Origin of the sequence: Bacillus sp. J33 (assembly GCF_000518885.1) — a bacterium.
GTDB lineage: Bacteria > Bacillota > Bacilli > Bacillales > Cytobacillaceae > Cytobacillus.
Map to the genome: position 1 here is coordinate 1 of NZ_JAEL01000043.1, position 46,285 is coordinate 46,285.

The 46,285-nt window shown below is 42.6% G+C and carries 43 protein-coding genes and 1 other annotated feature; of the genes, 9 read left to right on the plus strand and 34 right to left on the minus strand.

Going from position 1 to position 46,285, the window contains the following annotated elements; genetic code table 11:
- Positions 1-517: 517 nt before the first annotated feature.
- Complete coding sequence (locus L634_RS0113505; protein WP_026582910.1) at positions 518-844, minus strand: iron-sulfur cluster biosynthesis family protein; 327 nt, start codon at positions 842-844, stop codon at positions 518-520.
- A 116-nt stretch (positions 845-960) separates the two neighbouring features.
- On the opposite strand from L634_RS0113505, the gene L634_RS0113510 reads away from it, so the two are divergent.
- Positions 961-1,182 carry a CDGSH iron-sulfur domain-containing protein gene (locus L634_RS0113510; RefSeq protein WP_026582911.1) on the plus strand — a complete coding sequence of 74 codons (222 nt, stop codon included), beginning with the start codon at positions 961-963 and terminating at the stop codon, positions 1,180-1,182.
- Between the two features lie 181 nt (positions 1,183-1,363).
- Here L634_RS0113510 and L634_RS31120 read toward each other — a convergent pair whose 3' ends face one another.
- The 3 genes from L634_RS31120 to L634_RS0113530 form a co-directional block, all read right to left on the minus strand.
- On the minus strand, positions 1,364-1,552 hold the full coding sequence (locus L634_RS31120; protein ID WP_051428331.1) for a hypothetical protein: 189 nt from the start codon (positions 1,550-1,552) through the stop codon (positions 1,364-1,366).
- A gap of 106 nt (positions 1,553-1,658) precedes the next feature.
- A complete protein-coding gene (locus L634_RS0113520) occupies positions 1,659-1,994 on the minus strand; it encodes a YolD-like family protein (protein WP_026582912.1) in 336 nt (111 codons plus the stop codon).
- 314 nt (positions 1,995-2,308) lie between these two features.
- Entirely contained in the window at positions 2,309-3,568 is a 1,260-nt protein-coding gene (locus L634_RS0113530; protein ID WP_026582913.1) for a Y-family DNA polymerase, read from the minus strand.
- A gap of 306 nt (positions 3,569-3,874) precedes the next feature.
- Here L634_RS0113530 and L634_RS31125 point away from each other — a divergent pair, with 306 nt between their 5' ends.
- Entirely contained in the window at positions 3,875-4,066 is a 192-nt protein-coding gene (locus L634_RS31125) for a YqzH family protein (RefSeq protein ID WP_332249049.1), read from the plus strand.
- Between the two features lie 128 nt (positions 4,067-4,194).
- Here L634_RS31125 and L634_RS0113545 read toward each other — a convergent pair whose 3' ends face one another.
- Entirely contained in the window at positions 4,195-4,989 is a 795-nt protein-coding gene (locus L634_RS0113545) for an SDR family NAD(P)-dependent oxidoreductase (protein ID WP_026582914.1), read from the minus strand.
- A gap of 1 nt (position 4,990) precedes the next feature.
- A complete protein-coding gene (locus tag L634_RS0113550; RefSeq protein WP_026582915.1) occupies positions 4,991-5,965 on the minus strand; it encodes an MBL fold metallo-hydrolase in 975 nt (324 codons plus the stop codon).
- Between the two features lie 963 nt (positions 5,966-6,928).
- Here L634_RS0113550 and proC point away from each other — a divergent pair.
- The 3 genes from proC (at position 6,929) to namA (ending at position 10,096) form a co-directional block, all read left to right on the plus strand.
- Positions 6,929-7,759: a pyrroline-5-carboxylate reductase gene (proC, locus tag L634_RS0113560; protein ID WP_026582917.1), complete on the plus strand. Its 831-nt coding sequence runs from the start codon at positions 6,929-6,931 to the stop codon at positions 7,757-7,759.
- Between the two features lie 80 nt (positions 7,760-7,839).
- Positions 7,840-8,979 carry a glycosyltransferase gene (locus tag L634_RS0113565; RefSeq protein ID WP_026582918.1) on the plus strand — a complete coding sequence of 380 codons (1,140 nt, stop codon included), beginning with the start codon at positions 7,840-7,842 and terminating at the stop codon, positions 8,977-8,979.
- A gap of 97 nt (positions 8,980-9,076) precedes the next feature.
- Positions 9,077-10,096 carry an NADPH dehydrogenase NamA gene (namA, locus tag L634_RS0113570; RefSeq protein ID WP_026582919.1) on the plus strand — a complete coding sequence of 340 codons (1,020 nt, stop codon included), beginning with the start codon at positions 9,077-9,079 and terminating at the stop codon, positions 10,094-10,096.
- 90 nt (positions 10,097-10,186) lie between these two features.
- Here namA and L634_RS0113575 read toward each other — a convergent pair whose 3' ends face one another.
- The 3 genes from L634_RS0113575 to rnz all read right to left on the minus strand — a co-directional run bounded on the left by L634_RS0113575 (position 10,187) and on the right by rnz (position 13,423).
- Positions 10,187-11,524 (minus strand): sodium-dependent transporter, encoded by a 1,338-nt coding sequence (locus L634_RS0113575; protein WP_026582920.1) that lies wholly within the window; start codon positions 11,522-11,524, stop codon positions 10,187-10,189.
- A 108-nt stretch (positions 11,525-11,632) separates the two neighbouring features.
- Positions 11,633-11,848 (minus strand) — a binding site (T-box leader).
- 89 nt (positions 11,849-11,937) lie between these two features.
- Positions 11,938-12,483, minus strand: a complete 546-nt coding sequence (locus tag L634_RS0113580; protein WP_026582921.1) for a histidine phosphatase family protein — start codon at positions 12,481-12,483, stop codon at positions 11,938-11,940.
- A gap of 1 nt (position 12,484) precedes the next feature.
- A complete protein-coding gene (gene rnz / locus L634_RS0113585) occupies positions 12,485-13,423 on the minus strand; it encodes a ribonuclease Z (RefSeq protein WP_026582922.1) in 939 nt (312 codons plus the stop codon).
- 411 nt (positions 13,424-13,834) lie between these two features.
- On the opposite strand from rnz, the gene zwf reads away from it, so the two are divergent.
- Positions 13,835-15,337, plus strand: a complete 1,503-nt coding sequence (gene zwf / locus L634_RS0113590; RefSeq protein WP_157452400.1) for a glucose-6-phosphate dehydrogenase — start codon at positions 13,835-13,837, stop codon at positions 15,335-15,337.
- A gap of 302 nt (positions 15,338-15,639) precedes the next feature.
- On the opposite strand, the gene gndA is transcribed toward zwf, so the two are convergent.
- The 6 genes from gndA to mce form a co-directional block, all read right to left on the minus strand.
- On the minus strand, positions 15,640-17,049 hold the full coding sequence (gene gndA / locus L634_RS0113600; RefSeq protein ID WP_026582924.1) for an NADP-dependent phosphogluconate dehydrogenase: 1,410 nt from the start codon (positions 17,047-17,049) through the stop codon (positions 15,640-15,642).
- Between the two features lie 157 nt (positions 17,050-17,206).
- Complete coding sequence (locus tag L634_RS0113605; RefSeq protein ID WP_026582925.1) at positions 17,207-18,508, minus strand: DNA polymerase IV; 1,302 nt, start codon at positions 18,506-18,508, stop codon at positions 17,207-17,209.
- A gap of 330 nt (positions 18,509-18,838) precedes the next feature.
- Positions 18,839-19,315, minus strand: a complete 477-nt coding sequence (locus L634_RS0113610; protein WP_026582926.1) for a chemotaxis protein CheW — start codon at positions 19,313-19,315, stop codon at positions 18,839-18,841.
- 140 nt (positions 19,316-19,455) lie between these two features.
- Positions 19,456-20,574, minus strand: coding sequence for a tripeptidase T (locus tag L634_RS0113615; protein WP_026582927.1), 1,119 nt, complete (start codon positions 20,572-20,574; stop codon positions 19,456-19,458).
- 79 nt (positions 20,575-20,653) lie between these two features.
- Complete coding sequence (locus L634_RS0113620) at positions 20,654-22,204, minus strand: acyl-CoA carboxylase subunit beta (protein WP_026582928.1); 1,551 nt, start codon at positions 22,202-22,204, stop codon at positions 20,654-20,656.
- Positions 22,205-22,206: 2 nt separating this feature from the next.
- On the minus strand, positions 22,207-22,617 hold the full coding sequence (mce, locus tag L634_RS0113625) for a methylmalonyl-CoA epimerase (protein WP_026582929.1): 411 nt from the start codon (positions 22,615-22,617) through the stop codon (positions 22,207-22,209).
- Positions 22,618-22,800: 183 nt separating this feature from the next.
- On the opposite strand from mce, the gene prli42 reads away from it, so the two are divergent.
- A complete protein-coding gene (prli42, locus tag L634_RS33415; RefSeq protein WP_157452401.1) occupies positions 22,801-22,896 on the plus strand; it encodes a stressosome-associated protein Prli42 in 96 nt (31 codons plus the stop codon).
- Positions 22,897-23,184: 288 nt separating this feature from the next.
- On the opposite strand, the gene L634_RS0113635 is transcribed toward prli42, so the two are convergent.
- The 17 genes from L634_RS0113635 to L634_RS0113715 all read right to left on the minus strand — a co-directional run bounded on the left by L634_RS0113635 (position 23,185) and on the right by L634_RS0113715 (position 43,857).
- Positions 23,185-23,694 (minus strand): L,D-transpeptidase, encoded by a 510-nt coding sequence (locus L634_RS0113635; RefSeq protein ID WP_026582930.1) that lies wholly within the window; start codon positions 23,692-23,694, stop codon positions 23,185-23,187.
- Positions 23,695-23,721: 27 nt separating this feature from the next.
- Positions 23,722-24,714 (minus strand): aromatic acid exporter family protein, encoded by a 993-nt coding sequence (locus L634_RS0113640; protein ID WP_026582931.1) that lies wholly within the window; start codon positions 24,712-24,714, stop codon positions 23,722-23,724.
- A 94-nt stretch (positions 24,715-24,808) separates the two neighbouring features.
- Complete coding sequence (locus tag L634_RS0113645) at positions 24,809-25,531, minus strand: amino acid ABC transporter ATP-binding protein (RefSeq protein WP_026582932.1); 723 nt, start codon at positions 25,529-25,531, stop codon at positions 24,809-24,811.
- Positions 25,524-26,183: an amino acid ABC transporter permease gene (locus tag L634_RS0113650; protein ID WP_026582933.1), complete on the minus strand. Its 660-nt coding sequence runs from the start codon at positions 26,181-26,183 to the stop codon at positions 25,524-25,526. The genes L634_RS0113645 and L634_RS0113650 overlap by 8 nt, the downstream gene beginning before the upstream one ends.
- Before the next feature lie 90 nt (positions 26,184-26,273).
- Positions 26,274-27,068, minus strand: coding sequence for a transporter substrate-binding domain-containing protein (locus L634_RS0113655; RefSeq protein WP_026582934.1), 795 nt, complete (start codon positions 27,066-27,068; stop codon positions 26,274-26,276).
- Between the two features lie 181 nt (positions 27,069-27,249).
- On the minus strand, positions 27,250-27,687 hold the full coding sequence (locus tag L634_RS0113660) for a BrxA/BrxB family bacilliredoxin (RefSeq protein ID WP_026582935.1): 438 nt from the start codon (positions 27,685-27,687) through the stop codon (positions 27,250-27,252).
- A gap of 242 nt (positions 27,688-27,929) precedes the next feature.
- The gene (meaB, locus tag L634_RS0113665) at positions 27,930-29,045 is read right to left on the minus strand and encodes a methylmalonyl Co-A mutase-associated GTPase MeaB (protein ID WP_026582936.1); all 1,116 of its coding nucleotides are present in this window, start codon (positions 29,043-29,045) and stop codon (positions 27,930-27,932) included.
- Positions 29,046-31,238 carry a methylmalonyl-CoA mutase gene (gene scpA, locus L634_RS0113670; RefSeq protein ID WP_026582937.1) on the minus strand — a complete coding sequence of 731 codons (2,193 nt, stop codon included), beginning with the start codon at positions 31,236-31,238 and terminating at the stop codon, positions 29,046-29,048.
- A complete protein-coding gene (locus L634_RS0113675; RefSeq protein ID WP_332249048.1) occupies positions 31,216-33,105 on the minus strand; it encodes a methylmalonyl-CoA mutase subunit beta in 1,890 nt (629 codons plus the stop codon). The genes scpA and L634_RS0113675 overlap by 23 nt, the downstream gene beginning before the upstream one ends.
- Before the next feature lie 218 nt (positions 33,106-33,323).
- Complete coding sequence (locus tag L634_RS0113680) at positions 33,324-34,652, minus strand: dihydrolipoamide acetyltransferase family protein (protein WP_026582939.1); 1,329 nt, start codon at positions 34,650-34,652, stop codon at positions 33,324-33,326.
- Positions 34,653-34,761: 109 nt separating this feature from the next.
- Positions 34,762-35,745, minus strand: coding sequence for an alpha-ketoacid dehydrogenase subunit beta (locus tag L634_RS0113685; protein WP_026582940.1), 984 nt, complete (start codon positions 35,743-35,745; stop codon positions 34,762-34,764).
- 12 nt (positions 35,746-35,757) lie between these two features.
- Complete coding sequence (locus tag L634_RS0113690; RefSeq protein ID WP_026582941.1) at positions 35,758-36,753, minus strand: thiamine pyrophosphate-dependent dehydrogenase E1 component subunit alpha; 996 nt, start codon at positions 36,751-36,753, stop codon at positions 35,758-35,760.
- Positions 36,754-36,836: 83 nt separating this feature from the next.
- Entirely contained in the window at positions 36,837-38,258 is a 1,422-nt protein-coding gene (lpdA, locus tag L634_RS0113695; RefSeq protein ID WP_026582942.1) for a dihydrolipoyl dehydrogenase, read from the minus strand.
- Between the two features lie 15 nt (positions 38,259-38,273).
- A complete protein-coding gene (gene buk, locus L634_RS0113700; protein ID WP_026582943.1) occupies positions 38,274-39,383 on the minus strand; it encodes a butyrate kinase in 1,110 nt (369 codons plus the stop codon).
- A gap of 195 nt (positions 39,384-39,578) precedes the next feature.
- Entirely contained in the window at positions 39,579-40,673 is a 1,095-nt protein-coding gene (gene bcd / locus L634_RS0113705) for a branched-chain amino acid dehydrogenase (RefSeq protein WP_026582944.1), read from the minus strand.
- Positions 40,674-40,744: 71 nt separating this feature from the next.
- Positions 40,745-41,647 carry a phosphate butyryltransferase gene (gene yqiS / locus L634_RS0113710; protein WP_026582945.1) on the minus strand — a complete coding sequence of 301 codons (903 nt, stop codon included), beginning with the start codon at positions 41,645-41,647 and terminating at the stop codon, positions 40,745-40,747.
- Between the two features lie 143 nt (positions 41,648-41,790).
- On the minus strand, positions 41,791-43,857 hold the full coding sequence (locus L634_RS0113715) for a sigma-54 interaction domain-containing protein (protein ID WP_026582946.1): 2,067 nt from the start codon (positions 43,855-43,857) through the stop codon (positions 41,791-41,793).
- A gap of 156 nt (positions 43,858-44,013) precedes the next feature.
- On the opposite strand from L634_RS0113715, the gene L634_RS0113720 reads away from it, so the two are divergent.
- Both L634_RS0113720 and L634_RS32715 read left to right on the plus strand, forming a co-directional pair.
- Positions 44,014-44,250, plus strand: a complete 237-nt coding sequence (locus L634_RS0113720) for a DUF2627 domain-containing protein (RefSeq protein WP_026582947.1) — start codon at positions 44,014-44,016, stop codon at positions 44,248-44,250.
- 23 nt (positions 44,251-44,273) lie between these two features.
- Positions 44,274-44,414, plus strand: coding sequence for a YycC family protein (locus tag L634_RS32715; RefSeq protein ID WP_084028904.1), 141 nt, complete (start codon positions 44,274-44,276; stop codon positions 44,412-44,414).
- A gap of 358 nt (positions 44,415-44,772) precedes the next feature.
- Here L634_RS32715 and spo0A read toward each other — a convergent pair whose 3' ends face one another.
- Both spo0A and L634_RS0113740 read right to left on the minus strand, forming a co-directional pair.
- The gene (gene spo0A / locus L634_RS0113730; protein ID WP_026582948.1) at positions 44,773-45,561 is read right to left on the minus strand and encodes a sporulation transcription factor Spo0A; all 789 of its coding nucleotides are present in this window, start codon (positions 45,559-45,561) and stop codon (positions 44,773-44,775) included.
- Positions 45,562-46,082: 521 nt separating this feature from the next.
- Positions 46,083-46,285 (minus strand): transposase (locus tag L634_RS0113740; protein ID WP_026582949.1); only part of this gene is annotated, 203 nt, incomplete at its 5' end.

Here is a 46,285-nt window from a genome sequence, read left to right on the forward strand (position 1 = left end):
CAGCACGTTGGACAAAGCTCATTGGATTAGCACAACAATGGATAGTAGAACAAAGACAAGCCTAACTTTTTGTTTAGCTGAGCCCTTAAGCTAATTCAGCAATCGGCGGAGCGAACTCTTGACAAACCGAACTTGCCAATGGTTTAAAATGGAAACAACCAAGGGCTTATTTGGTATGCCTTCTTTTGTTCCCTTCGCCCTTGTTAAACAATCCTCAAACCATTGGCGTGTTTGTCAAGAGCGATTGCGGCGCATCTCCATCCAGTAAATAGGAGAGAAACTAACCCTTTAGGTAGTTTTCATAAATCTTTTGACACTACCTCCCGTGTTGTATTCACCATTTAATGACAAATACCATGAAAACATTCGTTTTAATTGTCTTAATGAGTCTGCAGTCTTTTCCTATCTATTAAAACCTTATTTTCCAATAATTTGGAAGGGTATTTTTTCCTATGCATAAAATCCCATGCCAGCTCAAAAAACAAGGCAGCCATTCAAGGGCTGCCTTCTATATCCTTTATTTTGTTTTATCAAAAAAACTCATTCTTGGATTCAAATACTGGTTCGGGCTTTTTAATTGAAAACAGTTAGCTTTTTCTAAGAAATCTATTTTTAAATTTTCATCCAGGAACACTTCTTTTGATTTCTCCACATATATGCTTCCTGCACTCGTGCTGATTTCCCGGTCACCTTCATCCAGCTCACCCACAAGCCAGAGAGCCGCTACTCCGCTAACGACACAGCCGCAGCCATCTATATCATATTTCAGCTTTAAAAATCCATCTTTCCCAGCCATCCGCTCGGATAATTTTTCTGCCGCCGTTTCCGTTACTGTAATTTCCATGGTTTAAAACTACCTCCTACTTGCATATGCTGTATTTTAACACAGGTATATTTAACATGCTCCTAAAAGGGTTCTTCCTACCCCTTTTGCAACTCATTTAGAAAGGATGAATATGTATGACGAAGGCTCAGATTAAAGTAATGGATAACGGCTCGCTCCGTGTAACTGGCGATGTGGAATTAATTGATATGGATGGAAATAAATTTGAAACAAAACAAGTTTTTTCCCTTTGCCGCTGCGGAAAATCATCCAAGATTCCATTCTGTGATGGATCCCATAAAGGAACTTTCAAGTCGTGCGTACGTGCCAAGAAGGCCGTGGACGGCGATAAAGAATAATATTTGGAAAACGGGGATGGTTATCCCCGTTTTTTTTCAAAAGATAAAAAAGTATAACTTTGAACTTCGATAACTGTCTAGCTCCGGCACCCTATCGACTCGGCGTGCTTCCCTCACCTCGTCTACGATAAGTCAACATCGAATCGCTATCGCTCTTCGTGTTTCCTATATCTCACTCGGCTCAGTCCACCACGCTCCGTCGATGGGCAAGGGTGCCTCCGCTTTTCTTGTTTTTCACTTTTGCTGGTGTTACTCTCTCTTCCTGCACAATGCCTTGCAGCATCTCCCTGTCCATGTCCGTACTGTCATCTCCAGCTCCTGGCGCAATATTGGCCATTGGCAGCTGCTCGAGCTCTTTTCCTCTCGGCAAGTTAAAACACCTCCTTGCTGTTAAGGTGCTTCTGCCGCCTAAAAACTACCCCTTATAATTGCTTTCTTTATTTTCCAGACATGCCTGTTGGATGTTCCCTATACTTTTACTCATCCGTTAACCGCGCATCAGCGATTGAGTCAAGGGAAATACGGTGAATTTCCCCAAACCGGTCTACTATATGCAGCTTTTGGACAAGCTCATCCCAGTAATGAATATTTCCAATAACCAGTTCGTAGTTTTTGCCGCGGTAATGGGTAAGTGTGACCGATTTTTGAAATTCCATCGCCTCTAAAAGAATCTCGTTCATATACTCCAGTTTTTGCTCATCCAATTCCCGCTTTTGCTCGTGCGTATCTTCCTTTGCCCAATCTCTTAATAGCTTGACATGTTCCGGCAGCATCATGGAGGTCCATTTTATTCTGCCTCGATCGCGAATCATAAGCTGTCCCCCTTTTTCTTTTTAGCTCTGTTAACTTGTCTGCTGATTTCCGCTCCAGGCACTCAAGCTTTCCGCGGGCGTTCCGACACTTCTCGGCGCATCACGCGCCTGCGGGGCCTCCCTTTGATCCCTTCTCCCGCTGGACATTGGAAAAGCATCCTTGAATATACACCTCGTCGTAAAGTTATACGGAGCATTTTCGAGGGGTCAAGCGCCCTCCGCTGCAACCAGCTCAGTTGGTTAACCTTAGTTAGCCCTGAAAAGCACAAACTTTACGAAAACAGCGTAAAATTAACAATCAGCTTTAACATAGCCTACATTTTATGGCCGCCAACCAATGTCGCACGGTGTTTGGCGGTTCCTGCACTTGTATAAGATACAGCTCTTAACAGAGCACCTCCCCCAAACTTGGAGCGGATCCGGTCGACTGTATAGCCGAGCTCCCGTTTTTTCCAGCCATCCAGATCAAACAGGCTGAGCTGCATTTCACAGTCATCCGTAATATTTCCGAGGGAGATAGAGATTTGCCGCACTGTTTTGCCCTCATAATTCTCTTCAAAAAGCTCCAGACAGACGCGATAAATGTCCATCGTGATATTAGTCGGCTGGTCAATCGTCCTTGAACGGTAAAAGCCTCCGCCGAATTCGTCCTGGCTGTATCCGAGGCCAAAGCTGACTGTCCTTCCGGCTTTGCGATGGCTTCGGGCCCTTCTTGCCACTTCCTCACACATCTCAAGGACCACCTGCTTAATCTCCTCTTCTTCCTTGTAGTCCCTCAATAAAATCTGGCTTTTCCCAAAGCTGATCTGCCCTTCCATAATGGGTGCCCCCATTTCCGAAAGATCAATTCCCCATGCATGATGGTAAAGCTGGTTGCCCATAATCCCAAACTTCTTTTCAAGCTTTTCCAAATCATAGCGGGCAAGCTGGCCCACTGTGAAAATCCCCATTCCGTTCAGCGTTTTCTCGACACGCCGGCCAATTCCCCACATTTCCCTCAAAGGAGAGACATTCCACAGCTTTGCCTGCACATCTTCATATGTCCACTCGGCAACTCCCTCTTTTTTCGCCTCAAGATCAAGGCAGAGTTTGGACATAAGCATATTCGGCCCTATTCCAATGGCACATGGAAGCTGGAATTCCCGTTCAATATCATCTTTTATTTTCCAGGCGATTGTCTTGGCATCCCCCCAGAGATGGAGCGCGCCATCTACTTTTATAAAACTTTCATCGACACTGTACGTGTGGATTGCTTCCTTGGGGACATAGCGGTTAAACACCCGGGTGATTTCAGTGGAAATTCTTAAATAGGTGGCCATTTTGGGCTCCGCAATCCTAATGCGAGGATCATCGGGAACCTCAAACAAGCGGGATCCGGTCTTTATTCCGAACTCCTTTTTCATTCGGGGAGAGGCAGCCAAAACAACACTGCCCTTCCGCTCCAGATTTCCGGCAACCACAAGATAGCAATCAAGAGGGTCCAGGCCAAGCATGACAGCAGAACAGCTCGCATAAAAGCTCTTCATATCAATACACAAGATTTTATTATTCGGCATTGTGCTGTAATCAACCATGACTTCCGACATCCTCCTTAGAACAGCGTAAGGCACCCGCTTATCTGCCTATGACCTCAAGCTGAAAGCGCCTGAAGCTAAACCCTTGCCTTTAAAAGGTCATAAATTAGCTCTTGCATTCGGCTTGCTGGGCAACAAAGAACATTTGTTCTATTTATGTATACCCATTATATTAAGCGAATATGCGTTCGGTTTCAATGGAAATTTTACGAGGATTTTCTTAAAACAGGTTCTTTTGCCAGGTGCCGATATTCCCACAAACCTGTATAATCAGCATGAGGTGTAAAGAAAATGAACTAAAAACTAATCTTCAAAATGGTACAGAACTGTTTAAAACAATACAATGAGGACAGCGATTCCATTACATTTGAAAGCAGGGAATTTGCAGAAATCTTAAATAAAATCATAGAAGCCAAAAATAATGATGCTGACAGCGATCTGCATGAGATTGTAAATGATGCGGTGTACGGCTATATCACAGATTCACCGTATTTTTAGAGGGAATTGCAAAAGAAGCCGCCAGGCAATGCTGGCGGCCAATTTCTTTGCTATGTTGAACGCGGGTTGATTTCTGATGAAAAGGCGATCGCTTTCCACGGACTTCGGGGGGAATCCGCTTTACTTAATTATTTCTGATTAAACGCACGTTTTCCAAGTCTTTCAAACAGCCTCGGAAAAAGGGCATAAACGATGCTTCCCGCATTCATCCATCCCGGGAGATTAATTTCCCTGACTGGCTTCAGCATGGCATCGACCACCTTAAGTGCAACATACTCGGGCTTGAGCAAAAATTTGCGCACGTTTTTAACGTAAGTGCCCTTTTCATCGGCAATGTTAAAAAAGTTTGTTTCAATCGGTCCAGGATTGACAGCTGTTACAAACACATTACTGTTAGCCAGTTCCATCCGAAGGCTGTTTGTATAGCCAAGAACAGCATGCTTGGTTGCAGAATATATACTGGATTTTGGTGTAGCAATTTTGCCCGCCTGAGAAGCGATATTGATAATATGGCCGCTCCTCTGCTTCCTCATTACCGGCAGCACCATGCTTGTGCAAGCCATTAATCCGACTACATTTACTTCAAACATTCCCTTTATTTCTTCAATTTTCGCTTCATGCGCCTCCCGGAAAATTCCAAATCCGGCGTTATTAACAAGAATATCGACTTGACCAATACGGGCAAGAATCTCCGAAAAAACAGCAGACACCTCATCAGTATCAGAGACATCAAGCTTATGTACGAAAATATCCACTGAAAAACGGCTTTGCAAATCAGCCTTCAGCGCATTCAATTTTTCAAGATTGCGGGCCAGAAGGACAAGATTCGCCCCTCTCTCAGCGCAAAGGGCAGCCATTTGGGCTCCAATTCCACCAGATGCCCCCGTAATAATCACATTTTTATTTTTCAATCTATCTGTCAAATTAAACCACCTCTTTAGACGCGGAATACAAGAAAGCTTCCTCCTCTTTATTTATATAAATCTCCCCTATTGATTGCAAATAGTCAAGCTGGGCAACTGTTTCAGAAATGGTTAAGGAGAGCTCTTTCTCATACACTTTTGGAAAAAGGCGGCGGCATGCTTCAAAAACTGTTAGCGGCTGGGATTCGAGCCACGCCTTTACTTTCATAGCCCGGTCATGCTGGCGCTTCAGCCTTTCTTCTATTAGATCATTCACTTTGAAAATATCTTTTCCATGGCCTGAGTAGAAAAGGGAAATCGGCAGCTCCTTCAATTTGTTCAGTGACTCATTATACTGCAGCTGGGGCTTCGGCCGTTCATCTTTTCCAGGCAGCGGCGGTTCCAGGATAGGGTTTGGGGAGATATGAGCAAGCAAATGGTCTCCGCCGATGAATACACCGTCCTTTTCCCTAAAAAAACCTATATGGCTCTGGGCATGGCCCGGCGTCTCTATAACGGTCCACTCTCCCAGCCCGTCCGGCTTATCGCCTTCCTTCAATTCCCCATTTAAGGTGCGGCTGCAGGAAAAACGAAGTGTCTTTTTCATTATTTCAATAAAGGATAAATACTTTTCGGGAACTCCAAATTCAATAAAAAGCTTTAAGTAAAATTCATCGTGGTATTTTAAAAAGTCTTCTGTCCGGGAAAGCCACCTTTGGTTAATTGGATGCCCAAGCACCTCCATAGTCTCAGGAAAGCAGTCAAGCAGACCAGCATGATCAGGATGATGATGGGTAAGTACAACCTGTTCAAAATCACCTGGTGTCAGATTCAGCTCCTTAAGCTGGACGTTTAGCGCTTCCCAAGCTTCGTCCGTTTTTGGACCAGCATCCACAAGAGTCAGCTTTTCCCCTTTTACAGCATAAACATTGACATCACCGACAGGAAAAGGTGTCGGGATAACGAGTTTGGCAATTCCATCTTTCCATTCAGCCATTTTACCAGCCCCCTAAAAACGCTATATTTAAATAAAGTAAAGCTGCTATATATATATTTCCGCAGGCAATACAGGTGATGCGAGCCAAAGTGTCCTTTACATGCAGGAGTTTTATTCAGCCTTTTAAAATAAGGCATCCATCCAGCACACAAATGGCTGAAATTCAGGTAACATGATTTAGAAATTTTCATATATAAAATTAAGTGTACCGTTCTTTTCTTCAATTGTCATTATTTTCACATAATTTTTTCTTAATCCTAATAAAAAATAAGCGAAATTCAACTTGACAAACAGGCTTGTCATCTTGCATAATCACAATTAAAATTTGATTTCACAGAACAAAGCTGCACTCTAGTGCAGCAGGAAAAAATAGCTATGATTAAGATTAGTAAATGGGAAACGGCGAAAGAGAGTGAAGCTCAGCGGCTGAGAGGCTTCATCGTCCACTTGACCATTGAACCTGCCTTATGAGCTGTTAGGAAAACCTAAACGCCCCCCGGCGTTATCGGGATCGAGATGCCTTTTCTAAAGGTGCAAATGCAGCTGCGGCTATTCGAACGCAGCACATCTGCTTACTCCAGGAAAGGCAATGAAGGTGGTACCGCGGAAGCAAAGTCTTTTCGTCCTTTATTGGATGGAAGGGCTTTTTTATTTTGGCTATGTTAAAGCACATTGTAATTTTGGCACACTGTTGAATGGAGCGGCAGGCGCTAATTTCCGCGAAAACGCATTCGCATTTATTTTCTTACGACAAGGTGTTTACCCGCGGATGCTGATTCAACGTCCTAAGGGAGAAGCGCATCAAAGGGAGACCCCACAGGCGCGTGATTCGCCGGGGAGTGTCGGACCAGCCGCGAAAAGCTTGAGTGCCTCGTGCTGAAATCAACAGACAAGTTTGCCAATGCTTTTATTTCATTAGCCGGCCGTCCTAAGGAGCAATTATGTTATAAGGAGGAATATCATATGAAAAAATTAGCTGTTGTTGGAGCAGGGTCCATGGCAGAAGCATTAATATCAGGGATAATAGAAAACCGGCTTATCACCGGGGAAAACATTTGGGTAACAAATAAATGCAATAAGGAAAAACTGCAATCCATGCAGAAGGCTTATGGCGTACAAGTCACTTATAACCTCAGTGAACTATTCAAAGGGGCTGACGCTGTTATTTTAGCCATGAAGCCAAAGGACGCAGCTGATGCCATCACTCTCATTAGGCCTTATTTAAAAACGAATATGCTCGTTATTTCCGTATTGGCCGGCGTTTCCATTGAAAGTATCGAATTATTGGCAGAAAGAAAGCTTCCAGTTGTCAGAGCCATGCCAAATACCTCTGCAGCAGTCGGCAAATCAGCCAGTGCCCTATCAGTCAATGAAAGAGTGACAAAGAATCAAATGAAGCTTGTAAAAGATATGTTTGAAACAGTTGGAATGGCTGCGTTTGTAGAGGAAGCACAGCTGGATGCGGTAACAGGGCTGTCCGGAAGCGGCCCAGCGTATATTTACTATCTTGCGGAAGCGATGGAGAAAAGCGCTGAAGAAATCGGCCTCGAAAAGGAAATGGCCAAAGAATTCATCATTCAAACGCTGATTGGGGCAGCCGAGATGCTCGCAAGATCAGCCAAAGAGCCTCAGCAGCTTAGAAAAGAAGTAACAAGCCCTGGCGGAACAACAGAAGCAGGTGTAAAAGTGCTTGAGGAGAATGGTGTCCAAAAGGCTTTTATTGAATGCATCAAGGAAGCAACAGCCCAATCCAAACGCCTTGGCCACACCTTCACCAGCACTGTTAAAGCCTAACCATATCAGAACTTCCTGAAATTAACTGAAAGTCTCCCGCTTTGCTTAGAACAAACTAAAAGAAAAGAGGAAGTGCTTTTATGTTAGCTCTATTACTAAGCCTTAGCTTAATTGTCTGGGCAGCTGTTTTCATTGATGCTTCTTTTGGTTTTAAGCGGCTCGACCGCCTTGAGGATTCCGGAAGCATAAGCGATGGGCCCCTCCTTACTGTAGTAGCAGCGGCCAGAAATGAAGAGGCACACTTGGAAGAAAGCTTAAAGAGCCAGCTGAATCAAAGCTATAAAAGCATTGAATGGATCCTGGTCAATGACCGTTCAACCGACAGGACCGGAAAAATTATGGATGCCATCCAGGAGTCTGATCCAAGAGTCAGAACAATCCATATTAAATCTCTTCCCGATGGATGGCTTGGTAAAAATCACGCTCTTTATAAGGGATATCAGGAATCATCAGGAGAATTGATTTTGTTTACTGATGCGGACGTTTTATTTAAAAAAGATGCATTCGGAAAGGCCATAAAATATTTTAACCAGCACAGTCTGGACCATTTGACTGCAGCTCCCCATTTAAACGGAAAAAACTTCTGGCTGAAGGCGTTCATTGCTTTTTTTCTTTTCGGTTTTTCCTATTATAAACGCCCCTGGCTGGCAAACAGCCCCCGTTCAAGAACCGGCATGGGCATTGGGGCTTTCAATCTGGTATCCAAACAGTCCTATGAAAGGCTTGGCACACATGAAGCAATTAAAATGCGCCCGGATGATGATTTAATGCTTGGGATGAAAATGAAACAAAATGGCTTCAGGCAAAGGTTTGTAACAGCTATAAATCTAATTGAAGTAGAATGGTATGGAAGCTTAAAAGAAGCCTTTAAGGGATTGGAGAAAAATACTTTCGCGGGTCTCCATTACCGAATCAGTATGGTGCTTTTTGCTATTGCTGGCACATTTATTTCACAAGTTTTGCCCTTCATCACGATTTTCTCATCGGAGAGGAGCATTTTCATCCTAAGCCTTGCAAATATTTTATTACTGGCCAGCGTTTACATTCTCATTACCAAAAGAATGTCCGCTTTCTCTTCTCTCCTGTTTCTTGTATTTCCAATAACAGCTCTCCTTTTTATTTATTCCATTATCCGTGCCGCCATCTTGACATTTTTGCAGGGCGGCATTGTATGGAGAGGCACTTTATATAAATTAAGCGAATTAAGGGGCAAGCACTGAGAATTCAAAAACACATCCCAAAGTGCTTGTTCTTTTTCATTTGATTTAACGCCTGCTATACTTATTATTTAGGATAGCGAAAAAAGGAGGCATTAGAATGGAAACAAAACTTTTCTCCCCTTTTACCATAAAAGGGGTCACTTTAAAAAACAGAATTGTCATGGCACCGATGTGCATGTACTCAAGCCATAATGAAGATGGCATGGTCCAAAACTGGCACAGGACACACTACACGAGCCGAGCTGTCGGCCAAGTAGGCTTAATTTTCCTCGAAGCGACTGCCGTAACACCACAGGGCCGTATATCCCCTCAGGATCTGGGAATATGGAGCGATGATCATATCGCAGGGCTAAAGGAACTGACTGATTTAATGAAAGAACACGGTGCTGCAGCAGGAATCCAGCTTGCACACGCCGGCAGAAAAGCTACAGTTGAAGGGGAAATTCTTGCCCCATCCGCCATCGCTTTCAATGAAAAAATGAAAACGCCAAAAGAAATGACAAAAGAAGAAATTGCTGAAACCGTTGAAGCTTTCAAACAAGGTGCCGAAAGGGCGAAAAAAGCCGGCTTTGATGTAATTGAAATTCATGCAGCACACGGCTATTTAATCAATGAGTTCCTCTCACCTCTAAGCAATAAACGCACGGATGAATATGGAGGATCAGCAGAAAACCGTTATCGGTTCCTGCGCGAAGTCCTTGAAGCAGTTAAATCCGTATGGGACGGCCCTTTATTTGTAAGAGTTTCCGCACACGATTATCATGAAGAAGGTTTAACTGCAAAGCAATATGCTGAAATGGGCAAATGGATGAAGGATCAGGGTGTAGATCTTATTGACGTTAGCTCAGGTGCTGTGGTACCAGCAAGAATACATAGCTACCCAGGCTACCAGGTCAAATTCTCCGAAACCATTAAGGAAGGTGCAAATATTCAGACTGGCGCTGTCGGCTTAATTACATCCGGCTTGCAGGCTGAAGAAATACTGCAAAACGGACGTGCGGACTTAATTTTCATTGCCCGGGAATTGCTGCGTGATCCTTATTGGCCCCGTACAGCAGCAAAGGAGCTCGGCGTTTCCATTGAACCGCCTGAGCAATATGAGCGCGGATGGATGTAATGAGAGTCCTGACAAAGGCTGTCATTAATTGATTAGAACAGAAAACAATGCATAAAAAAGGGATGGTTTTGGCAACCATCCCTTTTCCTATTAAAATAGCTGGAGAGAATCAAGAAATACGATGATAATCACTAAAGGCACAACATAGCGAAGAAGGAAGTGCCAAGCGGAAAAGATGCCGTTAAGCGATTTCGAACCCTTGATTAATTCATTTTTAAGCAGATCTTTCCTCATTTTATATGAAACGAAAATGGAGATAAGCAAAGCTCCGACTGGCATCAGAATATTGCTCACGAGAAAATCTGCACTGTCAAAAATGGTTTTTCCGAATATCAGGATGCCTGATAGGCTGCTGAATGATAGTGCTGATGGAATCCCGACGATAAAGATTGCCAACCCAGTAAGCCATGCTGCACGGGTTCTGCCTTTTCCCTCTTTACGCGTTAAGGCTGCCACGACAATTTCCAGCATGGAAAAAGCCGAGGTGAGGGTTGCGAATAGGAATAATGCAAGGAATAAAAGCAAAAACACTTTTCCAAACAGAATCTGATCAAAAACAGATGGCAAAACAATAAACAATAAACCAGGTCCTGCCGCAGGTTCAAACCCCAGAGAGAAAACTGCCGGGAAAATTGCCAGGCCGGCCAGAATTGAAATAAACAAGTTCATGCCGACAACAGAAAAAGCAGGCTGCAGGAGGCTTTCTTTTTTAGATAAATATGAACTGTACGTCACCATAACGGAAACCCCGACACTCAGCGAGAAGAAAGATTGTCCCATGGCATAAAGAACCGTTTCAGAAGTTAAACTTGAAAAATCAGGCTTCAAAAAGAAAGATACACCATTCATTGCATTCTCAAGTGTTAAAGAACGGGCGATTAAAACAATAAATAAAAGAAACAGCGCAGGCATCAGAATTTTGCTGACCTGCTCAATTCCCTTTTGAATTCCTTTAGCCACAACTAAAATCGTAATGAAAAGAAAAATCCCTTGTGCTGCTACAACAGATACAGATTCTGACACCGAGCTGCCAAATAGAGCTTCATAATCTCCTGCAGCATCCAGAGAGCCTGTAACCCCGTATACAAGATATTTAAGAATCCATCCGCCTATTACACTATAAAAGGATAAAAGCAGAAAACAGGTGAACACACCCAAATACCCAATCCAATGCCATTTAGATCCCGGAGCAATGTCCTTGTATGCTGAGATTGCTTCTTTCCCGGTGCTGCGCCCAATGACAAACTCCCCAAGCAAAAGCGGAAAGCCTATTAAGAGGGAAAATAAAAGAAATAATAACATAAATGCACCGCCGCCGCTTGTTCCTGCAACATACGGAAGCTTCCAGATTGCCCCCAGTCCGATTGCCGAACCGGCCGATGCTAAAATAAAACCAATCTTCGATGACCATTGTTCATTTTGCTGCATGCTTGTACCTCCACAATTTTTTTCTAAATAGAATAGAAACCGGCCGGATTTCCATTTTTAATCTTCACCCAAGCTTTATCCGAATAAACAAAAAAGCCACATTTCTTCAAAAGGGACGCAAATAAGATTTACGCGGTACCACCCTTTTTGAAAGCATGTGACTTTCCACTCGAAATATAACGGATTAACCGTCTTTTCTGCTGAAATGCAGAAAAGATAAGCTCCAAGGTGAAATTCATCTTATCTATGTGCCAGTTTCCACCAAACACCGGCTCTCTATAAACAGGGAAATAAGACTTAATAAATACTCTTCATAGCTTTTTAAATATAATGTTTTAAGTATTAAGTGTGATTATAGTATGGTTAAAGCAAACCGTCAATGGCAAATTTGAAAAATTCAATTTTTCCAGACATTACTTTTCGTTCCAAATCCGCCTCCAGTCGACACTCTCATTGTTCACTTTAATCTCATAAACATCCGGATTGCTCATCTTCATCAGGTTGTCAAAACCCACTTTTTCATCGAAATTGCGTAGCAGCAGGGTTGATAAATTCCCATGGCTGACCAGCACAATATGGTCTTCATCAGAAGCAACCAGCTCCTTCAGCAGGGAAGCAGCCCGCTCCATGCCGGACGAGTGGGATTCTCCCCCTTCAAATACAAGGTCAAAATCCGAAAAGCTTTGCTCCAGCTTCTCCTGCCAATCATCAAAAAGAATAGAACTTAACACTCTTTCTCCCAAGCGAGTTTCCTCAATAATGTCCAGATTTCTGGATTCTGCAAGCGGCCGGATTGTTTCAATGGCACGCACAAAAGGGCTCGAGTATATACGATTAACTTCTTTACCTTTAAAGAAGTCAATCAGCTTCAGCGCCTGCTCTCTTCCGCTGGCCGTCAATTTTGCAGAGAATGGCTGTCCTTCCGCTTTTGCATGACGTACAATATAGAGGGTTTTCATTTTAATCCACCTTCCCTTTAACGAGCGGTATATGGATCTCCTTGAAATCCTCCGCTATTTCCGTATTTGGAAAAACCGTTTGTGATTCCTTAACAAGCTTTTCCCAATCCAATCGTTCATACCTTGAACTAATATGATTAAGGCAAAGCTTTTTGACATTTGCTTTTTGTGCGACTTTAGCCGCCTGAATGGTTGTCGAGTGAAAATAATCGTACGCAAGCTGTTCTTCTCCTTTTGAGAAAGTTGCTTCATGAATAAGCAAATCAGCATCAGCAGCCAATTCAACTGCAGCATCACAAATACGAGTATCGCCAAGCACTGTGATGATCCTCCCCTTTTGGGCAGGTCCCAGGAAGTCACTCGCCTCTATAAGTCGCCCATCTTCAAGCTCTATATTTTCGCCATTCTTGATTTTTTTATAATGAGGACCCGGTGATACACCTGCTTCGGCAAGCTTATCAGCCAGCAGGGTACCCGGACGGTCCTTTTCTGTAATCCTGTACCCATAAGAAGGAATTCCATGCTGAAGCAAGCGGGCTTCCACCAAAAAATCTTTATCTTCAAATATAACGCCATCACTGATTTCGTTGATTTTCAAAGGGTATTTAAGATATGTACCGCTGACAGAAAGCGAGACTTGAACATATTCTTTAAGCCCTTTTGGACCGTAAAGAATCACTTCTGTATCACCGCCCTGGAAAGAACGGCTGGATAATAAGCCGGGCAGTCCATAAATATGGTCTCCATGAAGATGTGTGATAAAGATTTTTTCAATCCTTCGCGGTTTAATGCTGGTATGTAAAATTTGATGCTGTGTTGCCTCTCCACAGTCAAAAAGCCAGATGCTTCCTCTTTCTTCAAGAAGTTTTAAAGCCATGGACGAAACATTGCGGAGCTTTGCAGGTATTCCCGCCCCTGTTCCCAAGAAAAAAACATCCATTTATAAAATGCCCCTTTCAGGCAGAGCAAGCACTGAGTGCCAGGAGTCTGCCACTGATCAACCCATGCTCGGGTAACTGCCTAAATAAAAGTAGTTTGAAACTGCCAGCAGCCAAAATCGCACACTGTCTGGTTTAGTCAGGAATACTATCACTATACCACAGAGACCGCGAATTCTCTTTTAATCAATTTGATTTTGTGCCATTTCATTGGATAGTTACGCTCCTTTAGACGGACACTATCTGTAGAGTGCATACATAATGTTTGCGAAAACTGCTTTAAACAGATAAAATTTTATATTTGTACAGGCCTTTTTTAGCAGTGCAACATACCAGCATATCTGAACTGCGGGTGGACGCATGGAAGTCCAGCCTTACATACAGAATTTTTGTCGAAGAGAGGTTCATGAATCGTGACACTAAACGAAAAACCGACCGCATTAATTATGATATTTGGAGCAACGGGTGATCTGGCAAATAGAAAATTATTTCCGTCACTTTACCGTTTGTACAGGAAAGGTAAGCTATCCGAACGCTTTGCGGTAATTGGGATTGCCAGAAGGCCGCTTTCAAATGATGAGTTTCAGGCGAATGTAAAAACTTCTGTAGAATCTGCGATAAAAGACAGCAAAGAACTTGAGGATTTTGTTTCCCATTTCTACTACCATTCGCATGATGTAACAGATTCAAGCTCATACTTGTCTCTTAAAACTATGGCAGAGGAACTGGATACACATTATTCGCTTAAAGGGAATCGAATTTTTTACCTGGCAATGGCACCTGAATTTTTCGGTACAATTGCGGAGCACTTAAAGGCTGATGGCCTGACTGATGTTGATGGCTTTAAGCGCCTTGTAATCGAAAAGCCATTCGGCCATGATCTTGAATCAGCCAAACAGCTCAACAAACAAATCAGAAAAGCCTTCTCCGAAAATGAAATTTACCGAATTGACCATTATTTAGGGAAGGAAATGGTGCAGAATATTGAGGTTATCCGTTTTGCCAATGCAATTTTCGAGCCTTTATGGAACAACCGCTATATCTCCAATATACAGGTTACATCCAGCGAGGTTCTTGGTGTAGAGGAACGCGGACGTTATTATGAAAAAAGCGGTGCCCTTCGCGATATGGTCCAAAACCATATGCTGCAAATGGTCGCTTTGCTTGCAATGGAACCTCCCATCCGCCTTACAACAGATGAAATCAGATCTGAAAAAGTAAAAGTTTTAAGAGCCATGCGCCCTCTTGAAGGTGAACAGGTTAAAGAATATTTTGTTCGCGGGCAATATGGCAAAGGATTCATGGATGGAAAAGAAGTCCCTGCCTATCGCGAAGAGACTATGGTGGATCCAGAGTCCAATACGGAAACATTTGTGGCAGGCAAACTGATGATTGATAACTTCCGTTGGGCAGGGGTGCCAATCTATATCCGAACAGGTAAAAGAATGGCTGCTAAATCAACAAAGATTGTCATCCAGTTTAAAGATATACCGATGAATTTATACTATCAGACTGAGCAAACGTTAAATCCGAACCTGCTTGTCATCCATATTCAGCCTGAAGAAGGCATCACCCTTTATTTAAATGCCCAAAAATCAGGACAAAACATGGAAGCTACACCCGTTAAGTTAAACTTTGCCAACAAGGGCATCGACGGAATGAACACTCCTGAAGCATATGAACGGCTTTTATATGACTGCATGCGCGGAGACGCTACAAACTTCACGCATTGGGATGAAGTTGCCCTTTCATGGAGCTTTGTTGATAAAATTTCGGATGTATGGGAAAACACAAAAGAAGAAGGCTTCCCAAACTACGAATCCGGCTCAATGGGGCCAAAAGAAGCAGACCAGCTGCTTGAAAAAGACGGCTTTTTCTGGTGGCCTGTTACGGACCTTGATGTTGAAGAGTGTTAAATGAAATCGAAAACCCCTGCAGCTGCAGGGGTTTTTGTTTGGGAAAGCCTCAAAGTATAAAAATTCTGCTGGCAATTTTGCCTGCATTTATAATAACATTCCACTATGAATTAATAATCTACCTTATGCATCACTTTCCACCTTTTTTTCACTACTTTTAAAATTTATGTATCATTTCCCGATTTTTATGTGCTATTTCCCAAGTTTTTTGCTTCACTTTTTCAAAATATGCGCAACTCCTTAATATAATAGGCTTTTCCTCTAAAAAGAAAAACAGCGCCCAAAGGACGCTGTTTATTTTTTTACTCCATCCAATTTGTATGGAAAATGCCTTCTTTGTCTACTCGCTGATAGGTGTGTGCACCGAAGTAGTCACGCTGAGCCTGAAGAAGGTTAGCAGGCAATGTTTCAGTGCGGTAGCTGTCATAGTAGGACAGTGCAGCTGAGAAACATGGTACAGGGATACCGTTCTTCACAGCCACACTGATGATTTCACGGGTTGCATCCTGGTAGCTTTCTACAATTTCCTTGAAATAAGGATCAAGAAGCAGGTTCTTTAAGCCAGGCTCACGGTCATATGCTTCCTTGATTTTTTGGAGGAATTGGGCACGGATGATGCAGCCTCCGCGGAAGATCATTGCGATATCGCCGTATTTCAAATCCCATCCGTATTCTTCAGATGCTGCTCTCATTTGTGCGAATCCTTGTGCATATGAGCAGATTTTACTCATATAAAGAGCTTTGCGGACACTTTCAATAAATGCTTTTTTATCGCCTGTAAATTCTGCTGTAGCAGGACCGCGAAGAACTTTGCTTGCTTGGACGCGTTCCTCTTTCATTGCGGAAATGAAGCGTGCAAATACTGACTCTGTAATGATCGGGAGCGGAACGCCAAGGTCAAGCGCGCTTTGGCTAGTCCACTTTCCAGTGCCTTTTTGGCCAGCTGTATCAAGAATGACATCTACAAGCGGCTTCCCTGTTTCATCGTCTTTTTTCGTGAAAATGTCTGCAGTAATTTCAATTAAATAGCTGTCAAGCTCACCTTTATTCCAATCTGCAAATACTTCATGAAGCTCTTCAGCAGTCAAGCCAAGCACATGCTTTAAAAGGAAATAGGACTCTGAAATCAGCTGCATATCACCGTATTCGATTCCGTTATGGACCATTTTTACATAATGTCCGGCTCCATCAGGGCCAATATAGGTAGTACAAGCCTCACCATCGACTTTTGCTGCAATATCTTTAAAGATAGGGGCAACAAGCTCATACGCTTCCTTTTGTCCGCCAGGCATGATGGAAGGACCCTTTAGAGCGCCCTCTTCTCCGCCTGAAACTCCTGTTCCGATGAAATGGATGCCAAGCTCGCTTAATTCCTTGTTGCGGCGCTGTGTATCCACAAAGAACGTATTTCCTCCATCAATAAGAATGTCACCCTTATCTAATAATGGCTTAAGCTGTTCAATCGTAGCATCTGTTGGTCCGCCAGCTTTAACCATGAGCATAATTTTGCGAGGCTTTTCCAAAGAGTCAACAAACTCTTCAATCGTATATGTACCATTAAAATTTCTGCCTTCTACCTCTTTTAGCATTTCATCTGTTTTTTCGCGTGAACGGTTATAAACAGATACAGAGTATCCTCTGCTTTCAATATTCATGGCAAGATTTTTGCCCATTACCGCTAAACCGATAACACCAAACTGTGATTTAGTCATTTTCTATAACTTCCCTTCTAACCTTTATGCTGCGTATTGTTCAAAAGAAGGACTTTTTTGAACAAACCCTCCAAAAAAGAATCCACTATACTTTAGCAAGATTCCTGTCCTTATTCAACTTTCCTGTCTTAGTTTTGCATAATATCTTCTGAAAAAATCATAATTTATCATCTTTTTCATCTTGTGTTTTTTTCATTGTTGGCCTATTATGCAAAAAGTCTTTATTAAAGCTGGTGTCTGTACCGATTTTAGGTCCTGTGATTTTCATTTCCGAAAGAGATCCGGCATGGTCAATGATTTTAGAACCATATTTTTTTCGCAAAATGTCCATTGTTTGAAAAAGCGGTTCCTTTTTGGCATCTTTTTCATAGCTGAACAGGTCAAGCTGTTTAACGGCCAGCTGCGGCTCAACGAGGTCTGTCCCTGTTATGCCCAGCAGCCTTACTGCATTTCCGTTCCAATGCTTTATAAATAGCTCCTTTGCCATTTTATAAATCTCTTCATCCTGCTGAATGGGATTTTTCAGCTTTCGGCTTCTTGTAATGGTTTTTCGGTCCTTATATCTGATTGTAATCCCCAGTGATGTTGCCAGCACCTTTTTTCTCTTCAGTCTTGATGAAACTTGTCCTGCCAATTTTTCAAAAACCTGCAGCAGCTCCCTCTGGTTTGCAACATCTCTTGGCAATGTGGTTGAATTGCCTACACTTTTGAATTCGGCTGCAGACTCAGGGTCGACTTTTCGATTATCATTGCCATTCGCTTTTTGCTTTAAGCGGGATCCGTTAATTCCAAGAACGGCTTTTAATTGTATTTCATCTGCTTTTGCTAATTCACCAATGGTAGTAATTTTGAGATTCCGCAGCTTCTCTCCGGTTTTCCTGCCGACTCCGTGCATTTCTTCTACTTGCATCGGCCAAAGAACATGGGGAACATCCCTTTTTCTCAAAACAGTTATCCCCATTGGCTTTTTCATGTCAGAAGCCATTTTGGCCAAAAATTTATTGGGTGCAACACCAATGCTGCAGGGCAAATCAAGCTGCTGGAAGATCTGCTTTTGAATAGTCCCAGCTATTTCTAAAGGGCTCCCGAACTCATAGCTGTCTGTAATGTCCACATATCCCTCATCAATCGATACCGGCTCAACAAGAGCTGAATATTCACGCAAAATATCAAACATTCCCATAGAAGCCGCACGGTATCTCTCAAAGTTTGGCTTCATAATGATTAACTGGGGGCAAAGCTTTTTGGCTTCCCACAGCGGCATAGTAGTTTTTACGCCATAGCTTCTGGCCTCATAGCTGCATGTGACAATAATTCCCCGCCGCTCCTCGGGATTGCCAGCGATTGCCAGAGGTTTTCCCTTGAGTGATGGATCATAAGCCATCTCAACCGAAGCATAAAAACTATTCATATCAACATGGAGAATGACTCTCCCTTTTTTGGGATACATATGTTTCATGCCGGCACTTCCCTGTGAAAAAATATAATACTTTATTATGGGCTCTGTTAAAATGAGTGTTGTTTTCTGCAGATACTCGGCGAACTGCGGGGTCTCCATTGGGTTCGCTTTTCCCGAAGGATTTTAGAATAAGCTTCCCCGAGTTTACACGTACGAAAGAAATGCGAATCCATTTTCGAGGATCTCGTGCCTCCATTCCAATCAACAAGGATCAATCTTTAGCTTTTCACACAGCCTTATTTTAACAGAATTGCCGCGCCTCTTTCACGCAACGGCTTTTTTGAAAAGAAAAAACAGAGGATCTTAGATTCCCTGCTTTTTTAGGCTTAGCTATACGGTTGTTTGCTGGGATTTCATAAAATCCTTGATTTCCCGAATTCCTTCTAATGATTCAACCAAACTGGAAGGGTCGATCAATGTGATCAGCCTCGTATCCAGATTGGCCACCCCAGTGAAATAGCTTGTCTTCTGGTAAGCTAGCAAACCAGGCTGTTTTAGATTTTCTGATGGTATATCCAGAATCTCCCTCGCTTCATTTACAAGAATCCCAAATGACAGCTCATCGGTTTGAAGCACGATCATTCTCGATGTTTCATTTTCTTTGAGTGAGCGGCCGTATAAAATGTTCTCAAAATCAACAACTGGAATAAGATCATCCCTAACTTTAGCCATTCCTTTTACATAATTCGGCAAATGCGGAATAGATGTAATGCCTTCCACTTTTTCAATTGAGATGACAAAAGGAATTGGAATGGCATATTCCTCTTTCCCTGTCCGGAAAACGACAACTTTATTAATTTCAGTCATTCCATACCCTCCTCTGACAACACATATGTATATAACTAATATATCACAGCCATTATTTTCTAACTAGTCCAAATGAACCATGTCTGCAGATTGTGTGAAACACATAAAAAGAGAACCGCTATGGGTTCCCTTTTCAAACATTAAGCTGACACTTCTTCGATAATGGCAATGACCATTTCAGCCAGCTTATTCAGCTCTTCTATTGGCATGCGCTCATTTGTTGTATGAATTTCTTCATACCCTACAGCAAGATTGACCGTCGGGATGCCAAAGCCTGCGATAACGTTGGCATCACTGCCGCCGCCGCTATGAAGCAGCTCAGAAGTGCGGCCTATCTTTGCGGCTGCTTTACGTGCTATCTCAACTACATGGTCGCCCTCGCCAAATTTAAAGCCAGGATACATAACCTGAACATCAACTTCAGCTCTTCCGCCCATTTCTTCCGCAGCACTTTCGAATGCTTCTTTCATCTTGGCTACCTGCTGTTCCATTTTTTCCGGAATTAAGGAACGTGCTTCAGCAAGAATATCAACGTGGTCGCAAACGATATTCGTCTGGTGTCCGCCTTCAAAGCGTCCAATATTGGCTGTTGTCTCTTCGTCAATGCGCCCTAAAGGCATTCGGGAAATGGCTTTAGCTGCCATAGTAATTGCTGAAATGCCTTTTTCAGGCGCAACCCCTGCATGTGCCGTTTTCCCAAGGATTTCTGCCTTTACCTTAGCTTGCGTTGGGGCTGCAACAATGATGTTTCCAACTTTTCCGTCACTGTCCAATGCGTAGCCGTATTTTGCCTTCACAAGAGATGGATCAAGCGCTTTTGCTCCTACAAGGCCGGACTCCTCGCCGACTGTAATAATGAACTGGATTGTTCCATGGCCGATGCTCTGCTCTTTTAATACTTTGACAATTTCAAGCATTACCGCAAGGCCAGCCTTGTCGTCTGCTCCCAAAATGGTTGTTCCATCCGTAATTACATATCCATCCTTGATGGAAGGCTTAATGCCTTTTCCTGGGACCACTGTATCCATGTGAGAGGTGAAATAAATAATATCAACGCCTTCTTTTGTTCCCTGAAGGGTGCAAATCAGGTTGCCGGCACCATGTCCTGTATGGGCAGTTGTATCATCTTCGTAAACCTCAACGCCAAGATCCCTGAATTTTTTCTTTAAAACTTTCGCGATTTGAGCTTCATGTTTGGTTTCTGAGTCAATTTGCACGAGTTCCAAAAATTCGTTTAACAAACGTTCTTCATTAATCATTTATGTACAAACCTCCAAATTAAATGCTTACTAGGCAAGTATAACTCCAATATTTATGCACAGCAAATTAGGAATACCCCTATAAAGGGATATTTCCATGCTTTTTATTAGGCCTTGTTTCTTTTTTATTTCGCAGCATATCAAGAGCCTGAATTAATTTGATTCTGGTTTCACGCGGATCTATTACATCATCGACCATGCCTCTGCTTGCTGCAACATATGGATTTGCAAACTTTTCCCTGTATTCTTCTATTTTTTGTGCCCTTGTAGCTTCAGGATCATCACTATTTTGAATTTCCCTTGCGAAAATAATGTTGGCTGCACCCTGAGGACCCATTACGGCAACCTCTGCATTCGGCCATGCAAACACAAGATCTGCACCAATTGATTTACTGTTCAAGGCAACATATGCTCCGCCAAATGCCTTTCTTAAAATAACAGTAAGTTTTGGGACAGTTGCTTCTGAGTAGGCATAAAGAATTTTTGCGCCATGTCGGATAATGCCGCCATGCTCCTGCTTAACGCCTGGGAAAAAGCCCGTAACATCCTCAAAGGTAATAAGAGGAATATTAAAAGAATCACAGAACCGGATAAATCTTGAGGCCTTATCGGAGGAATCTATATCAAGGCCACCTGCCATTACTTTCGGCTGATTGCAGACAAGTCCCACTGTTTCGCCCTTGATTCTCGCTAATCCCACGACAATATTTTTAGCAAAATCCTGCTGGACCTCCATGAACGTATCCGCATCGACAACCTGCTCAATCACCTTTCTTACATCATAGGGGCGAAGGGCATCGAAAGGAATTACATCCGTTAAATCCGGGCGGTAATCATCGTCTTCATCTCTTTTTGCCACTGGCGGCTTTTCCTCATTATTTTGCGGCAAGTAGCTTAATAGCCTGCGGACCTGCTCAATGACTTCTTCTTCAGACTCTCCCCTAAAGTGCGCATTTCCGCTAATGGTATTATGCACCTTGGCTCCTCCGAGATCCTCAGGCGAGATTTTTTCCCCTGTTACCGTTTCAATGACCTTAGGGCCAGTGATAAACATCTGGCTTGTCTTTTCCACCATGAATACGAAATCTGTAATGGCAGGAGAGTATACTGCCCCTCCGGCACAAGGACCCATGATGACAGAAATTTGCGGAATCACTCCCGAGTAAATGGAATTCCGGTAGAAGATATGGCCATACCCGTCTAATGAAACTACACCTTCCTGGATTCTCGCTCCACCGGAATCATTCAATCCTACAAATGGCGCTCCATTCTCAGCAGCCAGATCCATAACATTTGCTATCTTCTTGGCATGCATTTCCCCAAGTGCCCCTCCAAAAACAGTAAAATCCTGAGAGAATAAGAAGATTGGCCTTCCATTTACTTTTCCATAACCAGTTACCACACCGTCGCCTGGGCCTTTCTGATTTTCAAGCCCAAAATCTGTACTGCGGTGTTCTATAAAAGGATTCAGCTCAACGAATGTTCCAGGATCGACTAGCAAATCAATCCTTTCACGGGCAGTAAGTTTCCCTTTTTCATGCTGTTTTTGAATACGTTCATCTCCGCCGCCCAGCTCAACTTCCCTGCGGCGATCGTATAACTCATTAATTTTTTCATAAATGTCTGCCATGCTTATTTCAATCCTTTCTTTTCGCAAAGTTCATATAGAATGCCACCCGTTGATTTTGGATGCATAAAGGCTACCTGGGCACCGCCCGCTCCAGGCTTTGGTTTATCCTGCAGCATTTTGATCCCTTTATCCTTCATTTCATTAATTCTATCCTGGATGCTGCCAACACCAAGAGCCACATGGTGAAGGCCTTCTCCCCTTTTTTCAATGAATTTGGCAACAGGACTTTCCTGGCTTGTCGGCTCCAATAACTCAAGTTTTGTTTCACCAGCTTTAATAAAAGCAACCTTTACACCCTGGCTCTCCACTTCCTCAATACCCAGGCACTCGAGCTGTAAAGTTTCTGTATAAAATGGAAGCGCTTCACCAAGGGACCTGACAGCAATTCCTATATGGTCTACCTTCTTTATCAATTAATTCCCCTCCTATATTGTCGAATTCTTGTATAATTTCACTCCCGAAAAAGGGCAGTTTTAAGGTCTATCAATTAAATATTCGTTAAAAATGTCGAAATTCCTTTTATAAATTGAGCGGTTGTTCAATTTGATTATTCTTAGTAAAATGATAGTAAGAAATTCGGACGAGGAGGCATAGAAATGTCTAATAAAAAGCTGATGAAAGTGGTTGTATATCTAATGATATTTGCAATGCTCGCATCCACCCTCATTATGGGGATGGCAATGTTTTTTTAAAGAATAATATAACCTGACCTGATGACAGGTTTTTCAAGCGAGAAGTGATTGGCAGCTTCTCGTTTTTTGTTTTACATTCTTTCCTCTTAAATCCGGACAGCTATTCTTGCTAATCTAGTATGTTTTAGGCTTTGCTCGATAAATTTTCTCTTTTTATCTAACAAGTTTACTAATTTATCTAGCAAAATTAAATTTTTTCTGGCACTTGTTAACAATTTGCATTGGCAGTCAGCCTTGCGCAATTAAAGGGCTGCACCCATTGGGTGCAGCCCTTTATTTTAAAACCCCTTATTCTATTGCGCCATAATCCCTGCCAAGCTCCTCAAAGCTTTTGGATGAAGTAACAACCAGGACCTTTGTCCCGATCGGAACATATTCATAAAGCGATTCCACAGCCTCATTCTGCATTCTTATGCATCCCTGGGATACGTATTTGCCAATGGAAGAGGGATCATTCGTTCCATGAATGCCATAAATTCTTCCATCAGTATCTGCAGCATCAAAGCCGATCCATCTTGTTCCAAGCGGGTTTTTCGGATCTCCGCCTTTAATATCTTTCTTCCGATAATAGGGATTAGGAGCCTTTACGGTTACTGTAAAAAAGCCTTCAGGTGTAAGGTCCTCCGTTTTCCCGGTTGCAGCCGGGATGACCGTCTGTACCTTGTGATCCTGAATAAACGCTACCTCGTTTGTCTTTTTATTTACGATTAATAATGGATCCCCAGGCAGCGGGTTGGGCCCCAGCGGCCAGATGGGGGAAAAAATAAAAAACAAAATGGCTGCTGCAAACTTAAGCATGCAAATTCACGCTCCTGTTCATTTCCTTTAGTTTGCTTCAGCAGGTTTGCTTTGATTCATCTCCTTATCCTTTAACCCTTTAAAAGAACTTTTAATAATTAAGTATTGCTCCATTTCTTTAACAAAGTGAAGAAGGGCTGCTCGCGCCTCGAATTCCTCCCTTGTCTTTGGAAGTTCCATGTCTTCAAATGAAATCCTCATCCGATACAGCTTTTCAAGAAATTGAATAGCTGTGTTGCCAGGGTGGATATGCTCTGACAATTCTTCGATAAAATCAGCTATCATCTCTCCCTGTTCCACTGTAAGGGAAATAGAAGTTACACTTGGAAGAACACGTTCAATAATTTCGAATTGCTTCTCCCGCATCTTAAAATAGTTATAATATAAATTTTCATTTCTTAGGAAATGATTTTCGACATCCCTGAAGGCAAGCGTTTTTGCCTCATTGATCAGTTCCATTGTTTCTGTAATCTCTTTGCCGTCCCAAGTACTCTCATTCGTGCGCAAATAATGGACAATTTCGTCGAATATGATTTTAAAGTTTTCCTCAATTTGAAGGCGGTACTCCTTTAGTTTGGTTTCAAGGCTAGGCATATAGAGGTTTGCAACAAGTGCCACCCCAATGCCGACAGTAATGATGCCCAATTCATTTACTAAAAGTTCTTTTGTTACCTCTCCAGCAGAATAAATATGCAGAATGATGACCGAGCTGGTAACAATTCCATCACTGACCTTCAGCATGACAGCTGCAGGAATAAAGAACAGCAGAAGCAAACCGATTATAAGAGGATGGTACGCCAGCCCCTCAAAGAGCAGAGAAGAGAAGACCATTGCCATTAAACAGGCAAAAAAACGGTCCCATGAGGCACGCAATGATTTTTTCTTTGTTACTTTTATGCAAAGGATGGTTAGAATGCCTGCTGAAACATAGTTATCCAGCTGCATCATCTGTGCGATCATAATGCTAATGGATGTCCCCACAGCAGTTTTAATCGTTCTGTAGCCGATTTTGTATTTCATATAGTCAAACTCCTATGTTTATCACCAATTTAAGTTCCATTAACGGCAAAGAAGATGATCATAATGACCATCTTCCTCCATAAGCATATATCGATTATAGCATCTTTTGCAAGAAATCCCTTGCGCGGTCACTGGCTGGATTAAAAAAGAATTCTTTTGGCGCTGCATCTTCAACCAGTACTCCTCCATCAAGGAAGAGAACCCTGTCGGCTACTTCGCGTGCAAATCCCATTTCGTGGGTAACAATCGCCATCGTCATTCCCGTATGGGCCAGCGCCTTCATAACCTCCAGCACTTCCTTTACCATTTCGGGGTCAAGTGCAGATGTTGGTTCATCAAACAGCATTACATCAGGCTGCATGGCAAGAGCTCTTGCAATCGCTACCCTTTGTTTTTGACCTCCCGATAACCGGCTTGGATATTCATGTGCTTTAGCGGACAAGCCTACTTTCTCCAAAAGTTCAAGGCCGTTTTTTTCTGCTTCTTTCCTGGAAATCCCCTTTACTTTTACCGGTGCATAGGTAAGATTTTGCAGCACCGTTTTATGAGGAAATAAATGAAAATGCTGAAAAACCATGCCGACATTCTGGCGTACTTTCATAATATTGGTGCTATTATCTGTAATATCCTGTCCATTAATAAATATCTGGCCATCTGTCGGGACTTCCAGCATATTGATGCAGCGGAGAAATGTGGATTTCCCAGAGCCGGATGGACCTATTATAGCAACCACCTCACCATCCTTAATGGTAGTTGTAATACCTTTAAGCACTTCAAGTTTTCCAAAACTTTTATGCAAATTTTCAACTTTAATCACTTCGTCTCATTCTCCTTTCAATCCCTTTGCCAAGCAAAGTCAGGATCATGACCATAATATAATAGATCAAACCGGCAATCAGAATCGGCTCAAAATAAGAAAATTTCTCTCCCCCGACAATATAAGCTCTTCGCATGACATCCGTAACTCCGATAACCGTCACGATCGCGGATTCCTTTGTAAGGGTAATAAACTCGTTCATTAATGCCGGCAGAATATTTTTCATCGCCTGAGGCAGAATAATGTCCATCATTGCTGGCCTGTATGGAACGCCAAGTGCCATCGCAGCTTCGCTTTGTCCCTTATCAACTGCGAGGATTCCTGCCCGGATGATCTCCGAAATATAGGCAGCCGAGTTAAGCCCAAAAGAAAGAACCGCTGCAGTTGATGGATCAATTTTATAGCCAATCAGCTGAGGGGATCCATAGTAAATCAGCATAAGCTGAAGTACTAGAGGGGTCCCTCGAAAAATGGATGTATACGCATCTGCAATCCATCCAAGAAATTTAAATCTGCTAATTTTAAAGAAAGATAGTATGATGCCTAATATAAATCCCAATATTGCTGCAAGGGAAACGATTTGGAGTGTAACTCCGATTCCCTTTAGTATATATGGAAGGGAGGGAATGAATTGCTGAAAATCCAGATTCACTTTCTTTCCATCCTCTCTTAGTAAATTTTTTGCTAAGGTTAAGAATAAAGCGTCCAAAGGAAGAATGCCTTGGACGCCAATTCCCATAAATTATTTATTATCAAACCATTTAACGATAAGCTCTTCCAATTCGCCATTTTCTTTCATCTTTACAAGTTCAGCATTAAACTCTTCAGCCAGGTCGCTTCCTTTAGGGAAAGCAATAGCAGAGCCCGCTTCATCTTCATCTTCTTCGATTGTAAAGCCGGCAAGGTCTTCATTCTTTTCAAAATATCCCTTTGCAACAATGTCCTCAATGATCGCAGCATCAAAACGGCCTGCCATGATCTCCTGAATCAATTCAGGGATTCGGTTACGGTTTTCAACTGTCAAGTCAACTGTTTCAGCAATCTCTTCCGCTTTATCCGCTTGAATGGAAGCAAGCTGCACTCCCACTGTTTTGCCATTCAAATCTTCCAGAGATTCAATGCCGCTGTCTTTTTTAGAAACAATCATATGGCTTGCTGTATAATACACATCACTGAAATCGACATTTTGCTTGCGTTCTTCCGTTGGGGTCATACCCGACAGCACAAAATCTACCTGGCTAGTTTCCAAAGCAGGAATTAACCCGTTAAAGTCCATATCTTTTACTTGTACCTCATAGCCTAGCTTTTCGGCAATGGCCTTAGCCAAATCCACATCAAACCCGATAATTTCTTCACCTTTAGCAGAATCTACATATTCAAAAGGCGGATAATCAGCTGAAGTGCCCATGGTTAAAACCTTTTTATCTGAACCCTTTTCACTTGATTCATTGGCAGTGCTGCTTTCCTCGCTTGTGCCGCATGCGGCCAATAAACCAACTAAAAATATACTCATAGCTATCATGATGATTTTTTTCATTTTGTTTTTCCCCCTATATAGTCTGAATAAAATCTACAAAACTATTAATAATTATTCACTAAAATGAATTTTAACACATTTTTATATTTATGCAATATGATTTTTAAATATTGAATTAATGTTTTATTTTTCAGATAAATCAGCACAAAAAAAAAGCCCCATTAGCGGGGCTTCTCCTATATTATAGCTCTTCGCAATATTTATCGTATGCATCCTGCAACTTTTGGACAACAGCCATTGGCTCATGCCCTTCAATCTCATGGCGTTCAATCATGGTGCATAATTTTCCATCTTTGAGCAATGCAAAAGAAGGAGAGGAAGGCGGATATCCAGTGAAATAAGATCTTGCTCTTTCCGTTGCTTCTTTATCCTGGCCGGCAAACACCGTCACAAGATGATCAGGGCGCTTATCATAATGCAAAGAATGGGCAGCAGCCGGACGGGCAATTCCGCCTGCACATCCGCATACTGAGTTGACCATTACAAGTGTAGTCCCTTTTTTATTAAGGGCCTCATCCACTTCCTCCGGTGTCTTTAATTCTGTATAGCCAGCCTGCCCGATTTCCTGGCGAGCCTGCCTGACAACATCATTCATAAATAAATTGAAATCCATATTCATGTACAATCTCTCCTCTGCAAAGTAAAGTTAATCACTATATACATAATACCAATACAGGAACAAAATTTACAAACAAGTCAATTTTCCGCAAAAAAAGTTTAGCTTTCGGATTACGGGGAATGATAAAAGTACAGCTAGATCCATACCCCTAAACTCCCTAGATTCGCCAGTGCCTTTTATGCACTGGCTTTTTTTTGGTGATATGCCAAAACAAAAGCTACCCTTTCCAGGCAGCTCTTGATCTATCTTTTTGAATAGATATTAAATAACTCTTCAACAGCTGAGGTAACTGTCCTGTTCCCGGATATAACTTCGTTTTCTATTTTCGGAAGCAGCGGTTTTACGCCTGGGTGATAGAAAAAGCTGAACTGCAGCTGATCCATGATCATTGAATGAATCCATTGTTTGGTCTGCAGCCTTCTTCTTTCCTCAAAAATGCCTGAGCGCTTGGTTACATCCTCAAAATTTTTTATGACTTCCCAAATCTCTTCAATGCCCTCATTTAACGCTGATGAACAAGTATAGGCTTTTGTCTGCCATCCTTTGGTTGCCGGCTGAAGAAAATGAAGAATGCGATTGTATTCCGATTTCGTCTTCTCTGCCAATTTTTTATTAAGGCCATCCGCTTTATTCACAAGCACTGCGTCAGCCAATTCCATAATGCCTTTTTTCATTCCCTGCAGCTCATCCCCAGCCCCTGTTAAGGTCAAAAGCATAAAAAAGTCAACCATATCCCTAACAATGACTTCACTTTGTCCGACACCAACCGTCTCAACCAGAATCACATCAAATCCTGCTGCTTCGCATAGAAGCATAGTTTCCCTTGTTTTCCGGTGGACTCCGCCAAGCTTTCCAGCAGATGGAGAAGGCCTTATAAACGCATGAGGGTTTCTGGAAAGCCTCTCCATCCTCGTTTTATCGCCAAGAATACTTCCACCGCTTAAGCTTGAACTTGGGTCTACAGCCAGTACGGCTACTTTCAGTCCCGTATTGCATAGGAAAGTTCCAAAAGATTCAATAAATGTACTCTTTCCCGCTCCGGGTACACCCGTAATGCCAATTCGGACCGAGTTCCCTGAATGGGGAAGAAGCTTCTGAAGCAGCTCCTGAGCATGGCGAAAATGATGCTCCGCATTGCTCTCGATCAGAGTTATGGCACGGGCAAGCAAACTTCGCTCACCCTTCAGGATGCCTTCTTCAAGAACGTTTAGATCAGGGAGGGAGGGGGACTTTTTTTGAAATCTCCCTTTTTTCACAAATGGATGTGATGATTCCCCCGTTTCCACTCCTTTGCGCACCATACTTGTAAAATGGTCTGATTTCTTTTCATCAAACCATTCGGGCTTCTTATCGGTCATTTACTGGGTCACTTCCTCATATCCAAGACGGCTGTAAATTTCTCTGATAACCTTTTGGGCTGCAACTGGAATCACAGTACCCGGACCAAAAATGGCAGAAGCGCCATGCTCATATAAATAATCGTAGTCCTGTGCCGGAATGACCCCCCCAATGACAACCATAATATCTTCCCTGCCCAGCTTTTTCAGTTCTTTTACAAGCTGAGGCAGAAGTGTTTTATGGCCGGCTGCGAGTGAACTGATTCCAATTACATGAACATCATTTTCAACAGCCTGCATGGCTGTCTCTTCAGGCGTTTGGAAAAGAGGGCCGATATCTACATCAAAACCGAGATCGGCAAATGCGGTTGAAATCACCTTTGCTCCCCTGTCATGGCCATCCTGTCCCATCTTGGCAATTAATATTCTTGGACGCCTTCCTTCATTTTCAAGGAATTCATCTGTCATTTGTTTTACCTCTGAAATCTCTTCTTCATTTGAAAAAGCTGAGCTATAAACACCGCTGATTGAACGGATAATCGCTTTATGACGGTTTGCAACCTTTTCGATTGCTTCCGAGATTTCACCGAGCGTTGCCCTCACCCTTGCTGCCTTCACAGCCAGTTCAAGCAAGTTTCCTTCACCTGTTTCCGCTGCTTTTGTAATGGCATCCAGGGCATCTATTACTTTCTCGTTATCACGTGATGCTTTCAGCTGCTCCAGCTTCTCGATTTGCTTTAAGCGGACAGCAGTATTATCAATATCCAAAATTTCAATCGGATCTTCTTTTTCCAAACGGTATTTGTTTACGCCAATAATGATTTCCTTGCCTGAATCGATTTGCGCCTGCCTTCTGGCTGCCGCTTCTTCTATTCTCATTTTAGGCAATCCTGTTTCAATTGCTTTTGCCATACCGCCCAGATTTTCTATTTCTTCTATATGCTCCCATGCGCGCTTGATTAACTGATCAGTCAATGCCTCTACATAATAAGAACCGCCCCATGGATCAATTACATTGGTTATCCCTGTTTCTTCCTGAAGATATAGCTGGGTATTCCGGGCAATGCGGGCTGAAAAATCAGTCGGCAGCGCAATAGCCTCATCCAATGCATTCGTATGAAGGGATTGTGTGTGGCCCATTGCCGCTGCATGGGCTTCAATAAGTGTCCTTGTCACATTATTAAAAGGATCCTGCTCTGTTAAGCTCCATCCCGAGGTTTGGGAGTGTGTTCTGAGTGCCATCGATTTGGGATTTTCAGGACTAAAGGTTTTCATCATTTTTGCCCAAATATAGCGGGCTGCCCTCATTTTTGCCACTTCCATGAAGTAGTTCATGCCAATTGCCCAAAAAAACGAAAGCCTTGGTGCGAATGAATCGATATCAATTCCGGCTTTAAGTCCTGTTCTTACGTATTCAAGCCCATCTGCCAGCGTATAGGCCAACTCAATATCAGCTGGTGCTCCCGCCTCCTGCATATGGTAGCCAGAAATACTGATGCTATTGAACTTAGGCATGTATTTAGATGTATATTCAAAAATATCAGCAATAATTTTCATCGACATTTCAGGAGGATAGATATATGTGTTCCGCACCATATATTCTTTTAAAATATCATTTTGAATCGTACCCGATAGCTTTTCCTGGCTGACTCCCTGTTCTTCCGCCGTGACGATATAGAAGGCCATGACCGGCAATACGGCACCATTCATCGTCATGGATACAGACATTTTGTCTAAAGGAATGCCATCAAAAAGTGTTTTCATGTCAAGGATGGAATCAATGGCTACTCCAGCTTTCCCTACATCCCCTACCACTCTTGGGTGATCGGAATCATAGCCTCTATGTGTAGCCAGATCAAAGGCTACTGATAAGCCCTTTTGCCCCATGGCAAGATTGCGTCTATAAAAAGCATTGCTCTCCTCAGCTGTTGAAAATCCAGCATACTGGCGCACGGTCCACGGCCTGTTTACATACATGGTTGAATATGGGCCCCTCGTATAAGGAGGGAGTCCTGGCTTATCGTTAAGGTGCTGCAGGTCTTTAAGGTCCTCCTCTGTATACAATGGCTTAACCATTATCTGCTCATTTGTTTCAAAAAGAAGATCATCAATAGATTCATTGATTTCCAGCTCTGCTTTGCTCTTCCAGTCATTTTTTGCTGCTTGTTTTTCCTTAGAAATGTCTATGCTTTTAAAGTCCGGTTTCTTGGCCACTGCTTGCCACCTCCAATTCATTGAGCATACCTGAGAGAGTTTCATAGCAATTGCTTTTTATATGGATAAATCCTTCAATGCCTGCTGCTGCAAAATCCTTCTTTTTATTCTCTTCAGGAAGTCCAGCTAAATAGATGGCTGCATCCGGGAAAGCTTCTTTAACATGCCTAATAATAGGAAGAGCCATGCTGTCATATTGATCATTGGAACCGCAAATAAAATAGTGCCTGCAGTTTGATTCATGAATAAAAGCTTCTGCAGCGGCATGATCTTTTATAGGAGCACTTTTAACTGTCTTAATGCCGCCAGGAGCCAGAAAGCCTGTAATAAAATCAGCACGGGCCTTATGATCCTTAAGAGGTCCCAGACAGATCAGGCCAGCTTCTGGGTGAATGCCCTTCCTCTTTAAATTTTCGGATGCCACACGCAATCCTTCAAAGGATTCTGAAAGCCGAACCTGGGAGATTCGCTTGATAGCGGAGCTATCATTATCAATAGCTTCATTTTTAACTTGAAGCGGCTTATCATCCGGATTGGCATAAATATTCGTTCCGATGATGCTCTGTTTTCTTGTATGGATATCTTGTATCTTCTTATGAATGACTTGTGAAATTTGATCCTGGACCCAGCCAGATTTTATCGTTTCTGCCATTCCGCCCCGCTCTTCAATCTCCAGAAAAAGGGTCCAGGCCTTTTCTATAAGTTCATTTGTCAGATGTTCTATATACCAGGAACCGCCTGCTGGGTCAGAAACCTTTAGCAAATGAGCCTCTTCCCTTAAAATAAGCTGCGTGTTCCGTGCTATGCGGTCCGAAAAAGGAGAGCTTCCTTCAGGTTCATTAAACGGACTAACATGAAGGTACTGGACGCCTCCTAAAACCGCTGCAAACGCTTCATTCCCGGCTCTCAGCATATTTACATATGGATCATATGCTGACTTGGTGAAAAATGAAGTTTCAGCGGAAATTACCATTTTTCCGGTATCTTCTGCAGCTCCGTATGCACTTGCCACTTTGCCCCATAAAACCCTTGCGGCGCGAAGTTTGGCAATCTCCATAAAGAAGTTTGATCCAATGGCAAACTTGAATACTACTTTAGGCAAAATATCGTTAATGTGCTGCCCTTTTTCAAGGAAATATTGAAGATGGTTTACTCCGGCTGCCACGGCAAAAGCAAGTTCCTGAACGGCATTGGCACCACCATTGTGATAAACAGCAGCATTCACCATAACCGTTTTCAGCTTGGGCATTTTTGCTGCTGCCATGCTGATTGTACCAGCCCACAGATCATAGAGTTCATCGATTGAGCGATCGTTCGATTTTGATGCAGCAGCAATTGCAAGTGGATCCCTGGCGATGTATCCTGAGATTCTATCGCTTTCCTCCAATTTTGCAAGTTCCTCAATCAATAACTGCTGATTTTGATTTGCCTCAAGACTAAAAGGATATTCTTTATAAAGAATTCCAATAGCCTCCCTTATCTCCTTGGGATTTTTTAATTGATCCGGCAGGAAAGCCAGTGCCGTCTGCCCTTTTCCTACTGCATCATGGAGCTTTTTTGACAATTCCTCTGAAGTGGCGGCACTAATTTTCTGTGCTACTTTCCACTCTTCTGACAAATACCCGGATGCATGCGATCCCCTTCTGAAATCCGCTTTACCTGGATACTGTGATAAGGCACCTGCCTCCACATCTTCTTTCAAATAAAGCGGTTTCAATTTTATGTTTTCATATGTATTTCTGCACAAAGATTCAACAGGCTTTCCTTTAAGCGCTTTTTCTGCATTTTGTTTCCAATCTTCCAATGACTGTTCCGGGAATCTTTCTTCCATCATCTTTTTTAATGACATAATAAGCTGCCATTGCAACTGACAGCGTTCCCCTCCCCTCATTAATAAATAAGGCTATTACGGACTGCTAATAGAGCAAAGGCCGTAATATTCAATTATAATAAAAATTCAAAATTCTCATATAACCATTTTAGTATACATATGGGAAACAAGCAATGAACATTGGCCTCATTTAGGATTTGTATTGCTGCAAATAAATTAACCGCTGCCCGGACTGGGCAGCGGTTAATTTAATATTAGTATACAGATGTATTTTCCTTGGATGTATTCTCCAGAATTTCTTTCACTCGCTGCAGGAAGCGCCCGCAAACAAGGCCGTCCAATACACGGTGATCGAGTGACATGCAAAGGTTAACCATATCACGGACAGCAATCATACCGTTGCTCATGACAACCGGACGCTTAACGATTGATTCAACCTGCAATATTGCTGCTTGAGGGTAATTGATAATGCCCATTGATTGGACAGAACCAAATGAACCTGTATTATTGACTGTGAAAGTGCCGCCCTGCATTTCAGCTGAGGTTAGCTTTCCAGTACGGACCTTTACTGCCAAATCATTGATCTCACGGGCAATGCCTTTGATTGTCTTTTCATCTGCCGCTTTGATGACAGGAACGAATAAAGCATCATCAGTAGCAACAGCAATGGAAATATTAATATCTTTCTTCTGGATAATCTTATCGCCTGCCCACATGGAATTAATTTGCGGGAATTCCTTAAGGGCCTGTGCAACAGCTTTTACAAAGAAAGCAAAGAATGTAAGGTTGAAACCTTCTTTTTGCTTAAATTCACCTTTAATGCTATTCCGGTACTCAACAAGATTGGTTACATCCACTTCCATCATCGTCCAGGCATGAGGAGCTTCATGCTTGCTGCGAAGCATATTTGCAGCAATAGCTTTGCGGACTCCAGTTACAGGGATTTCAACATCCCCAGGCATTACAGGGATATTAGGTGCAGGTGCCGCCTGTTTGGCTTGTGCAGCCGGCTGGGCAGGAGCTGCAGCAGCTGCTGGTGCTTCTGCCTTTTCCGGTGCCGCTGGTGCTGCGTCAGCTGTTGGGATATTCCCTGACTCAATGATTTTCATGAGGTCTTTGCGGGTAATGCGTCCGCCTCCTCCTGTACCAGTTACCTGATTTAAATCAATGCCATGTTCCTGTGAGAGCTTCAATACAGCAGGAGAATAGCGAACGCCTTTAGGGCTGTCTGCCGTAGCAGGAGCCTTTGAAACAGAAGCTGCATCGTTTCCGCCTGATTCTGCAGGTTCTGCCTTTTCTTCTGCTTTAGGCTCGGATTCTGCTGGAGCTTTTTCACCGCCGCCTTCAGTTTCAATCGTCAGGATAACCTGCCCCACTTCATATGTTTCACCTTCTTCAGCGATAAGTTCTTTGATTACGCCTGTGAAAGAAGATGGTACTTCCGCATTTACTTTGTCTGTCATTACTTCTGCAAGCGGGTCATATTTATTTACTTTATCACCAACGGAAACCAGCCATTTGCTGATCGTACCTTCTGTTACACTCTCCCCAAGCTGGGGCATTTTAATTTGCTCGATAGCCAATGGGTATACCTCCTTCTAGCTTCCCGCGAGGCGGGATATGCAGACCTTGAAGCTTTTTTCTAAACTTGTCTGCTTTTTTCCATTTTTTATTAGTTGGACAGCCGTTCTATTAAAATTCTGCCAATTCACGCATTGCTTTTTCTACTTTATCCGGATTTACCATGAAATATTTCTCCATTGTCGGAGCGTATGGCATAGCAGGTACATCCGGGCCTGCAAGCCTCTGGATTGGTGCATCCAGTTCAAACAGGCAATTTTCTGCGATAATGGCTGAAACTTCGCTCATTATGCTTCCTTCCTTATTGTCTTCGGTTAGAAGCAGGACTTTTCCTGTTTTTGAAGCGGCTTCAATAATCGCTTCTTTATCAAGCGGATAAACTGTTCTTAAGTCCAGGATGTGTGCAGAGATTCCGTCTTTTGCCAGCCTTTCAGCAGCCTGAAGGGCAAAGTGTACACATAGGCCATAGGTGATGACAGTGATATCTTCACCTTCACGCTTAACATCTGCTTTGCCAATTGGCAGGACATAATCATCTTCAGGAACCTCACCCTTAATCAGACGGTAGGCACGCTTATGCTCAAAAAACAATACTGGATCTTCATCGCGTATAGCAGCTTTCAATAACCCTTTTACATCATAAGGAGTAGAAGGCATAACAATCTTTAATCCAGGCTGGTTCGCAAAAACTGCCTCAACAGACTGGGAGTGATAAAGTGCGCCATGGACACCGCCGCCATATGGTGCACGAATGACAATTGGACAGTTCCAGTCATTATTTGAGCGGTATCGGATCTTTGCTGCTTCAGAAATAATTTGGTTTACAGCCGGCATGATAAAGTCGGCAAACTGCATTTCAGCAATTGGGCGCATGCCATACATCGCAGCACCGATTCCTACACCGGCAATGGCAGATTCAGCAAGCGGCGTATCAATCACGCGGTCCTCGCCGAACTTTTCATATAAACCTTGGGTTGCTTTAAAAACTCCGCCCTTTTTACCTACGTCTTCACCTAATACAAAAACCTTTGAATCTCTTTCCATTTCCTCGCGGATTGCCATAGTTACGGCATCGATATAAGAAATTACAGCCATATTCTCTCCCCCTTACTGTTCAGCATAGACATGCTTCAATGCAGATTCCGGCTCTGCATATGGAGCATTTTCAGCATAATCAGTTGCTTCATTTACCAATTTCATTACACGGTCATTAATCTCTTTTTCCAGTGCATCATCCATTACTCCAGTTTCTTTCAAATAAGCACCAAAAGTAATAATAGGATCTTTCGTTTTCGCTTCTGCCACTTCATCAGGAGCACGGTAGCTGCGGTCATCATCATCAGAAGAGTGAGGAGTCAAACGGTAAGAGATTGTTTCGACCAATGTAGGCCCTTCTCCACGGCGTCCTCTGTCTGCCGCTTCTTTTACAGCTTTATATACTTCAAGCGGGTCATTTCCATCTACAGTAATACCAGGCATGCCATAGCCAATGGCTCTGTCAGAGACATTTTCGCAGGCAAGCTGTTTTTCAATTGGAACGGAAATCGCATACTTATTGTTTTCACACATAAAGATTACAGGAAGCTTATGAACGCCGGCAAAGTTGGCACCTTCATGGAAATCTCCCTGATTTGAAGAACCTTCGCCGAATGTTACAAAGGTTACTAAATCTTTTCCTTCAAGCTTGCCGCCAAGTGCTACACCAACAGCATGCGGCACTTGGGTTGTAACCGGTGAAGACCCGGTTACTATATTATTTTTCTTTTGGCCAAAGTGTCCTGGCATTTGGCGTCCGCCGGAATTTGGATCTTCCGCTTTCGCGAAGCCTGATAGCATCAGCTCTTTTGCAGTCATTCCGAATGTCAGAACGACACCCATATCACGATAATATGGAAGGACATAGTCTTTTTCCTTATCAAGAGCAAAAGCAGCACCTACTTGTGCAGCTTCCTGTCCCTGACATGAGATAACAAATGGGATTTTGCCAGCACGGTTCAGGAGCCACATACGCTCATCAATACGGCGTGCCAATAGCATCGTCTCATATATTTCGAGAACTTTCTCATCACTTAAACCTAATTCTTTATGACGGTTTTCAGCCATATAAACAACCTCCTAAGCTATTATGTACTCGCCCGGCCCCTGCATGAGAGGCCAAGGCATTTTTTCAATTGGTTAAATAATCCTTATCCGTGAATTGCTTTTCCATCAACCGCGAGAGCAGCTTCACCAATTGCTTCCGATAAAGTCGGATGAGGGTGGATGGTATGTGCCACTTCCCAAGGTGTAGCATCAAGAACTCTGGCCAGGCCAGCTTCTGAAATCATATCCGTCACATGCGGGCCTATCATATGTACACCCAGGATATCATCAGTATCTTTATCTGCCACAATTTTGACAAATCCATCCGATTCTCCAAAAACAAGTGCTTTTCCGATTGCCCGGAAAGAGAATTTTCCAGTTTTCACATTAAAGCCTTTTTCTTTTGCTTCATCCTCCGTTAATCCTACACTGGCAGCTTCCGGTGCACTGTAAATACATTTTGAAACGAGGCTGTAATCGATTGGTGAAGGGTTTTGTCCGGCAATGTGCTCAACTGCAACAATCCCTTCGTGGGATGCAACATGGGCAAGCTGAAGGCCGCCTATAACATCTCCAATCGCATATATATGGGATTCTTTTGTTTGGAAGTATTCATTCGCTGCAATGTAGCCTTTTTCGATTTGGATATCTGTATTTTCCAAGCCAATTCCTTCAACATTTGCTTGCCGTCCAACAGAAACAAGCAATTTATCGGCAGAAAATTCCTTTTGCGACCCCTTTACTTCTGCAGAGATCGTTACTCCATCGCCTTTCTGCAGTGTTTCAGGAAGAACCTTCGCTCCTGTTACAATTTTCACGCCCTTCTTTTTCATCAGGCGCTGCATTTCTTTAGATATTTCCTTATCTTCTGTAGGGATGATGCGATCTGCATATTCAATAACTGTCACGTCAGCCCCAAAATCAGATAGCATGGATGCCCATTCAATGCCGATAACACCGCCGCCAACAATAATAATGGAGCTTGGAACCTCTTCCATCACAAGTGCTTCATCAGAGGTCATAACCAATTGTCCATCAATATCCAATCCTGGCAGAGTTCGCGGACGAGATCCTGTCGCGACAATGACATTCTTAGGAATCAGCATTTCGTTTTCATCCCCATTATTCATTTCAACAGAGATTGTTCCTGGCATAGGCGAAAAAATGGAAGGCCCCAGAATACGTCCTGTACCTTCAAAAACATCAATCTTCCCTTGTTTCATCAGGTGCTGAACACCCTTATGAAGCTGATCTACAATTTTGTTTTTTCTTTCCTGGACTTTCCCAAAGTTGATGGATACATCGCTTGTAACTACGCCAAAATCTTCACTATGCTTAGCTGTTGCAAAAACCTCTGCACTTCTCAATAGTGCTTTGCTTGGTATACATCCTTTGTGGAGGCAGGTTCCTCCCAGCTTTCCTTTTTCAACTATTGCCGTTTTTAATCCAAGCTGAGATGCACGGATGGCAGCTACATAACCGCCTGTGCCCCCGCCCAGGATGACTAAATCATATTCCTGTGCCAAGTTGCTTCCCCCTTTTTATTTGATTGCTGCTTTGTTGGCTGTTTTTCCTGGATATTCCTTTTCTTTTTCCTCGCCGCGCAGAACTCGCAAAGCTCCTTCTGCAAGGGCTTGAAGTTCATTTTCACCCGGCTGGATGATTACATCTGCAATCCAATTAATACGCTCGCTGATTTCCTTTACAAAACCTTTTCCATAAGCAAGGCCGCCAGTAAGAATGATGGCATCAACCTTGCCCCCAAGTACAGCGCTGGCAGAACCAATTTCTTTTGCCACCTGATAAGCCATAGCTGAATAAACCAGTTTTGCTTTTTCATCCCCATCTTCAATCATCTTTTCAACCTTTACAGCATCATTGGTTCCCAGATAACCGACTAAGCCGCCTTGTCCAACAAGCTTTTTCATTACTTCTTCACGGTAAAAGCTTCCGGAATAGCATAGTGCAACCAAATCACCTGCAGGCACAGTTCCTGCACGTTCCGGGCTGAAAGGCCCATCTCCATGCAAACCGTTATTGACATCTATTACTCTGCCCTGTTTATGGGCGCCCACCGTAATACCTCCGCCCATATGAGTCACGATCAGGTTCAGTTCCTCATATTTTTTTCCAAGGTCTTTTGCAACCCTTCTCGCAACAGCTTTCTGGTTCAAAGCGTGGAATATGCTTTTTCTTTCTATCATCGAGAAGCCGGAAATGCGGGCGATTGGGTCCAGTTCATCAACTACGACCGGGTCAACAATATAAGAAGGGATATTCAGCCCCGAAGCAATTTCATATGCCAGGATTCCGCCCAGGTTTGAAGCATGCTGCCCTGCAAATCCCGCGCGCAAGTCCTTAAGCATCGCCTCATTTACCGAATAAGTGCCTCCTTCAATAGGACGCAGCAGACCGCCGCGGCCGCATACTGCACTTAGTTTAGAAATATTGATCCCTTCATGATCCAATGTTTCTAAAATGGTTTTTTTGCGGAATTCATACTGGTCGATAATATTTTCAAATGAGTTAATGACATCTGAATCATGACGCAATGTTTTTTCCAGGACAGAAATCTCATTATCGAAAACTCCAATCTTTGTTGAAGTGGATCCGGGATTGATGACGAGAATTCGACTGTTTCGTTCTAGCACGTTTAAACCTCCATTAAAAGCGGAATTTCCCTAGGTAAAAATCTTACTTAGGACTTTAAGCTGCCGCCTGAGTATTTTATTGGATTCAATTTTTAAAGGCAAAGACGCTGAATTTACATTCAGCGTTTTGCTTCCTGGCATAGGCTGCCAGGATTTAATAAAATGGCACGCTATAAAGCGCCATAGCCTTTTAGCTTATCTGCGGCTCAGTATATGATGGCCGTTTTGCAGGAATTGGCCTCTCGAATTGCGCATTCTTTCAATTCTTTCCTCAGCCATGCGGTCAGCCGCTTTGTAAGTAGGAATTCCATCTCTCTTTGCAATTTCAATAACTTTTTCAATATTATTGTAAACTGTTTCTACCTTCTTCATTGCACGCTCACGATTGTAGCCATATAGCTCATCTGCAACGTTTATTACTCCGCCTGCATTAATAACATAATCTGGAGCGTAAACGATGCCCATTTCATGGATTTGATCGCCATGTCTTGTTTCCCGTAGCTGATTGTTGGCAGCTCCTGCAATTACTTTTGCCTTTAGCTGCGGAATTGTATCATCATTAATGGTTGCACCCAGCGCACAAGGAGCATAAATATCACATTCTACTCCGTAGATTTCATTTGGCTCAACTGCTTTTGCACCAAATTCTTCAACCGCCCGCTGGACCGCTTCTTTATTGATATCCGTTACAATCAGCTGAGCACCTTCTTCATGAAGATGGCGGCAAAGATTGAAAGCAACATTTCCTACACCCTGAACGGCAATTGTCTTACCTTCTAAAGAATCTGTTCCAAAAGCTGCCTTAGCTGCGGCTTTCATTCCTCTGTACACGCCATAGGCTGTTACAGGTGATGGGTTTCCGGAAGATCCAAAGGCAGGCGAAATACCTGTTACATAGTCTGTTTCCTCATGAATCAGGTCCATATCAGCAACAGTGGTTCCCACATCTTCGGCAGTGATGTAACGGCCATTCAGCCCTTGGATATAGCGTCCGAAAGCACGGAACATTTCCTCGTTTTTATCTTTGCGGGGATCACCGATAATAACTGTCTTCCCGCCGCCCAGGTTCAATCCTGCAGCTGCATTTTTATAAGTCATTCCACGTGCAAGACGAAGTGCATCTTCAATAGCTGCTTCTTCAGATTCATACGTCCACATGCGCGTTCCGCCAAGGGCAGGTCCTAACGTAGTGTCATGGATTGCAATAATGGCTTTTAATCCCGATTGTTTGTCCTGGCAAAATACAACTTGCTCATAATCATAAGTTTCTAAGTATTTGAAGATTTCCATTTTAAATATCCTCCCCGGATTCTTTAATTAAATATTTCGTACTCGATTCAAGTAACAGAACTGTTTAAATTCTACTTCGCAGAGCAGATTGCCAACGCAAGCGAGTACACTTTGCTTTCAGCCGAGTCCGCCCTGGATGTTAGGACGATAGGAGCTTTGGCACCCGCAATGACAGCCCCTACCTTTGCTTTCGCAAAGTAGACAAGAGATTTATATAAAGTATTCCCTACTTCTATTGTAGGCACTAGCAAAATGTCAGCCTGTCCGGCAACTTCGCTCTTTATCCCCTTGTGTTCAGCAGCCTCAAATGAGATAGCATTATCCAAAGCCAGGGGTCCGTCGACAACACAATCCTTAATTTGCCCCCGCTTGCTCATTAAGGTTAAAGCTGCAGCATCAAGCGTGGCCTGCATAGCAGGATTAACAACCTCCACTGCTGCTACGGGTGCTACCAGCGGTTTTTCAATCCCTATGCCCCTGGCTATTTCCACTGCATTTTTCACAATTTGGGCCTTCTGATTAAGGTCTGGAGCAATATTCATAGCTGCATCTGTTACAATTGTCAAACGGTCAAAGCCAGGAACTTCAAAAACCGCCACATGCGACAGCACATTACCTGTCCTTAGACCGTACTCTTTATTTAAAACAGCCTTTAAAATGCCTGCAGTTGGTATATTCCCCTTCATTAGAACATTTGCTTTTTGCTCTTTAACAGCCCTTACTGCTGATTCAGCCGACAAAGATGCAGATTCAGCATGAATGATTTTTAGCTTTTGGCTATCGGCAATCCCGCTATGCTTCTCTTTTATTAGCTGATGAATTTTTTCTTCATCCCCGAATAATAGAAAGCTGGCTAAGTTTAGCTTTATTGCTTCAGCCACAGCTTCCAATACTTCTTCGTCTTCTGCAGCAGCTACTGCTACCGTTTTCTCACCATATTGGGTTGCTTTCGTTAGAAGCGAATCCAATTCCATCTGTTCAACCCCCTTACAAGAAAAAGCCTCTTTCTTGAGATGTTCCAATTTTATTACTTGCAAGAAGTGTGCCAACTTAAAAACCTAATGTAAACGCTTTATTCAATAGACTAAAGTATGAAAAAAGTTGCACACCATGAAATTTATTGCATGCCATCATTTGCAATATTATATTTCTCCAGTTTATAATACAGATTCCTAACTGATAATCCTAATGACTTTGCAGTTAGCGTTTTATTCCCATCCAGCTTCTGGAGCATCTGCCTGATTATTTTCGCCTCATACTGTTCAACTAGCTGTGACAGTGATTTATCTTGAACAGTCTCTGGAAGTTCCTTGTTGACGGTCTGAGTGCTTGAGCTGACAAGCTCAGGGATATGCCTTTCCTCTATTTCCGTTTCATTGTAGCTCATGAAAATGATGGCTCTCCCAAGTATGTTGTCCAATTCTCTGACATTTCCCGGCCAATCATAGGCCATCAGCTTTCTGATTGCTTCTCCTGTTACCCCTTCTACATTTCGCCCATATTCCTGATTGATTTTTTGGATAAGCCTGCTGCAGAGCATCGGGATATCTCCCTTCCTGCGCCTTAATGGAGGAATATGTATCGGCATTCTATTCAGTCTGTAGTATAAGTCTTCCCTAAAGGTGCCATTTGCAATACCTTTTTCTAAATTGACATTTGTTGCAGCTATAATCCTCACATCAATATGGATTGGCTTAGTTCCCCCAACCCTCGTAATTTCATGCTCCTGCAGAACCCTTAGCAGCTTTGCCTGCGTATTGGCTGTTAATTCGCCGATTTCATCAAGGAAAATGCTGCCTTTATCAGCCTCCTCGAAAAGCCCTCTCTTTCCTCCCCGTTTTGCACCAGAGAAAGCCCCTTCTTCATATCCAAACAGTTCACTCTCTAATAAAGATTCCGATAAAGCTGCACAATTAACCCTGATAAACTTGTTATACTTTCTATCGCTTGCATTATGTATAGCATGTGCAAATAGTTCTTTGCCTGTGCCAGATTCCCCGCGAAGCAAAACGGTAGCAGGTGTTTTAGCGCCCAGCTTTGCCTGTTCAATAGCAATTGTCATTTCTTCAGAGGTTCCAATGATATCCTCAAAGGAGTATTTCGCCTCCAATGTACGTATAATCTGCCTTGCCCGGTTCAACTCACGGTTCAGGCTTTGAATTTCGGAAACATCATGAATAACACCTACACTTCCTTTTAACTTTCCATTTACGATTACAGGCGCGACATTAACTACTACATCCTTTCTCTTGGGACCGACTCTCATGGCCACTCCCCTCATAGCCCTTCTTGTTTGGAGAACCTTCATATGTACACTTTCACCTTCTGAGATATCCGCTGTGGCAGGTTGACCAATAACTTCCTCTTCTTCAAGGCCTGTCAGCCGTGTATAGGCTGGATTAATCAGTATTCCTTTTCCATGTTCGTCAACAACCGAAATCGCTTCCTCACTGGACTGGATGATCGCCTGAAGCATCGTATGAATCTCTTTTAGATCTGTTATCTCCTCTGCTAGCGATACCACTTCCGTAATATCCTTAAAGACTGAAAAAGCACCCATTAGCTCATGATCTTCTCCGAGCATAGGTATTCGTGTTGTGATGATTTTTAGGCCATTTTCTAAAACCATTTCCTGATTGGACTCCGCCCTTCTGGTTTCCAATACTCTGGGAAGCTGACTGTCTGCAATCACCTCATTTATTTTTTTGCCGATGGCTTCATCTCTTTTAATGCCAGTCATTCTTTCGGCACTTCGGTTAAAAACAGTAATTTCGGCATGGTTATTAATAACAATCATGCCATCATCAGTAGAATTAAAAATTAAATCGAGCTTATAGGTTTCATTTCTGAATTTTGAAATCAGCTCTTCCTTTTCTTCCAGCAGCTTTGCGATTAAATAGGCAACACTTCCGGGAATTAAAACGGTATCTTTGCTTCTCGCTTCTCTAATTTCCACAAAAACCTGTTCATCCCCAGTGACTTCGATAATAATATCAATGCCTGGATCCAGGAAATCCCGCCAATTCGCACCAACTGAAATGCCATTTTCTTTGGCAAGCTTAAGTCCAGGAGCAGCAGGGTTTATATCCACCATTGCCTTTACGTCCAAAACAGCCGTTTCTTTAATAATTTTATATATGGCTGTACCGCCTTTACCCGCTCCTACAATCATTACTGTTTGCATATACCTTACCTGCTTTCATTGAAAATAATTGCATAGCGCCAGTTATATGTTATGCAATATTCTTCACGGTAATTATTTTAGCATAGTTGCTGGACTTGACAAATTTCTTTAATGATTTATTATTTCGATAGATGACTTCGATTGAAGGGAATATATATGATAAGACTAATTGCATTATTGATTCTGCTGCTTCCAGGTATTTTAGCTGTTTTTGGAATAAAATTAATGAGGGATATGGTCTTTGGAATCCTGCAGAGCCCTTTTCCCTATCTATGGCTTCAATTCATTTGCGGATTGCTGTTTTTAATCATTGGACTTGGATTTATTGCAGGATTTGTACTATACCGGGATCGAAAACGAAATAAGGTACAAGCACGATTTAAAATTAAATAAATCAGTAAGTGAGGGGAAACATCTTGAGGCCATTGCAAATTTCGCCGGAAACAGCTTTAAAGCTATCTGAGAAGCTTAATCTTCCATTGGAACAAATCATGCACATGCCACAGCATATTTTGATTCAAAAAATGATTGAGCTTGAAAAAGAGAAAGAGAAATAAATTAACACAAAAAGGTTCAGTATGAATGATTTTCGTACTGAACCTTTTTTATTCGTCCTGTATAAAATTCCTGCTGTTTCTGCTCGGGCAAATAAACTTCAACACAGCCTTTTTATTATGAAAGTCTCCTTTTTCATAAATAGTTATTTGCTTATTAATTCAGCCTGTTGACAGGAAAAGTTCTTGAATAAACACCACTCGAGGAAAAAAATAAAAATGATTTTCGAGGAGTCAATTGAGTTGGGTAACCCTTCATTAGGCTGAAGCAACAAACTCTGCGAAACAGCGTTATGAAAAAACGCCCCATATTGGAGCGCCTAATGATCATTTATAAGTGCTGTATTTAGTTCTTACCCTTTCAAGAAGCTTTATGCTCCAGACGAAGCTTATCAGCTACCATAGCAATAAATTCGGAGTTGGTAGGCTTTGCTTTAGTCATGCTGACTGTGTACCCAAACAGCGATGAAATAGAATCAATATTTCCGCGGCTCCATGCAACTTCGATTGCATGGCGGATTGCACGTTCTACACGGCTTGCTGTAGTGTTGAATTTCTTCGCAATATCAGGGTATAACACTTTGGTGATGGAACCGAGAAGTTCAATATCATTATATACCATAGAAATTGCTTCACGAAGATAAAGATAGCCCTTAATATGGGCAGGAACACCAATTTCATGGATAATGCTTGTGATGCTTGCATCAAGGTTCTTAGGCTTTGCCTCTGCCTGCGGTCGGTATGCAGGAGCTGGCTTGCGAAGAACAGCACTGGACTTTCCGCTGACCTGGCGGATATGGCTTGCCAAGTTATCCATATCAAAAGGCTTTAGGATAAAGTACGAAGCTCCAAGGTCTACTGCCTTTTTCGTTACATCCTCCTGGCCAAAAGCAGTCAGCATTATGACATTGGGGAGAGTATTTAAATTTAGATCCCGCATTTTTTCAAGGACAGCAAGCCCATCCAGGTGCGGCATGATAATATCCAGCACCAGAACGTCAGGATGTGTCTGCTCAAGAACTTCCAGACATTCCTGACCATTATGGGCTATCCCTGCAACTTCCATATCTTCCTGTGAAGATATATATTCTTCTAAAAGGCCAACTAGCTCCCTGTTATCATCCACAACACAAACTTTTATTTTCTTCACTTACTTTCCTCCTCGGTCCATTTATGGTCTGGTCTCTTTAAAAGATGTTCTAAAGTCTGAACATGCTCTTTTGGCATCTATTTTCTATTCTAAATGACAAATTCGACAATGCAACAAAAATTCCTTTAGTTTTTTGAAATTTTCTTAAAAAGCCGGCAAAATCTTAACTTTTCTTTTGTTTTCTTCTCTTTTCGACTGCTTTCGGCATATACTTTAGTTTTTTTATGTATTTGTCGAAAAATCTTTACAAAATATATTTTAGCATAAAAAAATTATGCTATGTGAAGGCTTTTACAGGCACTTAAGCTTTCCCTCGGGGAGGAATGAGAATCTCCTTGGCTTTGCCTGCGAGGTCTCCGACTCCCTCTCTAACTTTACGAAAACAGCGAATAAAAAAGACGGGTGTCTCCCGTCTTCAGCTTGTTGAGAAAGGGGTATTTTTTCTCAACAAAGTTTTTCTTAAAAAGAAATATACCAAAGGAAGATTAGCTTTTCTGGTTTAAAAAANGATCGCCATGCACCTATCCTAGCTTTGCCAGGTGCATGGCGATCTTTTTCATATTCTGGCAAGCTGCGGTGAGAAGCACCTGCTCGCTTGCATTGTGTAGTCCCCGTAACCGGCAATAGCGAAGCCCATGCAGCTCTTTTGAGTCTGCGAAGCTTCGCTCCACTTTTTCTTTTCTGAATTTATATAGTATCTTTCCAGATTTGGAAAGCCGGTTTT

Coding starts and splice junctions, on each gene's coding strand:
- L634_RS0113605 (WP_026582925.1), bottom strand. CDS start 18,508: ATGAAACATATGTATCCCAAAAAAGGGAGAGTCATTCTCCATGTTGAT.
- L634_RS0113640 (WP_026582931.1), bottom strand. CDS start 24,714: ATGAAATACAAAATCGGCTACAGAACGATTAAAACTGCTGTGGGGACA.
- gndA (WP_026582924.1), bottom strand. CDS start 17,049: ATGACTAAATCACAGTTTGGTGTTATCGGTTTAGCGGTAATGGGCAAA.
- namA (WP_026582919.1), top strand. CDS start 9,077: ATGGAAACAAAACTTTTCTCCCCTTTTACCATAAAAGGGGTCACTTTA.
- bcd (WP_026582944.1), bottom strand. CDS start 40,673: ATGGAAATCTTCAAATACTTAGAAACTTATGATTATGAGCAAGTTGTA.
- L634_RS0113690 (WP_026582941.1), bottom strand. CDS start 36,753: ATGGCTGAAAACCGTCATAAAGAATTAGGTTTAAGTGATGAGAAAGTT.
- L634_RS0113520 (WP_026582912.1), bottom strand. CDS start 1,994: ATGATTCGCGATCGAGGCAGAATAAAATGGACCTCCATGATGCTGCCG.
- prli42 (WP_157452401.1), top strand. CDS start 22,801: ATGTCTAATAAAAAGCTGATGAAAGTGGTTGTATATCTAATGATATTT.
- L634_RS0113505 (WP_026582910.1), bottom strand. CDS start 844: ATGGAAATTACAGTAACGGAAACGGCGGCAGAAAAATTATCCGAGCGG.
- rnz (WP_026582922.1), bottom strand. CDS start 13,423: ATGGATGTTTTTTTCTTGGGAACAGGGGCGGGAATACCTGCAAAGCTC.
- L634_RS0113655 (WP_026582934.1), bottom strand. CDS start 27,068: ATGAAAAAAATCATCATGATAGCTATGAGTATATTTTTAGTTGGTTTA.
- L634_RS0113715 (WP_026582946.1), bottom strand. CDS start 43,857: ATGCAAACAGTAATGATTGTAGGAGCGGGTAAAGGCGGTACAGCCATA.
- L634_RS0113635 (WP_026582930.1), bottom strand. CDS start 23,694: ATGCTTAAGTTTGCAGCAGCCATTTTGTTTTTTATTTTTTCCCCCATC.
- L634_RS0113720 (WP_026582947.1), top strand. CDS start 44,014: ATGATAAGACTAATTGCATTATTGATTCTGCTGCTTCCAGGTATTTTA.
- L634_RS0113620 (WP_026582928.1), bottom strand. CDS start 22,204: ATGGCAGACATTTATGAAAAAATTAATGAGTTATACGATCGCCGCAGG.
- L634_RS0113550 (WP_026582915.1), bottom strand. CDS start 5,965: ATGGCTGAATGGAAAGATGGAATTGCCAAACTCGTTATCCCGACACCT.
- L634_RS0113685 (WP_026582940.1), bottom strand. CDS start 35,745: ATGGCTGTAATTTCTTATATCGATGCCGTAACTATGGCAATCCGCGAG.
- L634_RS0113565 (WP_026582918.1), top strand. CDS start 7,840: ATGTTAGCTCTATTACTAAGCCTTAGCTTAATTGTCTGGGCAGCTGTT.
- proC (WP_026582917.1), top strand. CDS start 6,929: ATGAAAAAATTAGCTGTTGTTGGAGCAGGGTCCATGGCAGAAGCATTA.
- L634_RS0113580 (WP_026582921.1), bottom strand. CDS start 12,483: ATGAAAACCCTCTATATTGTACGTCATGCAAAAGCGGAAGGACAGCCA.
- L634_RS0113660 (WP_026582935.1), bottom strand. CDS start 27,687: ATGAATATGGATTTCAATTTATTTATGAATGATGTTGTCAGGCAGGCT.
- L634_RS0113615 (WP_026582927.1), bottom strand. CDS start 20,574: ATGATTAATGAAGAACGTTTGTTAAACGAATTTTTGGAACTCGTGCAA.
- L634_RS0113510 (WP_026582911.1), top strand. CDS start 961: ATGACGAAGGCTCAGATTAAAGTAATGGATAACGGCTCGCTCCGTGTA.
- L634_RS0113610 (WP_026582926.1), bottom strand. CDS start 19,315: ATGACTGAAATTAATAAAGTTGTCGTTTTCCGGACAGGGAAAGAGGAA.
- meaB (WP_026582936.1), bottom strand. CDS start 29,045: ATGACCGATAAGAAGCCCGAATGGTTTGATGAAAAGAAATCAGACCAT.
- yqiS (WP_026582945.1), bottom strand. CDS start 41,647: ATGGAATTGGATTCGCTTCTAACGAAAGCAACCCAATATGGTGAGAAA.
- L634_RS0113575 (WP_026582920.1), bottom strand. CDS start 11,524: ATGCAGCAAAATGAACAATGGTCATCGAAGATTGGTTTTATTTTAGCA.
- L634_RS0113530 (WP_026582913.1), bottom strand. CDS start 3,568: ATGGTTGATTACAGCACAATGCCGAATAATAAAATCTTGTGTATTGAT.